A 57,671-nucleotide genomic window follows, 5' to 3' on the forward strand; every position below is an offset into this window, starting at 1 on the left:
GGCGAGCTTCGATTTCTCGGATTCGCGCTGCACACCCCGATCAACATCTTCCTCCTGCTTCCGATGAAAGCCTACGCGCTCTGTACCTTGAGCAACAGTGACTGGCTCTCGCGCAGACCACCAGATTTGCCCGATGAAAATGGAAGGCATGGCAATTTTTTATACGCAGCCCCCAAAACCGATAAACCGAAGGAGATTGTTTGCACGTCGCGCATTCAGCACCTTGAACACCGCATTGCTCTCCAATTGGAGGTCGTGGCTCAACTGATCTGCCAGGACAAGTTCGCGCTCGGGGCGGTCAAGCTGCTCGACGAACTCACAAGCGAACTGATCGCAGCAAAACTGGAACTCGGCGCAATAGGCGAGGCGAGCGCCAGTAGGCGAACAGTCCCAGCGGAAAATTACGGTGACCTCTTCTATCCAGAAGACCTCCGCATCCTAGCCAAACTTTTCGACGAGGCAGTCGCAGCTTTACCGCCAGATCGCCGTACTATCGCCAATCGCACGCAAATCGCAAAACTTGTTCTAGCTCGGGGATCGACACATGAAGTCAGGTCCGAGCCAAATCATGGCGCCTGCGTTCTTGGCGATTTGATCGATCACACGTTCAACTCTTCCTCCTCTAATCAAATCGAGGTTCCACCTAGCACCTGGCGGAATTCTGCATAAGGCGCAGGTTACGTCACTCGAACGGGTATTAAAAAGACGTCGCCCTAGTTTTGATAACCGGCGGTCCCTTCGAGATCGCCGAGTGATGTGTATACAGGCAGCCTCCTTTTCCTAACAGATTCGTCTCGTCAGCAGGCAGGCCGCGGGACAGGTGGCAGGACCACCTGTTCGGCATCCTCAAGTCAACAACCCTGTAACTCAGGCCCTCGGTCTCAGAGGATAAGTGCGGTACGCCTTGCACCGCAATGCGACCGCCTACCGGCCGCCCCGACGCAAATAGTCCAGGTGTCCTAACAGCACACCGACTGCGCAGTGAGATCACTAGCCTCGTCCACGTTTCAGCTGCCGCCGAACGTCTTCTCCGTTTTCCCCAGGGCGGGTGGGGCAATGCTGCCGAGAGAAGCGCGCCACTCTGACCAAACCACAGGTACCAGCCCATAACAAATGTCGTTTCCTACAACGATCACGGCGTGGGCTGTTTCGCGCATCTGCAGACTATGCCTGGCTCGCGCACACTGCCGCAGGCCACCTCGAGTTAGAATACATTTTGGCTGGGAGTAGCCGAAGGGACTTGAATCGGACGTAGCGTCACGTTGTAGGAACGAGGCATCCGCCGCCTCGCGCCGACCAACTAGTCAACCACTGATGGCGGGAGTGTGACGTAACACATCAAAGCAATCCTCGGGTTCAGACATCGAGATGACAACAGCACTCCTTTTTCTCACTATAATCTTCTTCGGCGGCTTTGGATTAGGCTACGCCGTGCGCAGTTGGCGTTCTCGCAAACGACGTGAGCGCGCCCGGCTCTATGGTGCTCTCTTTCATTCCGGCACATCTGCTCCGCCGCCGCTCCACGTTCCCGCACGCCGTAGTTCCTAACGCTGTATTCGGCCTCGCTCAAACAAGGAAATTGTCGATGGGCCACGCGAGGGCGCACGCCAACCGGCGGCAACTCGTCGAGCACAGATTCGCAAGGCAGAGTGGCCTCCAGCGAATGTTCGCGCGGAATCAGTCCCAACAGCACGGTGTAACGTCTGATCGCCGATTTGACCCGAGACACTGGGCGGTGAAGACTGCGAGTCGGCCCTTCGCGGATCATCGGGTCGGCGGCGGTGGATTCGCAGCCGGCCCTCGGCCAGACAACGTACATCTGTGTGATCTTAGCATGTGCGAAGCTAATGCCGGACCGAATTCCGATCAGCGCCGGCGCGAACCGCGGAGATATGTCTGGCACGCGAGCTAGCGCTTGAACTGAATGCAACGGCAAGCACGATTTGGGCAGCGCCGACAAGGACATTTCACTCTCCTCCGGCATCAACAGCACTTCGATGCCGTCGCGATCTGCATGGGCGAAAAGAGAGATCCAGAGCCTTCGCACGAGTTCGAATTTCATCTCGCGTCAGGATCAACGCGGAGTTGACCTTGACCAATGCTTCCTGGCCAAGTTCGATTCGCTGAACTAGCCTACCTAAACGGAGAGGTTTCGAAGGTGAGGCTTTCTTCGTAGAACTCGATCCGCGAGAGTCAGTACAGCGGATGCATCATGAAGCCCGACGATCGCCTCGCCGAAGTCCTTGAGAATAGCGCGTGTTTTGATGACGAGGCATGGGAGGTATGGGCACAGTGCCTCTCACCCACTGAGCGGCTGGCGTATATTCGCAAGCATCGCTCGCACTTCCGGTTCGCTGATTATGATGATGTGATAGCTGTTGTACGGGGCCGGCGCTTCATCGGTTGCTCATCGCAGCTCCTTCGATGGCGTCACAGGACAAGAGCAACGACGTTGCAAAGCGCTTTGCTCTTCTCGGTTGCGGTGTGGCTGGGGATCATCTGGCTTGCGGTGCGCTTAATCCGCTGAGTCGTCAACGCGTAAGCTACCTGTGTGCGCACGCGACCGAGCATTGCGACGCGGTTGGAGATGATCTGCAATGCCGCAAACTGACGCAGCGTTCGGTTCGACGATTGCTTTAGGCGCGCATGTTGCGGTGCAGTTACAGCAATTCGCGCGGACGTTGTTAAGACGCACGAGGCTCGGGGCACTGAAGAGATGAGAGTAGAAATGAAGAAGTTGTTGCTTGCGACTGTGAGCATTGTGGCGCTTGGCGCGGTGGCGCGCGCATTCGGCGCGGATCTCGCTGCGCAGCCCGTCCAGCCTCTCTACACGGAAGCTCCGCAGCCTGTCGCGGCTGCAATCTACGACTGGAGTGGCTACTATCTCGGCGTGGACGCTGGCTTGGGCTCAAGCTCGAATTGTTGGGATTTCGAAGGCGGCACACCTGAGGGCTGTCATGATGCGACCGGCGTGACGGTTGGTGGCCAGATCGGCTATCGATGGCAGGCGGGCCAGATCGTGCTGGGTATTGAAGGCCAGGGGAACTGGGCTGATTTGGCCGGGTCCAATCACAGCATCGCGTTTGCCGATATCAACCAGACCAAGATTGATGCGTTCGGTCTCATGACGGGGCAGATTGGCTATGCCTTCGACAACGTACTGCTTTACGCCAAAGGCGGCGCCGCAGTCACGAGCAACACCTATCAGATCAGCTCGACCCTCACGGGCGCGCAGCTTGGGAACAGCGAACACGTTCTTTGGGGCGGCGCTTTGGGAGCCGGCATCGAGTACGGTTTCGCACCGAACTGGTCGGTTGGCTTCGAGTACAATCACCTATTCATGCAGCCAGCCACTTTGAACTTCACCGCGCCCGCTGCTCGGACCGATCGCATCCGCCAGGATTTCGAACTTATAACTGCACGGCTCAACTATAAGTTCGGTGGTCCGATCCTTCTGAAATATTGATCAGTCGTTCAAGCGGCAGATCGAAAGCCCCGGCCTATGGGCCGGGGTGTTTTGACCTGTTGATCTGCTGTAGAGGAGCCATACACGATCTTATGCTTTCCGGGAGGCCGCGCTTAAGCAAAACCGTTCTCTTGGCTATGGTCTGTCGTCGCAATCCGAGGTCCAGAAAAGCTCAGATACGCGACGATGTCACAAACCGAGACGAACCGGGCAGATGAGAGCCGTATTTGTGAAGCTGCTGCTCGAGTTGGCGCCCTGGCGCTGAATGGGAGGCAAGCTACGAGCCGAGATGACGCATCCGCCCAAGCCCCTGTCGTCCAGCAGCGACGGCGTCCCGCCACCATTGCGCCATCCACCTTTTCGACGCATCTGGCTTGCGAGTTGCTCACAAATCTCGGCATCCTGATGCAGGGGGCGTCGGCACAGCCTGGGCGATGACGCAGGTGACGTCTTCGGCGGACCAGCTTGCGCTTGTGCAGAGCGCGTTCCTGCTGCCCATCATGCTGATTGCGATACCTGCCGGGGCAATTGCCGACATGCATGACCGTCGTATTGTGGTGCGAGTTGCGCATTTGATCGAGCTTTGCGGCGCGACCGCGCTGGCCGTCCTTGACTGGCTGGGTCTCACTACGTGCGGATTCCGACGAAGCCGGCCATGCATTCCAATTCGAAGCCGGCCGGGTATTCCGATCTGAAGCCGGCCACCCGTGGCGTCGTTCGCATGGGTCAATTTCATGATGTCGTTGAGGGCTGGGAAGGTCAAGAGACCGGTTGATCTTGAGCGGTTTGCTTCTGCTTTCTGAGGCTCTCTCCTTTGAGTTCGATGCGGTAGGCATTGTGGACGAGGCGATCGAGGATCGCGTCGGCGATGGTGGGGTTTCCGATGATTTCGTACCAGCGATCGACGGGCAGCTGGCTGGTGACGATAATCGAGCGGGATTCGTATCGATCCTCGACGATTTCGAGCCAATCACGGCGTTGGTCGGCGTCGAGAGGTTCTGGTCCCCAGTCGTCCAGGATCAGCAGATCGAGTCGTGCGATAGCGCGCAGCATCTTGGTGTAACGGCCATCGGCGCGGCCGAGTGCGAGCGCGGCGAAGAGACGCGGTACACGATGGTAGGCAACGGAGAAGTCGTCTCGGCAAGCCTTGTTGCCAAGGGCGCAAGCGAGCCAGCTCTTGCCGACGCCGCACGGCCCGGTAACAAGGAGATTATGTCGTGCCCGGATCCAGTCGCCGGCGGCGAGTTTTAGAAAGAGCGTGCGGTCGAGGCCGCGGATAGCGCGGTAATCGACATCCTCGACGCAGGCGGCATGGCGCAGCTTTGCGGCTCGAGCTCTGGTTTCGAACCGCTTTTGCTGGCGCAGCGTTTTCTCATGTTCCAGGAGCAACGCCAGCCATTCAGCGTGTTCGAGGCTGCGCGCTTCGGACTGGGCATCGAGGTCCTTGAAGCCTTTGGCCATACCGTGGAGACCGAGGCTATGCAGCAGGTCGAGGGTGGGATGGGTGAGCATGCTGGGTAATCCTTTCAATGGAAGTAACCGGGGCCGCGCAGATTGGGATGTTCGATGATCGCGTCCTCGGTGTCGTGAGAACCGCGTTCGAGCTTGTTGGCGATGATGGAGGCGATGCTCTTGTAGGTCAGCGCGCGGACCGCGACCGCGCGGGCCGCGATCAGCTCGGCGCGTTCGGGATCAATATCCTTGAACAGCCGAAGCACGCCGAGACAGGTCCGGAATCCCTGTTCGGGATGAGGCCGATTGGCCAGAATGGCGAGGACGAGGCCCTCAGTGTTGGGCCCGATTGACCGCCCCCAGCGCCGGAATCGATCGGGAGTCCACTCGGCGTAACGCCGATGCGCACTGGGCATGTGATCGGGATCAGTGCCGTGCCGGCGGCCGCCATAACGGCGCTGGTGAGCAGCAACACGCAAACCCCGATGGAACAACTCGATGGTCCGGGTGGTGGCGCGAACGTCGACCTGCTCCCGGATCAGGCCGTGTGGAACTGAGTAGAAGAAGCCGTCGACCTCGACGTGATAATCGAGCGAGACGCGCGCCAAGAGCCATTCCGCGAACTGATAGTCGGCATCCGGCAACGGCGCCAGGACAGGCCTCTCGACGGTCTCGAACAATTGTCGGCGGCTGACGCCAATCCGGCGCATGACGTGCGCGTTGATGCGCTCCAGCGCGGCGGCGATTGCCGCGTTCGCCTCGGTCAGGGAGAAGAAGGTCTGCCGGCGAAGTCGCCCGAGGATATAGGTCTGGGCAAAACGCACTCCAGCCTCCACTTTTGCCTTATCCCGGGGCTTTCTTGGCCGTGCCGGAAGGATGCCCACGCCGTAATGGGACGCCATCATCCCGTAGCTGCGATTGATTTCAGGGTCGTAGAATGAGGCCCGGTGCACGCCCGACTTCAGATTGTCAGGGACGACAAGCCGCGGCACCCCGCCAAAAAACCGGAACATGCGGACATGGGCCTCGATCCAGTCCGCCAGTGTCTGCGTCCAGCTCGCCTCGGCGTAGGTGTAATTGGAGGCGCCAAGCACGGCGACGAAGATCTCCGCTTCACGCACGACCCCGGTTGCACGATCGACGATCATGATCTTCTTGCCGGAGTAATCGACAAAGACCTTGTCGCCGGCCGGATGATCCTGCCGCATCGTCGGCGACAGCCGCCGCTCGAATTCCCGGAATAAATCGCAGAACCGGCTGTAGCCATATCCTTCCGGGTGGACCGCCCGGTACTCCTCCCACAGCACCATCAGATTGACGCCAGGCCGCTTCAGCTCACAGGCCAGCGAGGCCCAATCCGGCTCAGCTCGCCGGCGGAAGCCGCGCCTGACGCCGGCATGGGCAAACAGACGTTGTTCAAGAACGGCGTCAGTCAGATCGCCCGCCAAAGGCCACGCCAGCCCGGCAGTCGAGGCACGCTTGAGATTGTCCTGAATGGTGCTGCGCGCCACGCCGAGCGTGCGCCCGATCTCCCGGGCGCTCACCCCATCACGGGCAAGCCGCAGCATCTGTCGTATCTGTCGCATGGTCAGTTCTCTCTTGGCCGGCATCCGCTTCCCCCGTTGATCAACGAGGGACTTGATGCCTGAGGGACTGACCCAAACGAAAACGCCGACTTCCAAAACCCCGGCCGGCTTCAAATCGGAATGCCGGCCGGTTTCATTTCGGAATCGTGGCCGGCTTCAAATCGGAACGGTGGCCGGCTTCAAGTCGGAATACCCGGCCGGAATAAATCGGAATCCGCACACTACGTCAGTACCGCCGGCAGCGGCATGGCGTCCATGGAACCCGCTTGGTAAATTTCGGTGAGCGAGCAGGTGCCGTCGGAAGCTGTGCCCTGCGGCAGTCGCGTTAACGGCATCAGTTATAATATCGCACGAAGTGTTGGACCGGCTGTTGGCGGTATGCTCGTCGGGGCAGTGGCCCGCGTTCGCGCTTAATACGCTATCTGCTGATCATGCTCGCGCTTTTCCTTTAGAAACGCATCTCAGAGCCTTCCCTCTTTCGCCTGAAAAGCTCAGCCGCGCAATGGTTTCAGGCGTATAGCGCGACACCCGGATGGAAGCGCATTGCGTCGCGAGAAATGTTCCTGAATACTGAGTTGTTGCCTAACGTGATCGAAGCGGCTGCTTTGCTGGCTCAGCAAGCGCTCGATCAACGACCGAGCGCGACATCGGCGGGCTCGAAATGCCCACCCGTTGTGCGACCCGCTTCTTTCGCTCCCCTGGACGCCCCCCAGTATTGCCGCATGTAGCGATGTTCCCGATAGGATTCGCCTGGCAGTCTGTCGGAACTGGACACGGTCGTTCATCTTGAATCCGAGTTTCCCTGAACGGAGTTCTGCGTACTATGGCCCCGCGCGTAACTGTAAAGGCGTTTTGAGGATCTCCGTGGTCACGTGTGCGGTTGCCATGTATCCGGCGACCTCGGAGAGCGACAAGATCTCGTTCAACCAGCTCAACCGGGCCATCGGTTCATATACCTGAAGGTCGACGCGGACACTGGCGACGACGTACCCAACACGGACATCGTGAAGGGCTCCGAAATCCACAAGGATCAGTTCATCGAGGTCACCCATGAGGAGCTCGAGGATATCGCGTTGGAATCCAGGCGGACCATCGAGATCGGTTCAGTTCGACGACAGATCCGACATCGACCCGCGCTACTTGATACGGCTTCGGCGTCCTGTTGCGCCACCCGAGATGCGCAGCAAGCACAATATTTCGAAGATATCCAGGACGTCAAAGCAGCAAGCATATGCTCGATCTCGCCAAGCCCATCGTCGACCAGAAATCCGGATCCTTGGAGCCTGACAAGTTCGAGGATCAGTATGAAACCGCCCTGGTCGAGCTCATCGACCAGAAGCGGGCGGGCAAGCCGATCGTGCCGAAGGAGCGTCCGCGCGGCGAGAACGTCGTTGACCTGATGGACGCGCTGCGCAAGAGCATCGGCGGCGCGGCAGCTGAGACTAAGGCCGCGCAGAAGCCAACCAGAAGACGAAGACAGCGAAACCAGGACCGCAAAACAATTCGAAAGCAGTTAGGCGCTTGCTGCAAGACCTATGCAGCCACCGCGGCCGCCGCTTTGAAGGCCGATTGCCAAAGCGTGCCACACAGGGTTGAACTGCGGCTTTGCTGACCCGCAGCATTCCGTTGGCGACGGTATTGGCCGTCTGAGCTGCAGCAAAGTGATCGCGGGGCGGCGATTTGGTTGGGCGTTTGCTGGCCGGGTCGTGGGAGGCCGCGTCGCTCGCGAGCATCCCTGCCAGCCCGGCCGAGCTGAGCTCGCACGTCTACTTGAGCTGCGCGTGTAGTGAGTCATGGTCGAGTTCGCCTTCCCACCAGGATACAAACACCGCGGCAATACCGTTTCCGATAATGTTCGTAAGCGCGCGCACCTCGCTCATGAACTTGTCGATTGAGAATACGATCGCAATGCCCGGGACAAGCTCAGGACTGACCACCGTCAACGTTGCGGCCAGGGTAACGAAGCCAGCACCGGTAACACCGCTTGCTCCCTTCGAGGTGAGCATTGCCACAACCAGTATCGTGAGCTGCTGGCCAAAGCTGAGATCGACCCCGAGCGCCTGCGCGATGAACAACGTCGCCAACGTCATGTAAATGTTAGTCCCATCCAAATTGAAAGAGTATCCCGTCGGCACCACTAGGCCCACGACCGGCTTGGAACAGCCCAGCCGTTCGAGTTTTTCCATCAACTGCGGCAGCGCGCTTTCGGACGACGACGTTCCGAGCACGATCAGCAGCTCATCCTTGATGTAGACGATGAACTTTAGGATGGAAAAGCCGACCAAGCGCGCGATCAGGCCAAGCACAATGATCACGAAGAGCCCGGCTGTCACATAGAACAGGGCAACTAATCCGATGAGTTTACCGAGCGCGGAGGGTCCGAATTCACCGATGGTGTAGGCCATGGCGCCGAACGCTCCGATCGGCGCGGCCTTCATCACGATTCTAATGACACCAAACACCGCGTGCGCAGCATCGTCAACCAGACCGCGCATCCGGTCACCACGCTCGCCAAGCGCCATCAGCGAGAACCCGAATAGGATGGCAAACAGCAGCACCTGCAGCACGTCGCCTCGCGCCAGGGCGCCAACCACGCTATCAGGAATGATATTGAGGAGAAAATCGACCGCCTTCTGCCCTTCCGCCGTCTTGACATAGTTAGCTACCGCCGCGGCATCAGCCCTGGGAGCGAGCCCATGACCGGCCTGAACGAGATTGCCCATCACGAGACCCAGGACGAGCGCGAAGGTTGATACGATCTCGAAGTAAAGCAGTGCCTTGACGCCGACTCGGCCGACCTTTCGTGCATCCTGAACATGCGCAATTCCAGACACAACAGTGCAGAAGATGATCGGTGCGATCACCATCTTGATCAGCTTGATGAAACCGTCGCCAAGCGCTTTGACCCAGCTGCTCGTCCCCACAGCAGGCCACAACCAGCCAACGAGAATCCCAATCAGGATCGCGATGAGTACCTGGATGTAAAGAACTTTGTACCAGGGGCCAGATGGCCGGAACAGGGCGGCGGCTTTGACAGAGCGGCGCTGGCGGTGAGTGTACATCATGCTCGACTCGGCGCCGTGGTAACAAAGAGGGGTGACAATGAAGGTACCGCTTCGCTCAGTGTTCCTTCGGTGCGGGGCGCAGGGGACTCTGACCGCTCCAGATGGCCCCGTCCATTGCCGCGGATTCCCGAATCGGCTTGCCATCTAAGCGAAACGAGGTTCTGAATCGCTTCTGAGAGCAGCGATAGAATTTTGAGAAAGCGTCCTTGAGAGCTGGAGAGCATCAGCGTCACCACCCATTTCTATCTTTTTTGGTTGTTCGAAGATGCCATCCGGCAGCTTCTATGACGCCAACCTTAGCAGCCGGCGACCATTCTTCACTTCGGCAGGCACTCTCGCAGCTATCGCGCCGGAGCGCGACACGATGCCCACCACCTCAACAAATGCGCCATCGAGGCGATACATGGTCCGGACCACGTCGCCCAAAAGTCGACGATGTATACTTTCCCAGGCTCGCACTTTGTAACCGGCTGGCCACGTAGCCAGTCCTCAACTTTGATCAAGGGGGCCCGCGAACCGACGCTCAGCACATCCGCCGCACCGACTTGACTTGCGCTCTCAGTCAGACTGGTCATTGCTCAAACTCATTTCACCTGGCTGTTCCGAGAAAAATAGCAAGTCGCATGCCAGCCCGCGCTCATTGATATTACGCATATTTCGTATTATTCCTGTCGACCTCGCGACGCATGTCGCATATCCGACCAGTTATTTGGAGCTTCTCAGGCGATCAGCCGGCCGGACGTTCTTGACGCACCTGTAGACCGACGAGGCGGTAAGCCAGGCAGAGCAAGGCCGAGTTCACCACTCCACATCCCGATCGGTTTCCAGGATGACCAATCCGGCGCTCGGGATCACGACGTGAACTGACCTGCTTTGGTCCGTCGACTTGCGCTTGAGGGCGATATGAGATTTCCAGTTCAACTCTTTGAGCCAAGGGGCGATGAACCAGACCAGGGCGGCCAGCTGCAGCAGCACATTGATACTGAACGCCGTCTGATACGCGATTGAGGGGCAGTGTCCGTCATTGCTCGAGAATTAACCCCTCCCGTACTGGACCAGGAAAGCCCACCCGAAATGCAGAAGGTTGAGCACGCCGTTTGCGCGGGCGATCGATTCGGCCGGAAAGTAATCTCCGATGATCGCGTAGCTGAGGCGATTGCTGATCCCACCACCGCCACAATGATCCATGAGGTAGCGACAGGAAAGGTGGATGCAAGATCAGCGCGAGTTCGGCTGCAATGAACACAGCAGCTATGATCGCGCGCAACGTTTTCAATGTTCTTGCCAGGCCGGCGCAGCGAATCGGCGACCGCACCGAGCAGCAATGCGCCAATGCTTAGGGCTGTCGCCATGATGAGCAATTGTGTGGTAAGGCTTGTTCGATCCAACCCTTCCACATCGCTGAGACAAGACGCTACCGACAAGGACTGCAGGACCCTTGCGGATCCGATACCTTGAAGAATTCGGCGCAATTCTCCAGAGCCGCCCATCCGTATAGACGGTCTTCTGACCGACTGTCCCTCGAGCGGCTCTTTGTACTTGCCTTCTGCTCTAGAACCAAAAAATAGATTACAGCGGCCGCGGTGGCGCTGGATGCGGCAAGAAACTCGAATGGACCGCGCCAACCTATCCAGTTAAGCAATGCCTCGGCTGGTGCGGTTGCCGTCACTGCGCCCAATGCACCCAGCATAATCCATCTTCTTGTAGGCCTAATGGCCTCGGCTCCGATGATATCAGTAGTCAGGTCAACCCGCGACCTCGATCGTTCTTGACGGGAGGTGCCGGAGCGCTCGTCTGAGCTCAGCGAACTGGTGGAACAAGACAAACAGTGCAATCATTCCGGCGCCCAACTCAGCGATTGCCTGACTGGCCAGCAGTCCGTTGAAACCCGATACGACGGGAAATAACAGTACGGCCGGTATGAAGAGATAGCCTTGCCTCGCCAAGGAGACAACCGCACTGAGGCGTGCTCTCCCGAACGACTGAAGCATCGTCGTCACGAAACTCTGAACACCAAAAAGTCCAAAAAACAGATGAAAGACGATGCAGGTCGATACGGCGAGTTCTGTGACCTTATCGCTATCGCTGAACAGCCTGACCAAAGGCCGGGCAAAAACCACAACGGCTGCAGAATACGTAACGGAAAGAGCGACAGTCATCAAGAGCATGAACTTCGCAGTCTTCAGTATACGAGCAAAGTCACGTGCGCCCCAACCGAAACCCAGGACAGCTTGAGCGCCTATACAGAAGCCGGTGATAGGCAGTGCGCCGATCGTCAAGATGCGCGCAGCTATTCCCACGGCCGCGATGGACTCGTCTCCGAACGGCGCGGCAGCTCCGTACAAGAGCATAACGGCAATCGCAGATAAAACACTGGTCATGGTCGCCGGTGCCCCTACCAACGCGAGCTGTCTGATGCGACTTGCTCCCAACGAGATGTGAGATATCCTGACGAGGACTATCCCGCCAAGCTTCGTAAAATACGCGATGTAAAGGCAAATAGCGGCGATCTGAGATACCAGTGTCGCGAGGGCTGCGCCTCGCACACCGAAGTCCATCGAAAATATGAAGATCGGATCGAGTACGGCATTTAGGACGAATGCGGTAATCATCGTCCACATGCTGAATCGTGTGTTGCCTTCGGCTCTGACGATGAAGCCACTGACGATGTTTAGAAGCATCACAGTGTACCCGAACAAAAGTATCACCGCGTAGTCGAGCGCCACGGGCATGATGGTTGGAGTTGCCCCGAGCGTTGCGAAGATCACTCGTAGGCTTGGAAGCAGAGCGGCCGTAACGACGAGACCGATCGGAGCGGCGAGCGCGAGTGCAGTACTTGCGCCTCGACTGGCCTCCAGGTACTCACTAGCGCCCAGATGACGAGATATGAACGACGCCGTCCCAACGCCGATCCCCTCTCCGACCGCCGCTAGCAGGAGCACGATCGGCAAGGTCATACTGACAGCTGCGATCGCCTGCACGCCAAGCGCGCCAACAAAGATCGCGTTAACGGCCTGATGTAACGCGATGATCGACAGGCCAACAACAGCCGGAATGGCGAGCCGCAGGATGAGGCTCGAGAGATTTGGGTCCGATAAATCGATCTTCTGCTTATTCTTGGGCATCATATTGCAATCGCTCTCGACAACGAATTCCGTATCCGCGTCATTCATGGATCGAAGTGTCGCACAACTCGGATTCGTTTGCGATCGCGTCGCGAACGAATCGACGCATAACGCGTGACTCCGTCTGCATGTCATAGATTGTGTGCAGGGCCGGATCCTCATGATCTAGGTGAACGTTGATATCGTCCGGCATCACTGCGACGCCCTCTTTAGCGGCCGAAAACGCCGTCGACGAATCCTGCGCCTTCAGCGCCGGTCCAAGTGTGCCTCAGAATGCTTGCATCGGGGCTTTCTCGCGGGGTTCAGAGTCTGCTTCAGCGATTCGCTCAGCATCCGCTGCTTTGGCTTCATCGCTCGTGCGCCAGGTGCCATTTACGATTCTTGGAAACACGTCATACAGTTGCATCGGGGACCGACAAAGGCGACGTTACCGTCACGGTCGATGACGAATGAGGGTGGGGATAGTGCTAGACAAACTGGGCGCCATCCAACACTTCTTCATTGTTCCCGCGTAATCGAACGCGATCCGAACGTTCAGCTTGGAGCCTTTCTTGGTCAACCACGCGTCCAATTTTGTTCGCGCCTCCTCGGCCGTTGAGCCTCGCTCGGAAGCTGCAACTGCAATGACCTCAACTGCGCTATGGTCGTATTTCTCTTGCAGCTGCGCGAGGTGGGAAATCTCAGCCCCACATCCGCCGCACCAAGTCGGCCAAAACTCGACAATATACAGCGTACCCAGCTTAAAGTTGGTGAGGGCTCGCCACGCACCCAGCTTTCCACCCTGATCGGGGGAGCTGGCGAATCCATACGAACAATCATGTTGTTCTCCAAAGCTATTCCCACACCTTCGCGCGATTATTTGCGCAAGCGTGAGTGTCCCTAAGAAACGCGGCACGAGTTCAATCAACGAGAGAGCGCGTCTGCATGCGCTCCGCCTGAGACTGCGTTGCTGTGTGACTAGCAACGACCGTGCCAGCAGTACCAACGCACATACCCGCCTGATTCGACCAAGATAGCCTCGGCGGTTCAACATGGCGGGCTCTTTGGAGCTAACCGTCTCGTTCGATGTCAGACATCGGACGCGCGTCGTGCGCTTTGGGCCGCGGGCGTTGTGCCCCGCCCATCATGACGATGGTCGCTACCGCAACCGCCGGCGAGCGGAACCGGCTAATAGCTATTGGTATGAGCCTCGCTCGTTCCGCCGTCTGAATGCGCCTCCTACTCGGTGTCCCTGCTTCCTAAACAAAGCGCGGCGATCCGACGGTTGCGGTTTTGTTGAGCGTTAGGTTGCAAATCGCGACAACGTCGTTGCATCGGAGTCGCCCGATAGGCCCCGTTTATTTCGTGACCGGCCTTCCATCGCGTAATGCGCCGCTCCAGCGCCTCGAGTTGAACGGAAGACCGCTCACAGATACCCAATGGTTCCGAAATACGTTCGGGGGTCAGGAAGCGCGACTGGCTGTTGATGATGGCGCTGCATATTGCACCGACCGTGCAGCCCTATCTGCGCAAGATGCATGAGCACGGCGAGACTGTTACAGCGAGCATGCAACGCCTTCAACTACCAAGCCGGCTGAGCTGCAGCAAGCTGCAAGCCATTCCGCGACGCGTCAAGCGCCAAGGTTGGTAGTTTGTCTGGGTGACACATCGTGGGACTTTGAGATCTCCTTAGCCATGGTGCGAATGAGTTCACTATGATCTCCCCGGCTTCCAGTTCATAGAAAGGACAAAACGATGGACGCAGCATCCCAAGCTTTTCTAGGCGTCATTTCTGGCGAACGACGGCGCAGCCATCCCGATGTCGCTGATCGCGCCAGGCGCATTGCTGGCGGTCTCCATCGGCTCGGCGTGCGCCAGGGCGGCCGCGTCTGCATGTTGATGCGGAATGACATTGCGTTCATCGAGGTGGCACATGCCGCTATCCAGCTCGGCGCCTATGCCGTACCCGTAAACTGGCATTTCAAGCCGGGGGAGATCGAATATATTCTGAGGGACTCCGCCGCATCGGTCTTGATCGGCCATGCTGACCTTTTACATCGATTGGATGGTGCCATCCCGAACAGCGTCAAGGTCTTGAGCGTATCGCCTCCTCCAGAAGTTATCGTCGCCTACCAGGTAGATCCTGAGCATCGGGGAAAACCCGATTTCGCAACAGATTTCGAAAAGTGGCTTGCAGAGCAACCGCACTATTCGGGAGCCGCCGTACTGGAGCCGATGAGCATGATCTACACGTCCGGCACAACAGGCCATCCCAAAGGGGTACGTCGTGCCGCACCAAACCTCGAGCAGAATGCGGCCTTGGAGCGTCGTCGCGCGATGATCTATGGGCATGGCACGCGGTCACTCCTGCCAGGGCCACTCTATCACTCGGCGCCCAACTTCTTCGGGATTCGCTCGAGCCGCATCGGTGGCGTTCTGGTGCTAATGCCACGCTTTGAGTCTGAGGAGTGTTTGCGCCTCATTCAGTCAGAGAAGATCGATACGATCTTGATGGTGCCGACGATGTTCGTACGCCTCTTGAAGCTGCCCGACCCTGTACGCAACAGATATGACTTGTCCTCGCTGCGTCACGTGATCAGTGCGGCCGCGCCTTGTCCAACTGACGTGAAGCGCGCGATGATCGAATGGTGGGGGCCAGTCATCTATGAGTTTTACGGCTCTACCGAGTCTGGCGCGGTCACCTTTGCAACCTCGCAGGACGCCCTAAACAAGCCGGGAACAGTCGGCAAAGTCTTGCCCGACGTCGAGCTGCGTGTCGTAGGCGTGGATGGACGCGTGTTGTCGACAGGACAAATCGGTGAGATCTATTCCCGCGCCACGTCATATCCTGAATTTACATACCACAACAAGGTGGAGAAGCGCCGCGAGATCGAGCACGGCGGCTTCATCACCTCCGGTGATATCGGGTACATTGACGCCAGCGGGTATGTCTTCCTGTGTGACCGCAAGCAAGATGTCGTGATTTCCGGTGGGGTCAACATATATCCTGCCGAGATCGAGGCGACACTGTACCAGGTACCCGGTGTCCACGACTGCGCTGTGTTCGGCATTCCCGACGCGGAATTTGGCGAGGCGGTGATGGCATTGGTCGAGCCGCAGCCTGGGGCAAAGCTCGACGCCATGGATATACGCTCGACTCTGAAGAGATCATTGGCTGACTACAAGGTCCCCAGCCGTATCGAGATCCACACCTGTCTGCCGCGCGAAGACTCCGGCAAGATCTTCAAGCGGCGGCTGCGTGATCCTTTTTGGGAAAAAACTGGACGAAACATTTGACGAGGATCGAAAGCGAGGCAAAACTCTTTGTACCTTCGTAACAAGCCATTCGCGTAACACTAACAGGAATATGCGGCTGTTCCAGACGGATCCAGCCAGTTATGCGGACTTCAAATCGGCTATGAAGCGTAAGAGGTTCTGACAGGCCGGCGCGGCCTACCGCTCAGTGAGAGCCAGCGTATGATGTTTTGTTGGCCCTGGGCGCTGCAAGGACTCAGCATGGCCACAGCGGACGACTCAATGAACACGGCGAGCTGGTCGAATACTCGCACGTGCGTCGACTGGCGGGACGCGATCGAGTGGGCCTAGCGGCTAGGTGCGTGCCAGACCTACTGGAAACTCGATGGCCAGGGATCGGCAGCTCGACTTTTTGGAAGGTCCCACTCATTTACGCTGTGGGCTAGTCAACCCCCAGCGAGCATCCGGGGACAACGTGTGGACATCGACCGCAACACGCATGCTGTTCGACCCCTCACTGCGAGCGGGCCTCCTTTGTGATCCCGACTACAAGCGTCGCATATCGTCAACTCTCGTAACCCCTCGATCGAGTCGGCGCTTTTGCTGATTTCCACAAGAGGCACGCGACCGAACGTTGCGTGGGGGGGTGTTAACGGCCGGCTGTTGGACATAAAGACGGTCTGGGAGCGAGCTCCCACAATTTCACGCATGCGCGACCAGCGTTGACATCGTTGGCGGCTACACTTGCGATAAAGGGGCGCCCAAACAGGCACTCGTGTCTCGTCTCTCCGTGCGCTGCAACGCGCTACAGCGGTCGAGCGGACGTTTTGCTGCAGTGAAGTAACGGACGGGCGGTGAACGGAATCGGGAGGTATAGCGCGCGCTTGTCCTGATTGTGCCTGGACAGACGGGCTCCAAGCTTTGCAGCCTCTGTTTTTCTTCCTTCCAGAAGCTCCCGAGCACCGTGATCGGAGGGGCCAAGGTCCGGTTGAGGTGCGAGAAATGATTTCGACGTGAGTGTCGCGAGCGGCTTCGCTGCACCATTTGCGAAGCAGCGCGTAACAACCGTGGTGCTGACGCACGAATCGTGTCTATTCGCGAAAATGAGCAGTGGCCTGACGAGATCCGAAAACACACGGCCGCTTGTGCGGATATAATCGTGCATTGCTCGATCAGCAACATCGCCGTCACCGCGTATAATCGCAGACGCACCGGAATCAATTCCGGTTGTGATCCAGCTTGCAATTTCCCTACTGCGGTCAAGCTTGGGCACGATTTCTGCGTCAGCGTCCATAGCGTCTCTCAAGTGTATGTATTCCTTCATCGTTGTAGGATAGCGTTTTCTGAGCCGAACCAAGTAGCAGTTGGCCCTCAAAGGCATGAAGAATGACGCAGCATGGAGAGAGCTGACGCAGCCAGCGCAAAGGCATCTGGACCGCACGCTCGTCTGGCGAGTTCATTGTGTCGAGGATTTGAAGAGTTGTCGAGCTCGGCCATTCCGCTTTATTCCTCGCAGATTGGAGAGGCGAGTCCAAACCCGTCCCTTGCCAAAGACGAACTGTATCCGCGCCTGCGTGCGCTCGGAATAATGCGCCCTCGGCAGGCAGCCGCGTCAGTCAGAGCGCCGAATTTACGACCGGCTCTGGGCGCTGGCATTTGACGGGCACAGGGTTTCCGACAATGCAGCCAGGTCGGACGCGTTTCGCTGTAGACGGCATTCGCCGCGGAACAAATGTCTGACCAGAGAGAGTCGCTTTAATGGCGACGGAAAACGGTACGAATCCTTGTTGCCCAAGCGCGCATCCCGCGCGAGTCCTTGCGCACAGCTTGCACCGCGGGCCTTTCCTTCTGTGCTCCGCGATCAAGCTCCGGGCCATAAGCCAACGGCCTCGAGAGCCATTCATCCTCAGTTGCAGCCGGGGTCTGCATCTGACCGCGGTCCGAAGGCCCGCCGTTAGTTTCTCAGCTTTCCTCCAGAAGGCATCATCCGCGACGGGCACGAACTACGGTTTGTTGGCTTTCGAACATTCGCCACTGCGACGAGACATGGCGGGACAAGATGAAGTAAGATGATGACGGATGCATCTCCTTTCGGAGTTTGAGTACCTACCTTGGATAGAACCAGGTGGGAGCTCAGCATGGACGGGTTTTAGATCTGCCATCAAGGACTTCACTGATTGCCGCCCGAGAGTCCTGCACCCCCGCAAAGCGCGTCGGTAATCGCAGCGATCAACGCCAAGGTCGGAGCTTGAAAGCCTATCATAACTGGCTTGGAGGTCATCTTGGCAGAGAGCGTTGGGCGTTGAGAAGAGGAGCTGCGGTCACCCGGACGGACGCGTATTCAGCATCTCTTCGGTTGTGAGCAGCCTCCATGCTTTGTGGGCTCAAAGGTCCCGCGCGCCGTATTTCGTATTTGGAAGGCGAGCAGATTATCGCATTTTGAACGTGCTTACTTTTCCCAGGCCCGAGCTGGCACACTCTTTGCTCAAGGTGTGGCGAAGAGAGCTGTGACGGGTGCGGGCGCTTCGATGAGCCTGGTGTTGATAGAGGCGACAAGGCCAAGCGGACGACGTCTATCACTGGAGTAGCGTATGTAGTTGCCCGTGTGGTTACTTCCAGATGGCTTAGTATTCGCGATAGTGTGCGTCATTCTCTTTGTGAGTCGTGCCAATGATTTTGTGCTGTTGACCTTGCCCCAAGGTGCTGATCGTTTGGACGATCTTAGGGTAGAGGGCGAGAGAAGAAGCCGGTCAACTGGGTCGAGCGCACGGTCCCGTGTTGCGACTGTGAATTCCGTGCAGGTGCGTTTTTGCCGGTACGGTATCAGGCCGATCGTGTGGGGCAGACCGGTCAGTGTTGTGCAGGAAGAATGACTAATAATTGCGAAGGAGCGTCACCGTGTCAACCATTGCTCGCGAACTGTCACCACCAGCTTCCTGTCGGAAGCAACTCTACGAAGTCGGTGAGATTCCGCCGCTGGGGCACGTCCCCGACCGCATGTACGCGTGGGCGATACGCCGCGAGCGCCACGGGCCGCCGGAGGCTTCAATTCTCGTTGAGGTCGTGCCTACCTGGCCAATTGCCGACGACGAGGTACTCGTTTTCGTGGCGGCCGCCGGCGTCAACTATAACGGAATCTGGGCCGGGTTAGGCACGCCAATCTCACCCTTCGACATGCACAAATTCCATTATCATATTGCCGGGTCGGACGCGGCCGGGGTTGTGTGGGCGGTAGGAGCAAAAGTGCGACGCTGGAAGGTCGGTGACGAGATCATCGTTCACTGCAACCAGGACGACGGCGATGACGAGGATTGCAACGGGGGCGAACCGCTCCTCTCGCCGTCCCAGCGGATCTGGGGATATGAGACCCCCGACGGCTCGTTCGCACAGTTCTGCCGTGTGCAATCACGACAGTTGATGCCAAAACCAGAGCACCTGACCTGGGAGGAGGCAGCCTGCTACACACTAACCCTCGCAACTGCCTACCGGATGCTGTTCGGGCACGTGCCCCACGTTCTCAAGGCAGGCGACGACGTGCTGGTGTGGGGCGCATCGGGCGGACTTGGAGTGTTTGGGGTGCAACTAGCCGTCGCATCCGGTGCTAACGCGATTGGCATAATTTCCGAAGCCAGTAAAGCCGAATACGTTCTAGCACTGGGCGCCAAGGGTGTCATTAACCGCAAAGAATTCAACTGCTGGGGTACAATGCCCACGATAGATTCGCCCCAATATAAAACCTGGATCCAAGAGGTTCGGCGGTTTGGTAGAGCAATCTGGGATATCACGGGGAAGCGCGACGTCGACATCGTGTTCGAGCATCCAGGCGAGCAGACATTTCCAGTCTCAACCATTATCGTTAAGCGCGGTGGCATGGTTGTGTTCTGCGGCGGCACCACAGGGCTCAATATTACATTCGACGCGCGCTATGTCTGGATGCGCCAGAAACGAATCCAAGGATCGCATTTTGCCAATCTCAAACAGGCCAGTGCGGCGAACCGCCTTGTAGTCGATCGTCGCATCGCCCCCTGCATGAGCGAGGTCTTCCCGTGGGAGGAGATCGCCCGAGCCCACACAAGGATGTGGAAGAACCAGCACAAGCCAGGAAATATGGCCGTCTTGATCAACGCGCCGCGGACCGGCCTACGAAATTTAAAAGATATCCTCAAGGCGGCCGGCGCTTGACCCGCAGCCCCGTTAAGTGGCCCAGGAACTCCAGGATCTTGAATCCGACCTTACAATATGAGATTCGCGATTGAGCTGCTGCCGGTTTGATGGACACCGGGTTAAGCTAATCCCACCTTGCGTTCGAACTCAACGGGGCTGATGTATCCGATCATGGAATGACGTCGGGTTGGATTGTAAAACCTCTCGATGTAGTCGAACACATCTGCCCTGGCCTCGTTCCTGGTGCGATAGATTTTGGGCTCGGTGCGCTCGGTCTTCAGCGAAGAGAAGAAGCTCTCCATCGCTGCGTTATCCCAGACGTTGCCGGACCGGCTCGTGCTGCACACGATGCCGCTGTCATGAGTGGAACACATTCGGTGTTGCGACGACCGCTTGAATCCGCCATTGGCTGCCACGATCGGAGTGATGCATCAGGGCATCCGGCTTGCCACATCACCAGACGGCCATCAGAAGGGCGTCGGCGACCAACTGCGCCGTCATGCTGGCGCTCATCGACCAGCCGACCACTCATCGCGAGAACAGGTCGATCACGGCCGACACGTAGAGCCAGCCCTCGGCCGTCCAGATATAGGTGAAGTCGGCAATCCACTTCTGGTTCGGGCGCTCGGCTGCAAACTGCCGGTCCAGAAGGTTGGCCGGCACGTGCGAGACCTGGCGATCGCCTTCATCCTTCGGCAGACGCCGGCGCCGTGGTCGCGCCCGCAAGGCCTGCAGGCGCATCAGCCGCTCGATCCGATGCAGTCCGCATTCGACGCCATCTGCCAAAAGGTCTCTCCAGACACGCCGTGCCCTGTAGGTCCGGTCGCTGGCAAGGAAGCTTGCCTTCACCTTTAGGCCGACCGCTTCGTCACTGAGGGATCTGGCGCTGGGCGATCGGTCCAGCCAGGCATGGAAGCCCGACCGCGATACGCCCATTGCTTCGCATAGCCATGCCACCGGCCAGACGTTCCGGTGCTTCGCGATGAAGCCGAACTTCATGTCGCTTCCTTCGCGAAGTAGGCAGCGGCCTTCCTAAGAAACAGCCGGATTGGCGTCTTCCCCCGGAATGGCCGGCAAGACGAAGCCTAGTGATTTGGCCCGCCGCTGAAGGTTAGCGAGGACGCGAGTGCGATATTGTTGCTCATATCGATCAGCACCTGGGTCCTTGTAACTCATACCGTGCCGAAGTGTGTTGTAGAACAAAACCGCGATCTTACGGCGGTCGCTGTCACGGCTTTCGACTTGCCGGCACGCGAGGCCAGCCGGCGATAGAATGCGCCGAGCGCCTTATCGCTCCGCCCGACGGTGGTGGCCGCCAGCCGCAGCAGTGCGGCTGCCCGACTGGAGGATCGCCGAGTGCGCGAAGACAACACCTTGCCTCCGGAGATCTTGTTGCCCGGTGCGAGGCAAAACCAGGAAGTGAAGTGTTTGGCGCTCGGCCATGCCCTCAAATCTGTGCCGCACTCGCCGACAAGCTTCAATGCGCGACAGACCCACCCCATGGATCTCAGTCAGATCGACACCGAGCACGCCATACAGTGCGGCTCTGACATCAAAGGTAGGTGTGTTGACCTGTTTGGTCTTGATGCGTGGCTTGGACAGCCTTCCAACCGGTTTTTACGCCTTTATTGTTCAGTGCCGCGATCAAAGCTTCCAGTTTGCGGTCGCAGTCCAGCATCTTCGCCTGGTAGACGTCGTGGAGTTCCAGCGATTGGCCGAGGGCAAAGACATGTTCGTCCCGATTATTGCCGACCAGTGCGGCGCGGATCGTCTCGATCGAGGAATGGCAGCGCACGTCCCGGTAGGTTGCCAACACGTCGGGATTGCGCTCGCCTGCAGCAATGGCTCGGATAATCCGCATGCCGGTCGCGCCAGTGATATCCGAGACCACATGATGAAGCTGCAAGTTCATCTCCATCAGGGCCTAAGTCGAGAGCTCAAACCGCTGTAGCGGCGCGCCGCACGGCGGCCCGTCGGTGGCAAACAGCGTAAGCCGCTGCAGATCCAAAATGACCGCCGCTAGTGTGCTGTTTGGCCAAGACCCCTCAGCAGGATGACAGCAAATCGAGGCCGGATAGGAAAAGTGGTCTTTTAGACCTGCCATAATGTGGTCTACATCGATGGCCCCGAGCTTTGAGCGGAGGTGGCGGGCGAACCTGCGGGATCGAAACGGGCTATCGGGTACAAAGCGCTCCCATTCTGAAGCGATAATTCCTCCAGGCTCGAAATGATTTGCGTGGGTGATTATTCCGTGCTCAGGATAAAGATACCGTTTGGCGTTAGGAGAGGTTTCAATGCTGATTATCTCACCCTGGGCATGACCGATCAGATAATTCATAGAGATGATAGGGTCCGTGTTGATGATGACGCTTATGGCACGGTCGAATGTTCGTGCTTCGAGAATGGAGCGGGATCTCAGCTTATACGGTGCGGTCATCCGGCCCCTGCCATCGATGGCGGTGAGGAGGCTATTGCAGGCCAACCCAATACCTACTTCATTTAGACCGGCGGTAGGCCCCACGGAGCCGGCTTCAAAAATTCCGAGCCAGGACACCGTATTGCCTCTCGGCATCTTTCCAACAAACAAAGTGCCACAAATAGCCGCCTGCCCATCGATTGTTTGCGCGAGCATTGCCGTGCCTTCCCGCGTCGCGTCAGGCATCAATCCAGCAGAGGTGCAGCCATCGAGAACTAAGTTTGACAAATCAACAGCTCGCCGAGCCATCAGACGAAGCCAAATTTCGTGCCGAATGTTGAGCATCGTGAGTGTTTCCACAGGCCGATTGGCCGCTTCGGCGACGCCTCGCAGTTCGTCAACGTACTCCGGCGATAGCTTCTCCAGAAAAGAGAGCCAACACTCCGCTTCGGATTGGACGGTCTTCTGATCAGTGCCGTATGCACAAAATCGCTTTAGATAGAATTCCGCATTTTCCGCGATTTCCGACCGCATTATCTCCCCATGTTGCCTCCCGCGCTCGCGAGGCGCTCCAGCAAAGCTAATGAACTTCAAACTCATAATTCGACTCCCAAGGTTAGCGGATGTGAGGCCACCCGCCTGCTAATTCTCCGCGGCGAGCGGCTTGTGCGCGCCCTACCGGCGAAACTCGACTTAAGCTGCCGTTTCACAAGAGACTATGTCCTTCGATGTTCTCCGTGTGGGAGAGCAGGACTAGTACAGCCTGCCCACGCCAGCGCATCACTAGAGAGAAGTAACGCAATTCATCTGCCGCGAGACCATTGATTTCGTCAAAAACAACTTCACTATCCAACGGCAGAACGTGCGCTACGAAAGCGGGATGTCCGTTAACGACCGATAGTTATCAAGGTATCGAATAACCTCATCAAGTTCTCCTGGGTAGAAGCCTCGACTCTGGATGCGTTAAGCAAGAGTCGGGCCTATTGTGTAGAGGGGAGAGTCGATGGTTTACCGGAGAATTCACGGGATCCATTTGGCTGCCGTGCCCTGCTTTTGTTCGAAGGCAAACAGGTCATGTCGTATTGAACTGAGAGCTAAGATTCGCTTTCCTGGCTCCTTACGTCGGTGGTCAGGCGTACATACTCCACCAGCTCGCAGGCCTTCGCGCGCAATGCAGACGTGAACGAAATCCCACTCTGCGCCACGGCTTTTGTTCGGACCAGTCCGATCGCCGGTGATGCGATGACCGACACGCTCGAAACGCCCGAGCTCTTTGATGTCGATGTGAATGATCTCGCCTGGGTTCTCGCGCTCATGGCGGCGCTCCGGCTCGGCCGGCTCCAGATCGCGTATCCGATTTCAATCCCAAGCGGCGGAAGGACGGGGCTGACGGTGGACGGTGACACCTCGACTTCGGCAGCGATTGCTTGCCGGTGTGGCGCTGGCGGCGCAAAGCCTCGACAGCGGTACATGTGGTGACCGTCTGGCGCAGCGATCGCGCAACCCTTCCACACCTTCCGCGCGGAACCTCTTAACCCATTGGGCAACGGTATTCGGCATCGTGTTGAAGTGGTAGGCCGCTCGGCCTTGCTCAATTCACCTTCCACCACGCTTCACACCATCGTCTCTCGACGTTTGGGTGTCAAAGGCGCATTCTCGTGGATGTTCATCTGGTCCCTCCTTGAACACTGACGCTTCGCAAGCTCAGCTTCATCGGTTCAAACCAGATGGACAACCTGCTGAGAGACCACATCTAGGGCGGAATGTCGCCCCGCCCGGCGGCGGAAGTTCGGCATTTCGATAGCGAGCGCCGCGCGCTTTGTCAGGGAATAGCGCGACAGTGGGGCCACAAAAAAGGCAAGCGGCAGGGCGCGACCAAGGCTTGCAGCTGATCGACGGCGAGGACTGCTCCTGACGAGAGAAGCGATCGAAAGGCACCTATCGAGTTGGCCGGAACGATACAAGGCATGGCTCACGCGCTTCTGTTGTGACGATCGATTTGCCGTATCATCTCCTCGCCGGTTCTCCAGAAGAGCCAATCGTCATCTTGAATGCCCTCGGCTACCAGGCGCAAAATCGACCCACCTGGTTCGCAGTGCGGACAATCATACACCTGCTTATCGACTGTCCACTTCCCTGCAAGTGCACACGTAAAATCGGGAGCCCACATCGCGAGAGACGCACCGAGTAAAATCCCTGTCGTCACGGCTGCCATACCCTGCCCCCTAAAATCTCTGCGCACCCAAAAGTCACCGTGGTAGGCGACTTTTCCCGTGATAGTTCCGGCGCTTGGTGCCTTGCAAATACAGGAGTCCTGTGGATGTGCATGCTTGGTAGGATCTGCGTAGAAGAACCTGAGAGATTGAAGGTGTTCTGCAAGGTTGCTATGGCGGAGATTGTATAGTCGCGCAGCCGCCACAAGGGCCACCTCATTGCTGTTGTCGAAGCCGACGACCCAATATCCTTCGCCGGGCTTAATCGGTGATCGATTAGGCCGAAACACCGGAGAGGTCTTTCCTTTTGTTGGAGTTGCCTCGGTGATCGCGACATATTCATGGAAATCAAATCCAATCGAAACCTTAATACCTTTCTGAAAAGCCGCTTGTTCATGCCGATGAAGGAAGCGTGATACCTCTAACGGACTGATTTGGTTTCTCATGGTAGACCTTTCTGTTTTCGTCCTGCTTTGATCGCCTGTCGGCCAGCTCGCAGTAGCTGATGTCAGAGATGCGTGAGCGGCCAATGTACTTTGGCTCTGCACTGCATAGCGCCTCCGCGGGTGTACAGACGCGTGCATCTAGCTCGTGCTCGCCCGATAAGTACCGCTGGTGCTCGGTGGTCTCGCACATCTTGCAACTGCTGCACGAAGAGATCATGACTAGATGGCGTACACATGTACCCCTCTTCGTGACGACATAGTCGTGAACTTAATTGCTGAATGCCTTTGTCGTTGCCGTATAAGCATTCGGTTTCCCTCGCCCAGTGCACCTCTTCTTTGAGCAATGGTCGTGCCAAGCTTATAGAGGCCACAAGCTTCTGAGTAGGCAGGGGAAACTCAGCGAGAGCTGGGAGGCAGGTGCTATGAACCGGACGAACCTTGTTAGCGTTGTCTGAAACCAGACAGAGTTGGCGCCTCTATCCAGCGTTTACCGAGTCGCGCATGGAGTTCCTTCCGATCACGTGAGCAAGCAACGGATCAACACCACCAGCGCGACGTTGCTACCATAGCAGGTAGTTATTTCGCGGACGCACATGTCGTAAACGTCCATCACAATCGCCTTGCGAGGCCACACGATGTGCCAACGCCGAACGAAAACAGACTCTAGCATGGAAGGAAGACTCCGGTGATCTTGCCATCTAACATCTTCGACCCCTCCTGTGTTGCGCACGCATACGCTAGTGAGTCTTGCGATGGATATCACTAATCCCGGACACAGGTCCTGCCTACGCGAAGTGACCTCGGCCAGCTAGCATGACATTTCCCAGACCTATGGCAGGCGAAGCTGTCACTATCCTGATCAACGACACCGCGGCCGATCAATATTCGGAGCTGATTCGTGAACGCTTTCCTTATGTACGCGTGTTGATCGCCAGGGACGTGTCGTCACTACATGAGTACATGACGGAGGCAGATGTTCTCCTGAGTTCCCGCTTTCCGGTCCACCTATTCGACCGGGCACGCCGGCTGCGCTGGTTCCAGTGCAGCAATGCGGGCATCGACTCGGTCCTGCCCATCGGCGATCGCATTAAAGGTATCACTGTGACCAATGCTCGCGGTATTCATGGCGAAATTATCGCTGATTTCGTGATTGCAGGCGTGACCATTATGCACTGGAACTTCCTCCAGTTTTTTCGTGAGCAGGCTCGCAGGGAATGGCGGCCTCGGGATGTCGCGCCACTCGCGGAGCGGACGCTCGGCGTGGTTGGTCTCGGGTCAATTGGCTCCGCCATCGCCCGTCGTGGCAAAAGTATTGGCATGAGGGTGATCGGGTCGAGACGTGACGTGTCGCAGCCTGTGGCGGGCGTTGACAAGCTCTTCTCGCCGAACGACCTTGCCGAGCTCCTTCAGCTCTCTGATTTCGTGGTCCTTGCTGTTCCTCAAGTTCCGGCAACAACTAGTCTAATCGGCCGCAAGCAGCTTCAGCTGATGCGCCGCACCGCGTTCCTCGTCAACATAGCCCGGGGCTCAGTTATTGTGGAGCGCGAGCTCATCGACGAACTCCAAGCTGGCACCATTGCCGGAGCGCTCCTCGACGTGTTCGAGCGAGAACCACTCCCTCCGGATAATCCGCTCTGGACCATGCCTAATGTCATCGTCACCCCGCATGTTGCTGGCTATCCCTCGGACTACACCAGACGCGTGTTCGAGATCTTCGGCGAGAACTTGCAGCGGTTCCTTCAGATGCAGCCGCTGCGCAATGTGGTCGACCTGGATCGCGGCTACTGATTGGCGGTTCAAGGCCGACGAGGCGCTGTTGACGCGAGATTGTCGGTCATTCATATGATGGCCGGCGCAGGATGCAGCGATCGGACAACCGAGGCCAACGGCAGAGACAAAGCCATACTCGACCTCCAGCAAAGATCGTGTTCATTGCCGACGAATAGCCGGCAGAGAAATAGGGCTCCGCGATCAAGTCCATATTGCGAGTAGCTTCGGTTTTCCCATAGGCGGGTGCCGACCGAGATCCGGGGTTCGTGGTCATTAGATGAAACGTCTTTCTATCGCCCCTTTGGATCACTCCCGAAAGCGCCGCGACTGCCAACGGTTTTGCTCGCTGCGACGGTCGTTGTGGTCGCCACGTGCTCCACTGTCCCACGTAAGCTGTCGGCTCGTAAACGACATCCAAGCTCAGCAGCATCTGTCTCCCGGCACCGTGGTGGGCAAACGGAGGGCTTTGCGAGTGCTAACATCTGACAATGCCGTTCGCTCTCGTAACCCTCCAAGTAGCCTCGCTCTAAACCTATCGGGATTGTCAGGCAAGGCGCCGCTTACATCCAACTCAGAGCATATTCGCCGTCACTAGGCGAGGCGTTCGACGTTCCTGGTTCACTTCGCCGCGGGCCAAGCAATGCTTTTGGCGAGCAAGCAACTTCTTGACCCAATGGAGAAGACGGTTCAGCGTTGACAGTTCGTCGAACACACGACCGGCCACTTGGGATGAGCGCCTCGCCTGGAGATCAATTACGTCCTCCATGCGGGTGACATCTTGGCAAACGATTTGCCGAACTTTGAGGTTATTTTCCGCGAGGCGTCCTCGAATCGCTCGCGCGGCGGAAGGTTGTGTACGGTGAGTTTGACTAGCGCAACCGCCAGCAGCTCAAACGTCCGGGGGCACGGCCCTTTGGCGGAGTGACACAGTCTTCCCCCCAGCAGGGCCTCTTCCCTTCTAGGGAGTTCGCGCGCTCGCCCCGTCACGCCAATCTTCGTTCAACGCCCGTCCAGATTGCGTTCCAAGCGGCGGCACTTGGTCCGGTATGCGGTCGAACCACCTAGGTCAACGCTACTAGCGATCTCGTCGTCGATCTCGGCCAACAAACTCTGCGCTTGCTTGAGCTTGCAGGATACATGTTTGTCGCCGCTGAGCGACGCCTCGAGATGGGCCGCTCGATTGGCTGATTTCCGCCCGATAGCGTACATTCATCCCTGCCGTCTAGAGCGTTCACGCCTAAACAGGGGCAGCACCTGGCCTTCATCCACCTCTATAGCGGCTGCATCGCAGATCCGGCGGAGACCGACATGCAAGAATTCGCCTCAGCTCGCGTTCGGTTCACCAAATGGTGCTCTCGTACGAGCGAGCAAGCCTCATCAACATTAAGCCACACCCGAAGTATTGAAGTCCTCATCGATTCCGTGCCAGAGCTAGTATGCGCTGCGACCGAACTCATCAAAATCACTGGCCGGACCCACTGGGCTGCTGCGAGACGTGCGCCAAAGGCATTCAAACGCACACCTCCTAACCTCCACAATCAGGAGTAAAACCAAGCCGGCATGATTTGTTGCTGTTACTTCCAGTGACGTTTGCTATTCGCACATTGTCGGCGGGGTAGTAGATGCACGAACCTTGAAGTTTAGAATACTACCAGGCTCAGTAGGTCGTACTGTATCGCGACGTCGGTTAAGTTGGCCGAACGTGGAGCGCGAGGATGCGCCTCTGAAACGGAGATGCTGGATGCGACGGAATGAGGAAATGAAGCTCGGACTATATCTGGCTCGGGCCGGATATCACGAAGGTGCGTGGCGCGATCCGAGCGTGCCAATTAAGGGCGGAGTTGATGTCGATCACTTTGCCAGCCTGGCTTCACTCGCCGAAAGCGCGGCGTTTCACTTCGTATTTCTCGCCGACCATCAAAGCATAATAGATGATCTCCCGGCGATGTCCCGTGTAAGCCGAAATGATGGATTCGAGCCAATTACACTGATGTCGGCGCTTTCGTCGAGGACTAAGAACATTGGCCTCGTTGCTACAGCGACGACAACGTACTACGAACCTTACCATATCGCCCGGATGTTCGCATCACTCGACCATTTGTCAGGTGGGCGCGCTGCTTGGAATATTGTTACATCGGCAATGGATTCCGAGGCTAAAAACTTTGGTGAAGCGACCCTTCCCGATCATGATGCGCGCTACGGTCGTGCGAGGGAATTCGTCGAAGTTGTCAAAGGGCTTTGGGATACGTGGCAAGACAATGCATTTATTCGAGATAAGCAAAGCGGCGTTTACGCGGATACGACGAAACTGCACTTACTCAACCATCGGGGGCGCCACTTTTCAGTAAAAGGGCCACTAAATAGCTCAAGACCGCCGCAGGGCTATCCCGTCTTGGTGCAGGCTGGTGCATCCGACGCTGGACTAGCATTCGCTGCAGAGTTTGCGGAAGTCGTATTCACCGCCGAGCCTTCGTTAGAAAACGGAAAGCGCTACTACGCAGGTTTGAAGGAGAACGTTTGCGCACGCGGTCGGCAGGCTGATCAGGTTGTGGTTATGCCGGGAATTGTTCCTGTTATTGGCAGGACAAAAGAAGATGCGATTGCGAAGCTTCAAAGACTACAATCGTATACGCACGAAGACGTTCTGATCGGGGCGGCTGACCTTTGGTTGGGGTCAGTAACCAATCTACGTACAGTGGATCTCGACTCGTTAGTTCCAGACGCCCTGCCCCAGACAAATGCTATCCAAAGCCGGCAAAAGCTGCTGGTCGACTTCGCCGTACGCCGGGGGTACACGTGGAGACAACTCATTCAACTAATATCTGATAGTAAAGGCCATTTGATGGTAGTGGGAAGCCCCGGGGAAATTGCCGATGTAATGGTGGATACATTTGAGCAACGTGCGGCCGACGGCTTCAACGTTTTGCCGGCGACGGTTCCTGAGGGGCTTAAAGAGTTTGTTGAGCTGGTTGTGCCCGAGCTGCGGCGACGGGGAAAGTTCAGAGCCCGGTACTCTGGACAAACTCTAAGGGAGGACCTCGGGCTGAGGCGGCCGCTCAACCAATTCGCGCAGGAGGCTCAAGCATTCGGCGCGAAAGGGCAGCGAGGTCTTTCAACTATTTAGTCTAGCCCGATGCCGAGATCTTCTTGAATCCTCAACATGGGATCGCGCATTGCAGTTGAAGCGTGCTGGACTATCGCGAGCAAAGAGGAGTGTGTAGGACAAGCGCCAACAGGCGCGCCCGCATCTCTATGCCTCGCGTCAATCTGGTGATGGAGTTGACGCTCATCCTCACTTGAGCTCCGTCACGGCGCCTCCTCGCAGACGATCCTGGCCAGGGCCAAGTCGTGCTCACCGCGGTCGAGCGCGACCTTTTCGATAAGGCGTCGCAACAACGCCTTGCGACGCGCATCCGAGATAGTTTCGTCAGCCGATATCTGCGGCAAGCGGCCGGTGAGGCTGATGACCTTGTTATCGAGCTCCTTGCTTATGGCCACTTGTGTGATGGCTTTGGAGGGCGTCTATCGGGCAAGCGACTCGTCGGCGGCGCGCACGTCGGTTAGAGCCGCTTCCCATCGGCGCTCGAGTTCTGAGGCGACCATGCAATTGTCTGGTGGACCCGCTCGGTTGAACTGCCATTCGGCGAGCGCCGCCGTGTACCGCTTGCACTCGAGCTCTCGCTGCGCTTGAACGTAACGCGTTGTTCATCGGCTGCTGAACCCGGCGGGAGTGCGACAAGGCATCGAGTTCGGCCGGCGCCAGTGCAGTTAGGAATGCATCGGCAACGGCTGCATCGATGCGGTTGGCCCGGATGTGTTGGCAGCCTCAATTCCCTCGCTAGAAGGAATCGACTGGCGGAATCTGCAACTGAGTTGGCGACCGCAGAGCGCGGGCTGAGCGAAGAAATCTGCGGTTGCTGCAATTTTGGGGAGTCACATCGCGACTAATCTGTGATTCACTGCGTCGCATGGATGCCGACCGCGACGCTGTTCCGGATGGCATTGCGGCCCTGAAGGAGGCGCTGGCAGCCGAGCGCGCCAAGGGTTTGGAGATCACGGCTGACTTGCGGTCGCCCGCGCGAAAGCGTCGGAAGACGAAGCGCTGATCGCCCAGTAGCAGCTGCAGATCGCCAACCTGAAGCATCAATCTATGCCCAACGGTCGGAACGTTCGGCGCGCCTGATCGAGCAGTTGGCGCTGACGTACGAGGAGCGAGCTGGAACCTTCCGACCGCTCGGGTCCAGACCTCGGGTAAAATTCGTCCGTGTCTTGCTTGTCATAGCTCCATCCTCTCAGGAGTTGGGGCCTCCGGCAAACCCGGAGCGGTTCAGAAGATGAAATCGCTGATGCCATAAATTTAAAAGATCTTGAGGATGTGCCGCAGAGTGGTTGGGCAAGATCATTCTTGACGATTCCGGTTTCACGGTTACGAAGATCACATCTTTCAGGATTTGCTCTATTTCTGGCTATCCGGCCGCTGTCGCCTTGCTTCGCGGCAGGATTGCTCCGCCAACCCCGCGGGGCGTACAGGCTTCAACAAAAACTGGCTGTGGGCATTCGGATAGTACCCGTCAATGATAGGGGCTTCGAAAGTAGCGGCGGCGACGTAGTCCGCCTGCCTGGCTCCAAATGAGGCCATGACATCGGATTCATCAAGATGACGCGGGCCCTCCGGCGCGATCAGCACCCACGCTTTGGCCAGATCCGCGCAGTTCTCAAGTCCGAGTGCCTTCACCGCGACTGCATCACTGCCGGGATATCCCCCGAATAGCCAAGGTAAACCGAGCGCCCGTGTTTCAAGGATATACAGCAGAGTCGGCGCGTTGGACAGATCAACCACCCCGGTACTGCCTTGAAGGCCGGCCGCACGAGCCTGGGCTCTGGCCGTGACCAGATAGTCGTGGAAGGGCTGCGAGAGCACCAATCTTCCGCCACCCGGCACGGATGTGACGGCGGTATAAGCACGCAGATCTTTCATCTGACGCCACGGCTTAAGCATGTAGATATTGAGCACTGATGCAGTGAGCAGCTGTGCCAACACCGCCAGGGGCAGTAGGGTCGCAAGGCTGCGTCCGTGTCCCGCAAGAGGGCTTAGGAAGCTAACGGCGGCGAGCATCCAGAACAAGCAGGCATCCGAACCAACGATCCAGTAATCGACCCTAGAGCTCAGTGCGAGCATATGTGGAAGGACCAAAAAGCTTAGCGCTAGGCCGATGCTGGTGGGAGTCTGGGTTCGCAGAACCATTCCCTCACGATAGAACAACGCACCAACGCTCGCGAATACTGGTACCAGGAACAGTGTCGGCAGCTTGATGCTAATGGGATCGGGCCCCAGCAGCGCAATCGCTATTGTTACGATCAAAACCGCAGCGAGACTCAGCGATGTGAGTAATTTGTGCTTAGACCCCATGAAAATGCTGAGCAGAAGAGCTGTTGCCGCTAGCACCGCGATCGCGAGCTGGTAACGACTTGTTTGGAGCCAGTCGATCCGGAGAATGTGAGATATCTTGTGTCCTCCATCGAGCAGGGTTATCCCCTCAGTGCCGTCGACCAGTTGGCTCACCAACCCAGTGATGCCACCGCCGATGAATTGGGCGATAGCGATCAGTAGTGCGAGAGCGATCAGCGCTGCGCCAAACATGGACAGCAGCGACTTTCGGCGCAAAGTAACGACATAGATCATAACGACGAGGGCAAGGGCCGCAGCGGTGGCCGGCCTAGCCATGAAGGAACACCAGCCGCCAAGGCCGACTAGTATCCAGCCCGAGGCTCGGCATATGCGCCCTGGCCGATCGCCTAGGAGCAAACCGATCATCACCATCAAGGCCGATTGAAGGTTCAGGGTGTAATAGTTAGGCGTGAGCGCCCCCCAGTAAAAGGCGACTAATGCAAGGCTGGCGATCCCTGCCGATAACGCGACTGCATGCGGCCAGCCCACCATCCAAAGATGACGGACCGTCAGGAAGCTGAGAAGCCACGCTAGCGCCATTGTAAGCGTGACGTTCGCGATGCGAAGCACTGCAATGTCGCCGCCCGCCCACTTGTATGGCCAGTGATAGACAAAGCCAAAAAAATTCGGCGGAATTTTGATTGAGTATGCGAATGGATCCGCCATGGAGTTGAGCCAAAACCCTTCGTCGCTCGGGTTGAGACCATAACTGCTGTAGTATAGCAACCAAACGAAAAGGATTGCTGTAGTTACGGCGGACAGAGCTATTAAAGTCCCATCCAGCAAGACAGACGACATCCTTCCGCTGGCAAAGTTGTTATGTGGTAGCATGGGGCGTTCCTGCCAACTCGTAGAGGAGACTCGTTCCGATGAACATCATCCTAAAATGCTTTAACTGACCCGAGCCCCGAAATCTCCTCCATGAATTGGTAGAGTTAGTCACACGATCGGGATTAGACAGGACGTCCCATTCGGAGCAGAGCAGACGATCACGACCTTGGCCATGCGGTCGATCGATATCGTTGCGCGCACCTGCGGCTCAGTCGAACCGATCCTTGCCACAAACTTCAGCGTCCGTTACCCAGGCGCCCCGCGGAGGCGCGCCGATCAGTTCAAAGGTCTCGCGAGTGGAAGTTGTCTCTACGGCGCTCGCCGTTGGACATTGGAAGAGAAGCACCATGTGGTTGCCGAGAGCTATGGCGGACCACGATCGGTGTCAGTCACGGCTCGGCGGAACGGGCTGTCTGCGAGCCAATTGTCACGTGGCGCCGGTCGCCGCGAGGACCGGCTGAGCGGGGATGCCGTGCCGGCGCTTGTTCCTGTGGAGATCGCCTTTACGCCTGCTCTGGTTTCGACGTGCACACCGCAGCCAACGTCGTCGCCCCCTGCGCAGCGCGCAAGACTCGGAATAATCGAGATTGATCTTGGCGGCGCTGTCGCATTCGCGTTGACCGGGATGTTGACGCCGAGGCACTGCAGCGGTGCTTGAGCTTCGGAGGCGGCGATGCTTGCGGCGCGGCAATCAGGATAGAAGTGCAGCGTCAATCAGGATGAAAGAGCTTCGCCGGGCTCGTGACGTAGGGGGGGCGCGGAATTACGAGCCTGGCGACGGCGCGATCCGAGCGGACCGCGCCGTCTGGTGATCGCGGCTGGCGGTGATGGATGTCAGCGTGAACAAAAATCTTGCGCGCGACAATCATCGCGGCAATCATAACGTCGCCGCGACACCGGCTCGCCATCCTGGTTGTCGCGCGCTTCCCATCCAGATTGTCGCGCTATAGTACGCTGCGTTCTTCCATTCCACACCTTCCGGCTCTCAGAGCTAGCTACAGGTGTCCACCCATCTTTGAGGAGGTTCACCGCCGCCCTCAACTTCCGTCGCCGTTAGTCGGGCGATTGCTATCATACCGATTGGCTTGTAGCTGCTTGTGCGTTCGCAATGAGCACGCTTCGCCAACTCACCGTTTATCAGCGCTGCCGGCGGGTGTACCAGGAAACTCAATAATGTCAGATGGCAATGAGAACTACAGCGACGATCGAGGCGACGACAATTGCACTGGTACGATCTCTCAATGCGAAGACAATGGGGTCGTCATCCATTAGACGCCGTTGCGCCATTACGAGGTTCCTGGCCATCCAATACAGAAGAATTGGGCAGATGAGCCATAATACCCTCGGGTATCGATAGAGTGTCTGCACATCGGGTGATGTAACATAGAGCGCAAAGATGGTGACAGCGTTCAGGCCAGCTGCAGCAACCAAATTGGCAACGACATCAAGGTCGCCGATCCTGTAGTCTCGATCTGAACGATCGGGGAGGCCCCGGTCGAGCCTGGTGGCCAGCTCGACGTAGCGTTTAATGAGCGCGAGCGATGTGAAAACAAAAATAGAAAAGATCAGAAGCCATTGTGAAATTTGCACTTCGACTGCAACACCGCCTGCGACAATGCGTGTCGTGTAGAGAATTGCCAGAGCAATGACGTCTACAAGCACCTGTCGCTTAAAATAGAGAGAATATGCGCTCGTTAGCACAAAGTATCCAACCAATATGTTAGCAAACTCGAGTGAGATTGTAATTGCCAGCGTCAGAGAAAGCAGGAAGAGCGCCGGAACCATAAACAAGCCGGTGCGAAGGTGGAGAAGTCCACTCGCATAGGGTCGCGCGCGCTTGCTAGGGTGTGCGCGATCCGATTTTAGATCTAGTAGATCGTTCACGAGGTAAACGGCTGACGCGCAAGCGCAAAACGCTATAAATGCGATCACACCTGTGAGGATGTTAGCCAACGTAAATTGGTGTGAGGTCAACACCGGCACAAAAACAAGTAAATTCTTGACGTACTGGTGTACCCGAAGGGCCTTGAACCACGCCTGCCTGTCCGCATTCCCGCCCTCTAACGCGACATAGTTACCCTTGAGCGCAATGAGCCGACTCCTTACCGATTTCGAAAGGCCCACGCCGTAGGCTTTATCGGCAACCGCCCAAACTGGGAGATCTGAGGGGCCATTGCCAACGTAGTCAAATCCATGCTTACCGAAGGCAGTTTTAAGTATCTCCGCCTTCAAAGATCCCGACAAATTGGTTTTTACGTCAGAAGCAAACCAACCATCGAAGATGCCCAAATGATCTGCGATGGCCTTCGCGTGTTTCGCGTCGGCTGCGGTAGAGAGATAAACTGTCCTGCCCTGCGCTTTGGCGGTCTGGATTAGATCCAAGACGCGGGTGTTGTACGGGAGAGTCGCGTAATCAAGCTCGGACGATTGGGCAAGATGATGCTTTACGGCCGCTTTGTCATTGCCCAAAGACCGGACCACAGCCAAATTCGCGTTAAACCCAAGAGGCAAGACACTAAAGAATGATTCATACAGCAGGTCCGTTAGCAGCAAGGTTCCGTCTAGGTCTATCACTAACGGTTTTTCGCAGGAAAACTCCGTCGCGGCCGCTTCACCATTATCTCCCGCACGCCAGATGCCGTCGTCCAGAACTTTCGACAAAACATCATCGAGCTGCATGGGAGAACCGACGAAGGCAATGTAGCCGTCGCGATCCACGACGAACGACGTGGGGATTCCGCGAGAAACACTGGGTTCCATCCAAAGCTTGTACATATCACCTGTGCTGTCGCAGGCGATTCGATAATTCAGATTCGGGAGTTTTTTGGTTAGCCATACGTCAGGGTCGATGCGCGTCTCATCGGGCATAGGAGCTCGCTCACAAGCTGCGACTCCGATGACCTCAAGTCTATGATCTATATATTTCTCTTGCAACTTCTCCATCTGGGGTATCGCCGCCACACATGGTCCGCAGCAAGTCGGCCAAAATTCGACAATGTACACGGTCCCCGGTTGGAAGCTCGTTAGCGGCGGGCCGCGCAGCCAACTCTTCACTTTGATCGCAGGAGCGCGAGAATCGATGCGCAGCACCATGTTGCTCTCCATAGTATTGGCAAACACTCCAGGACTTGGGCGCGGGCTTCGTTCTCTCTCAGACACCCCCTTTCAAACAAAGGGAGCATCACTCATCTTTCGACCGCTGCGCGCACTCAGCCTTAATTCGGTGTTGCTGCACCTGAATAGCAACGACCGTGCCAACGGCCTCAGCGCATATTAAGCAACTAGTTCTGCTTTCAAAAACTCCTCGGCTCCAAGTTGGCTCTGTCGTGAACCTGACGGGTGGCGGTGTCAGAGACAGGACACGAATTGCGCGCGTCGCGTCCCAAAGGGGCGGCGTGGTTTGGCATTGTTACTGCGAAGGGACTTTCCAATCCCTCTCCGACGTCAGACCGGACTAGATAAAGGCGAGGATGAGGATCGGAGGTGAACCGCCAGGGCCGCCGCAGTTCGGTTGTGGGCCGTCGGCTTGCGCGAGCTTCGTCAGAAAGCCCAATCTCTTCCGCTGAGCGGACTTATTTAGCCGAGGTGTCACACAGCTTCTCGCTCGGACGTGATCTCTGGACCAAGATAATTGGTTCGCGACATCGACAGCCAAGCTTTCGCGTTTTCTAACGCCCGTATAATGTGATCAGTCAACGAATGTGCGATACTCGTTGTTGGATGCATGCACATCAAGCCAATTCGGAGCTGCTAGAAGATGCGCTACCTCACGAAAAATTAAAGACGGTGCGCGTGCTGCGCCAACTCAGAACAGCCTTTTTGCGAGAACTACTCATCCAGGCTTAGGCTGAGCCAAACGCGGTGCGCACCTCCTTGGTGGGGATTGCCTCAAACGATCATCTGAATAGCTCCCCCGCACTCGGCATGCCAATGCCATGGTCTCCACGGACACTTCTCGGGCAGATTGAGCGACGGGACACCTTGATCCGGGTTAAGGAGGGAGCGGCGGAGGGCACTACGGCGTGCATTTGGCAACATGACTGCCAGCGCCTCTAGATTTTCACCGAGAACCTTTGTGGCGAGCCCTTGATGCAATTCCTGAAACCCGCGTCTTTGTCAGCAATTCGCAGCTTTTCCGCGCCCTTGGCCTCTCCGGCGACGTTATCCCTCGCGTTACTCTGTTATCGTTTAGCAGAACGACGAGCGGCGACAACAAGATGAACACAATCCCTAACACCCTACTATCAAGCGACGAACAGGCTGCCGTCATCGAGATGCGCCACGGCCTGCACCGAGAGCCCGAGCTTTCGAATAATGAATGGAAAACGCAGAAGCGGATCCGTGAGGCGCTTGAAAAGTTTGGACTGAGGGGCGCCAAGACGTTTCACAACACCGGTCTTTACATAGACATCGAGGGATCATCTTCTGGTGTTAAACGATCTGTTGCCGTTCGCGGCGACATTGACGCGCTACCAATCCACGAAGCACGCGACGATTTGCCGTACAGATCCCAAGTTCCGGGAGTGATGCATGCCTGTGGCCATGACATGCACGCATCGATCGCCTTGGGCACAGCACTTGCACTTCATAAGATACGGGCGAGCTTCGCTGGGAGGATTCGCATAATTTTTCAGCCTGCGGAAGAGGCAGAACCCCTCGGCGGCCGTTCTGTTGCCGACGGTGGTTTGCTCGATGGCTTCGACGCCGCCGTCGGCTTCCACGTGAAAACGGACCTCCCGGCGGGCATGTATGGTGCACGACCGGGCGCAGTGACGAAATCGGCCGATCAATTCTCGCTCAAGCTTATCGGAACAATGGCACATGGCGCTCGCCCGCACGCTGGGGTGGATGCAATCTCAATGGCAGGTGCCTTCATCAATGAAGTGCAGAAGGTCGTCTCTCGGGAAATGCCGTTTGACGACGGAGCGATCGTCACCATAGGAACGATCGCTGGGGGAGAGGCTACGAACATCATATGCCCTTCCGCCTCCATGAGTGGGACGATCAGGACAAGCGGCGCTGAGCGCAGAACTCTTCTGGTTCAGCGCGTGCGTGAAATCGCCGAAGGGGTAGCCGCCATGCATCGCGGCAAAGCAGAGTTCTCCTGCAGATTGGGCGAGCCGCCCGTCATCAATGACCCGGCAATGGTCGACCGGTTTAGACGTCTGGTCGTCGAAACAATCGGCGAGGACAGGTTTTCTGACAAACAGTCTCCGACAGGCGGCGGCGGCAGCGATGATTTTGGCTTTTACTCAAGCCGTGTGCCTTCGATCTATTTTTGGTTTGGCAGCGAGCAGCCCGGCAATCAGTCCGGCGTCCACACGCCGACTTTCGGAGCATCCGACGACTTGCTCGTACCAACAACCGAGCTCACCATTAAGTACTGCCTGGCGATGCTGAATTCATGAACGCTCGCGCGACTTTCGCGACGACAACTGCATGGTAAAAAGTTCTCAAGGAGCTGAATTCATGACTATGCCCAAGAGCAGCCCGCAGCCCTTCCCTCGTTCAGAGTATCTACGGCGGCTGACTGCCGTTAAATCGGAGATGAGGAGGCGGGAGATTGACGTGCTTGTAGTCACAACTCCTGCGAATATCACGTACCTTTCTGGTTACACCTCTAAATCGGGATATGTACCTCAGGGCCTGATCGTTTCTTCCAAGGCCGAGGAGCCAACTTTCATCACCCGCCGCATGGACGCGCCGGCGGCGATACACCAAATGTTCATCGATCGAGATCGCGTAATCGGTTATCCGGAGGCGCTCATAGCCAATCCCGACCGAGACGGATATGATGCGATCATCGACTTCATCTTGGACGAAGACTTTGGCCGAGGAAGTATCGGCCTCGAAGCGAAGTTCTTGCCGGCGCTGGCCAACGAAAAGTTCAAGGTGCGCGCGCCTGATGCGAAGATCGTCGACTGCACAAATGCGGTGACCTGGATCCGCGGTCTCAAATCTGATTTGGAAATTACGATTATGCGTGAGGCGGCGGCGATTAGCGACGCCGGGATGCTCAAAGCGACGGAAGTCATCCGCCCAGGAGTGCGTGAGGCGGATGCATCCGCGGAGATCATCGCCACACTGGTACGCGGAGCCGATGGCAAGCCAGGTACCGACCTTGCCAGCTTTTTCCTGTGCTCTACGCCACGCACCTCTACTTGCCATATCCGCTGGACCGAGGACACCTTCCGTCCCGGATCACAGATCAATTTGGAGTTCAGCGGCGTGCGCCACGGCTACACATCCCCTTTGATGAGGACGATGATCATCGGAAAGCCGGCGGATGAGCTACGGCGGCTGCATGAAGGCGAAGTAGCGGGGCTGGAGGCCGCTCTTGCTGCCGCTCGGACCGGAAGAACGTGTAACGATGTCGCGAAGGCATTCAACACGACGCTGCGAAAACATGGCTTTGAGAAGGAATCGCGGTGCGGATATGCCGTTGGAATCGATTGGACGGAGCCGACGGCTAGTCTGAAGGAAGGCGACATGACCGTCCTGAAGCAGAATATGACGTTTCACCTTATGCTCGGAAACTGGATCGACGAAGACCTGGGCTACGTAATCAGCGAAACATTCCGCGTGACCGATGCGGGAGGCGAACCATTTACGAAATTGCCGCGCGAGCTGTTCCAGCTTTAAGTTTCTGATTGTGATTTCTCGCGGAGAGATCCGTCAAAGGGCAGTCAGACCCGGACGATTCTGCACCTGGAAAGAACCGCCGTGTTAGGCAAAGTCATTGCGTCGCCCATGACGCCTTCATTGAGCCCACCCATCATGTCCCGCGTGGACCACGCGATGGCGCGGGTCAGTTCCTCTGCATGTTTCAACCGACGGAGTTGCTCCGAGAAAGCGGACGGTGTCTGCCGTACGATTAGGGAGACTATCGAACGAGACCTTCTGCGATGCCGCTTGTTTGGAAGCGCTAAACTCTTGTGTCCACTCTCACCGCGCCGGAGCGCGAGGCCCAGTTCAGCACGTTTGCACATGACCTTGAGCGCTGATGAGGAGATGAAGAAGGCTTGTCACAGTCCACGCGCCGCGCGCGCGGTGGGTACGCAGAACTTTGAGGGCAAGGCTGCGGAGAACGCAAGGTTTTCAGGCGCCTCGTCGCAGCACGAGGGAGCTACAGCATAGCCGCCAGTGCGGTGAACAAGCATCCGGCAGAGCTTGCCGGGCCTTCTCGGCGTACGCGGTCCGGCAATTGCCGAAAACCTTCCTGAACTCCCACCGTTCCATTGTCCGGCGAGCCGTCTTAAGAGTAAGCGTCGTTCTCAGGCCACTGCTTTGAGGGCTTGAGCGCGGTAGGCCCAGGGCAGTAGCTGGTCGATGTCGCGGTTTGGATGCCCGTTGACGATCCTGGTCAGGACGCCGGTGAGATAGGCGAGCGGATCGACGTCGTTGAGCTTGCAAGTCTCGACCAAGGACGCGACGACAGCCCAGTGTTCGGCTCCACCGTCGGATCCGGCAAACAGCGCGTTTTTGCGACTGAGCTTGATCCCACGGATTGATCGTTCGACGGTATTGTTGTCGAGTTCGATGCGGCCGTCTTCGATGAAGCGCGTTAAGCCTTGCCAGCGCGAGAGGGCATAGCGGATGGCTTCGGCGAGCTTGATCTTCTGGCTGATGAGCGCCAGCTTGGCGCGCAGCCAGGCCTCGAAGGCATCGGCGAGCGGCCGGCTCTTCTGCTGCCGCACGAGGCGACGTTCCTCGGCGCTGCGGCCGCGGATCTCCTTCTCGATCGCATAGAATGCGGCGATGTGCTTCAGCGCCTCGCTCGCGATCGGAGCGGGGCCGGCTGTCGCGAGTTCGTAGAAGTTGCGCCGCATGTGCACCCAGCAGAAGGCGAGCTCAACCGTACGCCTACGAGGAAGGCCGCCTTGTTTGACGGAGGCGAACGCTGCAGGTCCTAGGGGTAATCCTAGGAGAAGCGCTATGACGATTTCGAGGGCGGAGGTGATCACATCGGTCGAGCGGCGGCGCCGGTGGTCGCAGGATGAGAAGGAACGGCTTGTTGCAGCGTCGCTCGAGCCCGGCGCCAATGTTTCCGAGGTGGCTCGCGTGGCCGGGCTTCATGTGAGCCAGCTGTTCAGGTGGCGCAAGGAGCTTTGCAGGCACGGCGAAGCGAGCATAGCGCCGTTTGTTCCAGTCGAGATTGGGCCGTCTGCGCCATCGCGGGAGGCGGCCGAAGCGCCGTTGACGACGACGGCGGTGCGTCGACGGAAGAGCCAAGGCATCATCGAGATTGATCTTGGTAGCGGGCACCGCATCCGGGTCGATGGCGACGTGGACGGAGACGCGCTACGTCGCGTTCTCGATGCTTTGGTCCGCCGATGATCCCGGTTCCGACGGGCGCGCGAGTGTGGCTCGCGACAGGCTACACGGACATGCGCCGAGGCTTTCCGTCCTTGGCGCTCCAAGTGCAGGAGGTGCTGCACAAAGACCCGCTCAGCGGTCATTTGTTTGCTCTTCCGCGGTCGCCGCAGCGATCTTGTGAAGCTGATCTGGCACGATGGCCAGGGAGCATGCCTTTTTACCAAAAGACTCGAGCGAGGAAGGTTCATCTGGCCATCGGTTGGCGGTGAAACGGTGACGATCTCGCCGGCGCAGTTGAGCTATCTGTTGTCCGGAATCGATTGGCGCACCCCGCAAGAAACCCAGCGTCCGACGCGAGTCGGATAACGGTTTTGGGTTTGAATCTGCTGCTCGATCTGATTCAATGGCTTCATGACCTCGAAGCCGGACGATCTTCCTGCGGATCTTGCGAGCGCCTACATGGCGCTGCTGGCCGAGCGCAAGGCGTTGGAGGTTGAGCGCGATATCGCAGTCGCGGATGCCGCCAGCGCGCGGGCGGAGCTGTCGGACAACGAAGCGCTGATGGCACATCTCGAGCTGCGGATCGAGAAGCTCAAACGCGAACTGTACGGGCCGCGGTCCGAGCGTACGGCGCGGCTGATCGAGCAATTGGAATTGGAGCTCGAAGAACTCATCACCACGGCGAGTGAGGATGAGCTCGCCGCTCGTGCCGCGGCTGCAAAGGTACAGAACGTTCGGGCCTTCACGCGCAAGCGGCCGGTGCGCAAGCCTTGGCCCGACGACATCGAACGCGAGCGGGTCGTCATTGAGGCGCCAACGACCTGCGCCTGCTGCGGTGGGGCGCGCCTGGCTAAGCTGGGCGAGGATGTGACCGAGACGTTGGAGGAGGTCCCGCGCCGGTTCAAGCTGATAGAGACGGTTCGAGAAAAGTTCACCTGCCGCGATTGCGAGAAAATCAGCCAGCCGCCCGCGCCGTTCCATGCCACACCGCGTGGCTTCATCGGTCCACAATTGTTGGCGACAATCCTGTTCGACAAGTTCGGCATGCATATCCCGCTCAACCGTCAGAGCGTGCGCTTTAAGGCCGAGAGGATCGATTTGCCGCTGTCGACGCTGGCCGACCAGGTCGGCCACGGGACCTTCGCCGTTATGCCGCTGTTCCAGCTGATCGAGCGCCATGTGCTCGCGGCCGAGCGCCTACATGGCGATGACACCACCATCCGCATCCTGGCGAAGGGCAAGTGCACGACTGGGCGGATCTGGACGTATGTGCGGGATGACCAGCCGTTCGCCGGGCCTGCGCCGCCGGCCGCGGTTTACTATGCTTCGGGCGACCGCCGCGGCGCACACCCCCAGAAGCATCTGGCTGGCTTCGCTGGCATCTTGCAGGCGGACTGCTACAGCGGCTTCGAACCCATGTTCGACCCGCAGAGGAAGGTGCTACCGATCACGCCGGCATTCTGCTTCGCCCATGCGCGACGGGGTTTCTTCGAGTTGGCTGACATCGAGAAAACCGCCCGGGAAGGCCGCAAGAGCAAACCGGTCTCTCCGATCGCGCTGGTGGCGGTCAGACGCCTTGACGCGTTGTTCGAGATCGAACGCGCCATCAATGGCCGCAGCGCCGACGAGCGGCGAGCCGTGCGCCAGGAGAGAAGCAAGCCGCTGCTCGACGACATGCACGCCTGGTTGCTCCGAGAGCGAGAAACCCTCTCGCGCTCCTCCGAGGTCCTGAAGCCCATGAATTACATGCTCAGGCGCTGGGACGACTTCGCCCGCTTCCTCGACGACGGCAGGATCTGCCTGACCAACAATTGTGCTGAGCGCGCATTGAGAGGCATCGCCTTGGGAAGGCGCAACTGGACCTTCGCCGGCAGCCAGCATGGTGCCGACCGTGCTGCCATCATGCTGACGATGATCACGACCTGTCGTCTCAACGACGTCGATTCCAAGGCCTGGCTCGCCGACGTCCTCGCCCGCATCGCCGATCTTCCCACTTCGCGCCTGCACGAACTGCTGCCCTGGGAATGGAAGCTTCTGCGCCAAACCCGCAAGATCGACGATCAGCAAGCCGCCTAACCTTCACCCAACGCTATCTTGCAGATCGCCACGCCCGCGCGCATGCGTCAATCAGGCGGTCTTCGTCGTATGCGTACGCTCAACCTCACCACGCTCGGCAAGCTTTGGGTAGGCGTTGTAGCCATCGACCTGCAGGATGCCCTTGAAGCCGGCAAGATGGCTGAACAGCCGCTCGGCTTTGCGGTCGGGTGCATAGACATAGGCGATGCCGGGCGGATCGAGGCCGCACCAGGGCCTATCGTCGGCGGCATAGGCCCAGAGCTGGCCGGTTTTGGTGCGCCCTCGACCGGGATCGAGCACCGGCACCGTCGTCTCGTCGGCGAACAGCTTGGCGTTGATCGATCGAGAACGATGCCCTGGCGGGCATAGATCTGCGCATGCCGGTAGAGCGGCAGATGATCGGCATATTTGGACACCAGAACCTGGGCGACGGTTGCCTCCGTCGGTAGGCCGCCCTCGATCAGCCGGGCCGGAGCCTCGGCCTGCATGACGCCGTCCTCGCAGGCGCGGCAGGCGTATTTGGGGCGCCGGGTGACGACAACGCGGAACTGCGCCGGCACCACGTCCAGCCGTTCGCTCCTGTCTTCACCGATCCGATGCAGTTCGCCCTGGCAGCAGGGGCAGGTCTTGTCGTCGATGTCGACGACGACCTCGATCCGCGGCAGATGCGCCGGCAGTGCTCCGCGATTGTTGCGGCGCTTGCGCGCCCGTTCGGCCCGGCCTTCCGGGGCTATAGCGCGACAATCTGGATGAGAAGCCAGCGACAATCAGGTTGGCCATTTCGGCGGTCGTGGTGGGAGGATGATTGTCGCGGCGCGACGATAACGCAAGCGATATTTTCGTGACGCGTGATTTGATTGTCGTGGAGCGACAATCAAGCTGAGCCTTTGATTGTCGCGCGCGTTGGCGGTCGTCCGACTCCGCGCGCTTTGTCGACAGCTTCTTTCCGGCGATAGCTGTCGACATTCATTTCGAGGATCGTGGCGTGATGGACGAGGCGGTCGATTGCCGCGAGGGTCATGGCTTGATCCGGGAAGATTTTTCCCCATTCACCAAATGGCTGATTGGCGGTGATGAGCATCGATCGTCGTTCGTAGCGAGCGCTGATCAGTTCGAACAGAACGCTGGTCTCCGCTTGATCCTTGGTCACATAGGCAAGATCGTCGAGAATCAGGAGGTGATATTTGTCGAGTTTGGCGATCGCCGCTTCGAGCGCGAGATCACGGCGCGCGATCTGGAGCTTTTGCACGAGATCTGTGGTTCTGGTGAACAATACGCGCCAGCCCTTTTCGATCAGGGCCATGCCGAGCGCCGCCGCCAGATGCGATTTACCGCCGCCTGGCGGGCCAAAACACAAGAGATTGGCGCCCTTTTCGAGCCAGGCGTCACCAGCGGCGAGCGCCTGCACCTGCGCCTTCGAGATCATCGGCACGGCATCGAAGTCGAAGGCGTCGAGGGTCTTTCCCGGAGGCAGTCGCGCTTCCTCCAGATGACGTTCGAAGCGGCGCCGGCTTCGCTCCACCATCTCCTGTTCGGCCAGCGCAGCCAGGAAGCGGGCTGCAGGCCAGCCTTCCTTATCGGCGGTCTCCGCCAGGGCGGTCCAGATCAGCTTGATGCCGGGCAGGCGCAGATCGCTGAGCAGCAGTTCGAGACGGGCGGCGTCGATCTTGTCGGGCGCATTCATGCTGCCTCTCCCACGGTCGCGGCGATCTGGTCGTAGATGGCGAGCGATGGCAGCGTGACGATGACGACCGGTAGTGCCATGTCCTTCGGGCGGAAGCGCTCGATCAACGACTTGAGGTCCGGCAGGACGCCGTCGTCGAGGGCTGATTGCAGCATGACGCCGAGTTCCGCCTCGCAGGCACGTTCGTGTGCGAGCGCCAGAAGTCCGACCATGGCCCGGCAGGCTGGCCTCTCGCCGAGTCCAGCGAGCAAGGCATCGAACGCGAGGGCGTAGACGCGGCGGGGGAAGAGCTGGTCACGATAGACCAGATTGAGCAGCGCCATCGGCTTGCGGCGCAAGGAATGAATGACATGGCGATAGTCGACGACATGGCCGTGCTTGCCGTTCGGCAGCGTTCGCCCGCGCCGCAAGGTGATGATGTGCGTGGCGCCCTGGAAGCATTCGAGCCGGTCGTCATAAAGCCGCACCCGCAGCCGGTGACCGATCAGGCGGGATGGGACCGAGTAAAATACCTTGCGCAATGTGAAGGCGCTGGACGTCGTGACGTCGACGTTGACCTCCTCATAATCGGCGGTCTTGCGGGCCGGCAATTTCTTCAGCGCCATCCGCTCCTGGTCGATGCGCTTGGCATTGCGCGCGTTGCCGCGGCCAACGATCTCGTCGACGAAGGCCCGCCATGCCGCAAGATCGTCGAAGTCGCGCGAGGCACGCAGCAGCAGGGCATCTGCGAGTGCTCTCTTGAGATGGCCGTGTGCGCTTTCGATCGAACCGTTCTCATGCGACACGCCGGGATTGTTGCGGGTCGGCGTCATGCCGTAGTGGCCGCAGAACGCCTCGTAGCGTGTCGTCAAATCCTCTTTGGCATCAGTGCCGAGATTGCGGAACGCCGCCGAGAGGCTGTCGCTTCGGTGCTGCTCGGGAACCCCGCCCAGCGACCACAGGGCGTTTTGCAGCCCTTCCGCAAGGGCTACAAAACTTTCGCCGCCGAGCACGACATGGGCGTGTTCGAAGCCGGAGAACGGCAGGCGGAAGTGGTAGAGCCGGCAGTCCAGCAACTGGCCGGCGATGGTGACGCCGAGATCGGCGACCTCGGTGAAGTCCGACAAGCCCATGCGGCCCGGCGGATGCTCCTGGCGGAAGATCACCTCCCGATCCGGGCCGTTCACCGCCCGCCATGCCCGAATGCGCCGCTCAAGCGTCCGCCGTGTCCCGGTACCCAGCTTCGGATGCCGGCGGCATAGTTCCTCGAAGACGGAGATCGGCCGCAAGCCAGGGGCGGCCCTCAGCATAGGGAGAACGTCATTTTCCCAGACATCGGCGAATGGATCAGCCCGGCGACGTTCGCGGGGCACCTTCTTTTGAGATGGAAGTCCGGGATCCTTTTCGTAACCATGCGCTGTAGGCCGCAAGCACGCTGATCTATCCGGTTAGCGGTTAGATCTCGTCGGACTCTTCGGTCTTCGGCTTCATCATCGCGGCGAGCGCTTGGCGGCGTTTTTCGATGATGCTGGGGGTGTCCTTGTGGATTGCGATCAGCTCTTTGAGGTTCTCGATCCCGTCATCGGTGAACGCCATCACCCCGTCTTCACCGACGCCGACGACCCATAGCTGGCCATCCTCGGTGTCCATTTCTTCGGCGACCTCGAACAGCCATTCCTCGTCTTCACCGAGCATCTCAGCGACATGGCTGAGCGTGAACACGTGGCTGACTTTGTTGACGTGCCCCATCAAGCCGCCTGCGCCGCAAGGCCTTGCTGTTGCGCAGTCTTCCAGTTCCAGGGCAGCAGCTCATCGAGCCTGTGGGCGGGGTGGGTGGCGATGCGAGCGAGGACATCGGCGAGCCAGGCCTGAGGGTCAACCGCGTTCATCTTGGCAGAGACGATGAGGCTATACATGGCGGCGGCTCGGCGCCCTCCGCGGTCGGATCCACAGAATAACCACGACTTTCTACCTAATGCGATGCCGCGCAGCGCTCTTTCGGCGGCATTGTTCGAGAGGCAGACGCGGCCATCGTCGAGGAAGCGCGTGAAGGAGGTCCAGCGCTTGAACATATAGTTCATGGCCTTGGCCAGATCGTGACCGCGGGAGAGCTTGGCGCACTGCTCGCGCATATAGGCTTCCAGATCGGCGACGAGCGGCGCGCTCTGCGCCTGGCGAACAGCCCTTCGTTGGTCGGCGTTTTGACCATTGATAGAGCGCTCGATCTCGAACAGAGCGTCGATGCGGCGCACGATCTCCATGGCGACGGGCGAGATGACGATCTCCTTCTTTCCGGCCGCTTTGCGCCGCGCGTTCTCCTCAAGATCCGCCATGGCGAAGAACGGGCGCCGGGCATGGACCCAACAGGCCGCTTCCCTGATCAGCCCAGGACTTCGCGCGGGCTCGTAGAGCTTGATGTATCCGCCGAAGGCGTCGGCCTGGAGGATCCCGGTGTAGTTGGCCAGATGCGCCTGCGGATGCTCACCACTTCGATCGCGCGAGTAATAAAACATCGCCGCCGGCGGATCTGAGCCGCCGAAGGGGCGATCGTCCTTCACATAGACCCAGCATCGAGCGACATCGCACTTGCCCAAGGCCAGCACGGGCACGGTGGTGTCGTCGCCATGGAGGCGTTCGGCTGCCATGACGTGGGCTTCCAAGAGCCGCGACAACGGCTCCAACACCGTGCAGCACGCCCCTACGGCATCTGCCATGGTCGACAGCGCGATTGGCACGCCTTCCAGAGCGTAGCGCTCGGCCTGACGGTTCAAGGGCTGATGCTGACCGAACTTCTCGAACACGATCATGGCCAAGAGGCTTGGGCCGGCCCATCCCCTGGCGATGGCGTGGAACGGCGCCGGTGGCTGGCTGATCTTCTCGCAGTCACGGCAGCTGAACTTCTCCCGCACCGTCTCGATCACCTTCCACTGGCGCGGCACCACTTCCAGCGTCCGCGTCACGTCCTCGCCGAGCTTGCGCAGACGGTTGCTGCCGCAGCATTCACAAGCTGTCGGCGGATCAATCACTACCCGCTCGCGTGGCAGATGCTCGGGGAACGTCTGACGCTCGGGGCGCTTGCGCGTAAATCCGCGCACCGTCGTCGTCTTGGCCACGGCTCGTTCTGCCGCAAGCTCGTCCTCGATGGCATCGGCCTCCAGCTCTTCGAATGTCAGCGCCAACTGCTCGATCAGGCGCGAAGAACGCTCCGACCGCTGTCCGTAGATCTGATGCTTTAGCTTGGCGATCTGCAGCCTCTGCTGGGCAATCAGCGCCTCGTCTTCCGACGCTTTCGCGCGGGCGACCGCGAGTTCAGCAGCGATCTCCAAACCCTTCGCGCGCTCGACGGTCAGCGCCTCCTTCAGGGCGGCGATGTCATCCGGAGCAGGGTCGCGATTAGCATGCATGCGACGCAGTGAATCACAGATTGGACGCGATGTGACTCCCCAAAATGCAAAAAAAGCTGCAGATTAATCCGCTCAGCCTGCGCTCTGCGGCCGCCAGCTTAGTTGGGGATTCCTCCAGTCGATGCCCTCAAGCATGTAAGCCATTTGCGCCGCTGAGATCGATATCGCGCCGGCCGATGCCGAGGGCCAGATGAACTTTCCGCGGTCCAGGCGCTTGGCGTAGAGCGACAGGCCCAACCCGTCATGCCAGAGAATCTTGACCAGATCACCGCGGCGGCCACGGAAGATGTAGAGATCGCCAGCGTGGGGATCGCGCTTCAGGCTCTCCTGAACTGTTAGAGCAAGGCTTCGCATGCCACGACGCATATCGGTGTGGCCAGTGGCGATCCAAACCCTGACGCCGCTCGGAATCGGGATCATCGTCGCCGCAGGAGTTCAAGAACTCGCTGCAGCGCCTCAACGTCCACGTCGCGGTCAACGCGAACACGACAGCCGCCAAGCTCGATCTCGATGATTCCAGCCCTTGCACGCTGCGCAGGCGGTGAAGACGGTGGTTGTGGCACGCCGTTCGAGATCGGAGCCGCCACAGGTGTGATCTCGACGGGAACAAGAGCAGGCGCGGCATCTCCGCCCAGTCGACCCTGGCGCGCTTGTCGACGCCACGTAAACAGCAGGCTATGGGCCACCCCATGCCGGCGCGCGACGCCGCAAACCGTCTCGCCAGCTTGCAAGGTCTCTTCGACCAGGCGAACCTTCTCGTCGTAACTCCATCGCCGCCGACGCTCGGCGCCCAGCACATTGACCTGCATTCGCCACGTGACCTTAAAGCTAGACTTAAGGTCAAATCCTCGGCCCGCCTCTCAAACTAGACAAGGCGGCCGCCGCCGGAGGGATACTCCTTTTCGAACCGGTAGGCGGCGGAAGTGCTGAAACCGGCCTCGGCACCGGCGACGGCTGGCGAATGGGTACGACGCAAGCTCATGAAAAGCCTCATTTGTTGATCGGTGACATGCCGGCCGGCCAAGGAATTGGTCCTCTCGAAGGAGAAAACCGATCCTTGACCTGCCGCCGTTACCGCCAAATGAGGCCCCTTCGGGCGCCAACGCCGCTGCCGGGGTAACTCCGGTCGGGCTACGCCCTCCCTTCGTCACCCCGGCAGCAGCGCATTCTCATCCTGATTGTCGCGGGATTCCCATCTTGATTGTCGCGCCGCACGGGGCTGTCTCGTCCTGACCGGCCTCGGCAGAGGCTGCGACCTGTTGGACGTCCTCGAGGCCCAGCAGCATCTGCTCCTCGGGGAGCGTCTCGGCCTTCCGGCCAAAGCGGTGGCGTTGCAGCTCCTTGATAATCTGACGCAGCCGTTCGCTCTCGTGAAGCGCTGCCAGCAGCATCGCCTTGAGCGTCTCGGGATCATCAGGAAGGTTATCGCTCACAGGCAAATCAGAGCATATTCGCGCCCGCCTGACGACGCGCTCGATGCCCCTGATTCACTTCGCCGCAGCGCGGCCCACAATTATCCGGCTTGCGTCGGGACAACCGTCTCCCGTGCCGCGTGGACACGCCGCCAATCAAGCCCCTCGAGCAGCGCCGACAATTCCGCCGCCGACAAACGCATCACGCCATCCTCGATCTTCGGCCAGCGGAAGACGCCTTCCTCGAGCCGCTTGGCGAACAGGCACAAACCCGTACCATCCCAGAAGATCAGCTTGATCCGGTCCGCCCGCTTGGCACGGAACACATAAACAGCACCCGAGAACGGATCGGCCTTCATGTGCTCGCGTACCAACATAGCAAGCCCCTCCATTCCCTTGCGGAAGTCGACCGGCTTGGTTGCCACCATCACCCGGACAGTTCCGGACGGGCCGATCATCGGCTTGCCTTCAGCGCATGGACGATGGCCGCAATCATCGCCACGTCCGCGCCTCGGCCGACCCGGATAGTGACGCCTTCGGCTTCGATCTCGATGCCCCCGACATCCGGCTTGGTCTTGCGTTGCGCTGTTTTGCGCTCATGGCCAACAGCCACGGCCGGTACCATGGCGTCTACCATCGCCGGTACAAACGGCGGATCGTCAGCCATCGGCGTCGGCAGCCGGCGTGCTTGCCGGCGCCAAGTGAACACTTGTTGCGGTGTCAGCCCGTGTCGTCGAGCAATCTCGGAAACGACCGCGCCTGGCACCAGCGTCTCCTCGACAATCCGGGCCTTGTCGTCCCTGGAAAACCAGCGACGTCGTCCCGTCTCCGTGATCACTTCCAGTCGATGCGTCGTCACATCCGACTTAAGCGTATGGTCAAGCATAGACATAAGCCGATCCCTTCAAAGAGATCGTGAAACTCGCCTATCCAATGTGCCGCGAGAAGGTGGGTGCAGAACGACGCTTACTCTTAAGAAGCCATCTTGCCCTGCACTCCAATAGCTGGCGAACACCCTGCGATTCTCTTACCGAACACCGGGAGGGCTGCCGACCTGTTGTGATCATGTTGCCTCACCGGGAGCTCACCGATCGCGTCAGAACGAACGGCGCCCGAAACCGATCGGATATCCGTGCACACACTCGTGGGGAGCTTCCCGCGCTGATTATCCGGCTCTACTGACGCTGACCCGCGGCGCTGCTAGGCACTTCAGCCCGATCGGCGAGCCCTGCGAGCGGCAGACCTGCCTCATGCGCGCGTCTGGAGCGCCACAGCGTGAGATATAGAGCTGCTATCCAGAGCACAGGCATGAGCACAAGTAGAGCGCCTACCGCGGCGATCGTCGGATCGATCTGCTGGTTCATGTTCTCCAGCATCTTCAGCGGAAGAGTTCGCAAGGAAAACCCGCTCACAAGTGACGTGACGACCACCTCGTCGAAGGACGAAATAAAGGCAAATACCGCACCTCCAATGATCCCTGGCTTGATCAGCGGGAGCGTCACCCTAACGAACGTCCGAATGGGACCGGCGCGCATGCTCTTGGCGGCTTGCTCCAAACGCTGATCGAAATTCGATAACGTCGCAGCGACGATGACGACGACGTAGCCAATGGCGCCAATACTATGCGCGAGAACAATGCCAAGTTTCGTGCCGATCAGTCCAAGGTTTACCAAGCCAAGATAACACGCAACCCCGACTACGATGGTCGGAAACGTGATAGGCGTCAGAATGACCAGCATGAGGAATCTGCGAGTTCGTGAAGACGTTCGGGTAAGCCCGAACGCCGCCAGCGTCCCCGTGACCGTCGAGAGCACAGTGACCATCACGCCGATCTGGAGACTGTTCCAGAGCGCGCCAGTCCAGGAGGAATCACCAAAAAACGATCGGTACCACTTCAGTGAAAAACCTGAAGGGGGAAACTCTAGAAAAGCTCCGGCACTAAATGACATGACTATGACGATCAAACCCGGAAACAGCAGGAACATCATCACCAGAATTACGAATATCGCAGCCAGAGCATTCCATACCCTTACGCTATGTACTGGCTGGTACAGCTGTTTTGGCCAGCGACGTGCCCGAAGGGGAACAACAAACTCGCCGACCTGTCGTCGCAACGTTCCCAAACCGGATGCCCAGCCGCGTTCCGATTTGCGAACCGATTCGGGTTGGCTCTGCGTACCAGATAGATCCAGTCCGAAAAGCGACAGCATGATGATGGCTATCAGCAGAAGAATGAAGGCCTCTGCAGCTATAGGGCCGAAATCCAGAGAGTTCGTGAGCTGGGCCGCGATGAAGTTCGACAACATAGCGTCGCTAAGTCCGCCGAGCGCTTGGGGCGTGATGTAAAAGCCAAGGCAGACTACAAAAACCAACATAGTCCCGCTTCTTACAGCGGGGAGGCTCAGAGGGAAGAACACTCGCCAAAAGGCCAGGACAGGACGCGCTCCCATACTTCGGGCAGCCGCTACTAACGACTTGTCGATACCGTACATAACACTGACCAGCGGCAAGATCATTATCGGAAGCACGATGTGAACCATGCCGATGTAGACGGCGAGTCGATTATAAAGAAGAGAAAGCGGAGTGGAGATGATACCAATCCCGATAAGAACGTTGTTGATCAATCCATGGTCACCCAGGATCACGGTCCATGCATAGGTGCGAACAAGGCCGCTGGTTAACCAGGGAATGAAGACAAGGACGATCAGCGCCGCGCTGGCGGGTTTCGACGCATTTACGATGAGATAAGCAGTCGGGTAGCCGATGATGAGACAAATGAAGGTAGTTACGACGCTTACCTTGATCGTCTGCAATAGGATCAGGATATTGCCTGGTTGTTCGAAGAACGCGTGATAATTCGTGATTGAGAATGACGGTGCGTTTGTGCTGATCAGGAACAGTTGAATAGCTGGGAGCCCGAACACCACGAGTAGAATGGCGAACGCAGGAATTGTGAGTCCAAGGGGTACTCGCCAGATCTTCCGCAGCTCGTTCATTCGGAGCCTCTCGTATTATAGCTCGCGACGAAGCGGATATCGGAGCGCCGCCACTCGAGCTGCACTTCATCGCCTGGCCTAAATATCTGCTGCCCCGCGGCTACATGCTCGCGTATGATCACAACGGTGCTGCCTACGCGCACTTCGTATTTTCTCAATGGGCCTGCATAAATCATGCTCGCGATAGTACCGCTGGCAAACTGGTGTTCACCAGTACCGTCTTGCAGCCGCCCGTTAGGTGGGATGATGCGAATGCGCTCCGGCCGAATCATTGGCATCGCATCGGACGTTCGTGCATCCGATTCTATCTTGAATTCGCGATCAGTGAGGAAATTAGCTTCGCCCAGGAAGCTCGCGACGAAGCGCGTGGTGGGACGGTCGTAAAGAGCTTCTGGGGTATCGATCTGCTCGATTTCCCCGGCACGCATAACCACGATCCGATCCGAAAGCGTCAGCGCTTCCTCTTGATCGTGTGTCACGCATATCGTCGTCTTGCTAAACTCACAGTGCAGGCTCTTGATTTCTCCTTGCATCTGTTCGCGGAGGTTCCGATCGAGTGCGCCAAGAGGCTCATCGAGCAAGAGGATAGGCGAATCAGCTATCAGCGCTCGAGCAAGCGCCACGCGCTGTTGCTGCCCTCCGCTTAACTGCGAGGGCATGCGGTCCCCAAATTCCTTGAGATGGACGCGCTCGAGCATCCGAGCCACTCTCGTTGCTCTCTCGCTTGCCTCCATGCCGCGCATTTCCAACGGAAATTCTAGATTTCTACGCACCGACAAATGTGGGAAAAGCGCATAGTTTTGGAAAACGATGCCTTGATCACGGTGATAAGACGGGACCGAAGCTACCGACTTACCGGAAATGATGATATCGCCGCTGCTCGGCGCCACAAACCCAGCGAGCAGCATTAGAGCAGTTGTCTTTCCCGAACCGCTTGGACCAAGGATCGTGAGGAACTCGCCTCGACGCACGCCTAAGGATAAATCTTTTACCGCGGCCACCGCCCCATATAATTTGGTGACGTTTCGGAATTCGACCTGCAGCGTATCAGAAGTTTCTGTCAAGCTTCAGCCTCCGGAAGCAGACTTGAGTTTCTCGAGGTAAGCCACGGGTACACCGCATCAGCGATGTGCGCTGAGGCTTTGCCCAGGGACGCCGACGAGACGCGTCCCAGCAGCTTGCGCATCTATCTCACGATCCAGCCGTTCCACCGCTGAGTGAGCCGCTGAGAGTTTGTGAGGCCATCTGCGCCAGTTTGAACATACCACTCGCCGTTCACAAGAAAGCTAGTCTTCATGTACTCAGGATAGGTTGCCAGCTTACGAGCGACCTTCTCGGGTATCTGTTCGTATGCCCGCTGATTGCTCGGAGCTTGCGCAAACAGCTGAGCGAAGGCTGCCTGACGGTCGGCGCGACCGGTAAATGCAATGAACTTCTGTGCGTTCAGCACGTTGGGGCTACCCTTCGGTATAATCCAGTAGTCAAACGTCAGCTTGGCTTGGTTACGGTTGATCTCTATGGGGTCACCGTTGTCAATCAGCGATAATGCTCGACCATCGACAGATTGGACGAGATCGGCGACCCCGTCGCGCATTACTTGCAATATCTCAGCCCCTGTAGTCCACCACTTGCGAATATGGGGCTTAATCTTGTCGAGACTTGCGAACACGCGGTCGATGTCCATTGGATAGAGCGCGTCCATCGCGACGCCGTCCGCAAGTAGCGCTTCTTCCCACGGCCCCGGCAGGGGGCTCCCACCCTGACCGTTCCCCAATGAACGCGGCCCTGGGAACTTCGTAGCGTCCCAAAACTCGGCCCAATTCGTCGGACGTGGCTTCTCGGCCGGAAACTTCTTAGTGTTGTAGACCATATTCAAAGAGTAGAGATAGCTGCCGAACCCAAATGGGTGCTTGCAGCGACCTTCGGTCGTTTCCAGCTCGCGAGGATTGTGCAGCGAATAGTCGACTTGTTCGAGATAGCCGCCTCCCGCCAGCGTAAGTCCGGTCACTTGGCTTACCAGAACCGCATCGATGGTGACGCTGTTGTTCTTCACCATCAACCCGACTTGTGCCGCCCGGAGATCTTGGTAGATCGGGGTGACCTTGACTCCCGTCTCCGCTTCAAAGGGTCTAACAAAGGCCGCCATGATCGCATCGCCGAAATTGCCGGCGCTCATGTTGAGTCGCAGGTCGCCCGAGGACGCTGCAGCAGGCCTAGAGACGGAAAACATCGCTCCGGCGGCTATGAGGGACGATGTGCCTTGTACAAAGCGCCTGCGGCTCACTGACTGGTTCACGTTCGCTCCTGCGCGTAGTGGTTTCACGCTCATGTTACCGGGTACCGGAATGAGATTTCTTCATTTCTCCGCGGCTTTCTGTCGAAATCCAGCGCCTCAAGGGCAGTTTTTGTAGCTTTTCCTGCATCTAGCACCGTAACTTCGAGATTAGCACCTCCGCCCGGCTTTGCGCGAACGGTGCAACGTGGTGAGTGAAGCTAGGATTGCGGAGGATCGAACGGCTCCTCGGCGGGAAGAGTGCCACCAGAGATCGAAAGTATTACGGTCCCCCTGAATTTGCTCGGACATTCTCTAGAGAGTTCTTGCGAGCGGCGTAGCACCCCGCGGGCGAGCGCCCTGCCGGAGGCCTCGCCGCGGCCGGACAGCAGCGCTTCGCAGAGCTGGATCAGGCCACCTGCGTCCTGCCGGACATCAAGGGAAGCGCCCGCCAAGCAGAGTGCGGCCTCTTTCGGAGATGGTAGCGAGCAGGTCCGTTAAAAACGCGTTTGGCATCGAACACTTCGAAGGTTTACACACGAGCTGTCGGGTAGAGAACGCAGGCTCCCGTTCAGGGCTCCGGTTGCACTTTGAGCCTCGGTGCACACCTCACCGATCGATCGCCAACCCTACAACAAAAGACCCGAGTCATGAAAAGACCTCCGGCGGGCATGCCAGAGGTCTTCTTGGAGGTTAGCTATGTTAGATCCTAAGCCTTTTCGTTTTCTCCTTCCGTTTATTGAACAGAATTAGAAGTTGCGCTGAGCGCGGAGCATCATTTGGAAATTGCTTTGATCCTTCAGCTCATATGCAGCTGCTGGTTTTGCGATGCCAGCCTGCGCGGGCGCCGTAACTGTACTGCCGCTTGCATACTTCTGATCAAGCATGACGTAAGCGGCTTCTGCCGAGAAGGTCAGACCCCTGACGGGGGTCCATCGAGTGGCCACACCAACAACCCCATAGTTGAAGTCGGGATTGCAACCGCCCGCTCCGCTGGACAGAGCAAGCGTTCCTACGAGCGCTCCGCAGATGTAGCCTTTGGCCGTGTTGTTGTATCGGACAGCAGCCCAGCCGCCGAAAAGAGCCGAATTCCACTGCGGATTCCAGTTATGAGTATAGGCGCCGTTGAAGCCGTAGCTGGTGGTCAACTGCTGGCCAGCTCCGGTTACGAAGACTGAATCAGAGACACCCGCAATGCCGAGACTCTGGTAAGCCCCTCCCACACCGGCGCTGCCGTACATCGCGTATGTAAACGCCGTGTAGGGTTGGAAGTTGTAGCTGCTGGCACCATTCGTATAGACGCCCTGAACGTTGATCGTATCACCGGCGCCAGTTGGAATATTCTTGATCGACAGCGCCAGCTGTCCAGCCCAGCCCCATTTGTCGTTCGGATGCCCGGTCGTTTCATCGAGCCCGTAATAAGCGGCGTGATTGTCGTGTGCGGCGACGGACGCTTGAACAAGACCCCATGCTTGATCAACCCGGAGCGCCGCAACGAAGTCTGGAGATCGAGTACCTCCGATGTCGCCGGCACCGTAGCTGCCCGCCATGAGACCTGCCGCCGTCGCGCCACTTACGTTCCAAATGTTAGTTGTGGTGTGACCGGCCTGATCCTCGGCGGAGAAGCTCGCGGTGATACCTTGGCCGAAATCAGCCGTATACGCGACTTGATTGACAGCTTCCCACCCGCCGCCGCCGGGCAGACCGTCAAAGCTGTTGCCGGGATAGTTGGCCCAGGGCGACGAGAACTGCGACTGGGCACGACCGAAGGTGAAGCCGGCGAATTGGAGGAACGCATAGTACACGCTAAGACTACCGCCGGAGATCATACCGCTGCCACTTCCAGCGGGGTTGCTGCCGTTATATGCAGTTGCGCCATTCGTGAGATTTGTGCCGGCGCCGGCATAACCGCCGGCCGTCCAAGTGAATGCCAGCTCGGCGTATGTACGGACCACGCCGTATTCAGTCGCAGTACGTGTATCGATGCCGAGGTCCAAGCGGGATTGCGACGTGAAGTAGTTGCTCAGGCGGTTGTGCGCCCCACCGACGCCTCCTGTGGCAGGCGACCAGACGCCGTTCGAGTTGAGGATGGCCGTGCCGCGCACGTATCCACCAAGTTTAATGCAAGTGTCGGTACCCGGGATGTAATAGAAACCAGCCCCATAAAGGGAGCAGATCTTCACATATTCGATGGCCTTCGCCTTCACGGGAAGGTCGGCCGCCTGCGCTCCGACGCTCGCGAACATCGCGGCCGAGCCAAGGATCAAACTCTTCATCAACTTCATTACTGGAACCTCCAAGTTGGAAACGTCGCT

The 57,671-nt window shown here is 58.2% G+C and carries 34 protein-coding genes and 11 pseudogenes; 17 read left to right on the top strand and 28 right to left on the bottom strand.

What is annotated here, in order from left to right; genetic code table 11:
* The 4 genes and pseudogenes from ABID59_RS20735 to ABID59_RS20750 form a co-directional block, all read left to right on the top strand.
* A pseudogene (locus ABID59_RS20735) lies at positions 1-147 on the top strand (chitooligosaccharide synthase NodC); the annotation flags it as partial.
* A gap of 2,065 nt (positions 148-2,212) precedes the next feature.
* A complete protein-coding gene (locus ABID59_RS20740) occupies positions 2,213-2,527 on the top strand; it encodes a hypothetical protein (RefSeq protein ID WP_354084590.1) in 315 nt (104 codons plus the stop codon).
* 201 nt (positions 2,528-2,728) lie between these two features.
* Entirely contained in the window at positions 2,729-3,466 is a 738-nt protein-coding gene (locus ABID59_RS20745; RefSeq protein WP_354084591.1) for an outer membrane protein, read from the top strand.
* Positions 3,467-3,755: 289 nt separating this feature from the next.
* Positions 3,756-4,098 (top strand): annotated as a pseudogene (locus ABID59_RS20750) (MFS transporter); the annotation flags it as partial.
* A 127-nt stretch (positions 4,099-4,225) separates the two neighbouring features.
* Here the strand turns inward: ABID59_RS20750 and istB (ABID59_RS20755) are convergent.
* Positions 4,226-4,978: an IS21-like element helper ATPase IstB gene (gene istB, locus ABID59_RS20755; protein ID WP_354084592.1), complete on the bottom strand. Its 753-nt coding sequence runs from the start codon at positions 4,976-4,978 to the stop codon at positions 4,226-4,228.
* Positions 4,979-4,992: 14 nt separating this feature from the next.
* A complete protein-coding gene (istA, locus tag ABID59_RS20760; protein WP_354084797.1) occupies positions 4,993-6,504 on the bottom strand; it encodes an IS21 family transposase in 1,512 nt (503 codons plus the stop codon).
* 306 nt (positions 6,505-6,810) lie between these two features.
* On the opposite strand from istA (ABID59_RS20760), the gene ABID59_RS20765 reads away from it, so the two are divergent.
* Both ABID59_RS20765 and ABID59_RS20770 read left to right on the top strand, forming a co-directional pair.
* Positions 6,811-6,918 carry a hypothetical protein gene (locus ABID59_RS20765; protein ID WP_354084798.1) on the top strand — a complete coding sequence of 36 codons (108 nt, stop codon included), beginning with the start codon at positions 6,811-6,813 and terminating at the stop codon, positions 6,916-6,918.
* Between the two features lie 372 nt (positions 6,919-7,290).
* Positions 7,291-8,116, top strand: a pseudogene (locus ABID59_RS20770) (Ku protein).
* A gap of 154 nt (positions 8,117-8,270) precedes the next feature.
* On the opposite strand, the gene dctA reads toward ABID59_RS20770, so the two are convergent.
* The 4 genes from dctA to ABID59_RS20790 all read right to left on the bottom strand — a co-directional run bounded on the left by dctA (position 8,271) and on the right by ABID59_RS20790 (position 13,727).
* Positions 8,271-9,566: a C4-dicarboxylate transporter DctA gene (gene dctA / locus ABID59_RS20775; protein WP_354084799.1), complete on the bottom strand. Its 1,296-nt coding sequence runs from the start codon at positions 9,564-9,566 to the stop codon at positions 8,271-8,273.
* A gap of 801 nt (positions 9,567-10,367) precedes the next feature.
* Complete coding sequence (locus ABID59_RS20780; protein WP_354084593.1) at positions 10,368-10,544, bottom strand: hypothetical protein; 177 nt, start codon at positions 10,542-10,544, stop codon at positions 10,368-10,370.
* Between the two features lie 770 nt (positions 10,545-11,314).
* Positions 11,315-12,742: an MATE family efflux transporter gene (locus ABID59_RS20785; RefSeq protein WP_354084594.1), complete on the bottom strand. Its 1,428-nt coding sequence runs from the start codon at positions 12,740-12,742 to the stop codon at positions 11,315-11,317.
* Positions 12,743-13,127: 385 nt separating this feature from the next.
* Positions 13,128-13,727, bottom strand: coding sequence for a TlpA disulfide reductase family protein (locus ABID59_RS20790; RefSeq protein ID WP_354084595.1), 600 nt, complete (start codon positions 13,725-13,727; stop codon positions 13,128-13,130).
* Between the two features lie 701 nt (positions 13,728-14,428).
* Here ABID59_RS20790 and ABID59_RS20795 point away from each other — a divergent pair.
* Complete coding sequence (locus tag ABID59_RS20795) at positions 14,429-15,970, top strand: acyl-CoA synthetase (protein WP_354084596.1); 1,542 nt, start codon at positions 14,429-14,431, stop codon at positions 15,968-15,970.
* Between the two features lie 2,865 nt (positions 15,971-18,835).
* Positions 18,836-20,110, top strand: a complete 1,275-nt coding sequence (gene ccrA, locus ABID59_RS20800; RefSeq protein ID WP_354084800.1) for a crotonyl-CoA carboxylase/reductase — start codon at positions 18,836-18,838, stop codon at positions 20,108-20,110.
* A 101-nt stretch (positions 20,111-20,211) separates the two neighbouring features.
* Here the strand turns inward: ccrA and ABID59_RS20805 are convergent.
* The 5 genes and pseudogenes from ABID59_RS20805 to ABID59_RS20825 form a co-directional block, all read right to left on the bottom strand.
* Positions 20,212-21,124, bottom strand: a pseudogene (locus ABID59_RS20805) (IS3 family transposase); the annotation flags it as partial.
* Positions 21,125-22,016, bottom strand: a pseudogene (locus tag ABID59_RS20810) (transposase); the annotation flags it as partial. It abuts the pseudogene before it with no gap.
* Entirely contained in the window at positions 22,017-23,108 is a 1,092-nt protein-coding gene (locus tag ABID59_RS20815) for a C45 family autoproteolytic acyltransferase/hydrolase (RefSeq protein ID WP_354084597.1), read from the bottom strand. It lies immediately after the preceding pseudogene.
* 570 nt (positions 23,109-23,678) lie between these two features.
* Positions 23,679-24,118 (bottom strand): annotated as a pseudogene (locus ABID59_RS20820) (helix-turn-helix domain-containing protein); the annotation flags it as partial.
* A gap of 362 nt (positions 24,119-24,480) precedes the next feature.
* Positions 24,481-25,167, bottom strand: coding sequence for an SUI1 family translation initiation factor (locus ABID59_RS20825; protein WP_354084598.1), 687 nt, complete (start codon positions 25,165-25,167; stop codon positions 24,481-24,483).
* An 813-nt stretch (positions 25,168-25,980) separates the two neighbouring features.
* On the opposite strand from ABID59_RS20825, the gene ABID59_RS20830 reads away from it, so the two are divergent.
* From ABID59_RS20830 to ABID59_RS20840, 3 genes and pseudogenes are all read left to right on the top strand, one after another.
* Complete coding sequence (locus ABID59_RS20830; protein WP_354084599.1) at positions 25,981-26,955, top strand: D-2-hydroxyacid dehydrogenase; 975 nt, start codon at positions 25,981-25,983, stop codon at positions 26,953-26,955.
* 1,741 nt (positions 26,956-28,696) lie between these two features.
* Positions 28,697-30,061 (top strand): LLM class flavin-dependent oxidoreductase, encoded by a 1,365-nt coding sequence (locus tag ABID59_RS20835; RefSeq protein ID WP_354084600.1) that lies wholly within the window; start codon positions 28,697-28,699, stop codon positions 30,059-30,061.
* An 844-nt stretch (positions 30,062-30,905) separates the two neighbouring features.
* Positions 30,906-31,149, top strand: a pseudogene (locus ABID59_RS20840) (IS66 family transposase); the annotation flags it as partial.
* A 244-nt stretch (positions 31,150-31,393) separates the two neighbouring features.
* On the opposite strand, the gene ABID59_RS20845 reads toward ABID59_RS20840, so the two are convergent.
* Positions 31,394-33,217: a hypothetical protein gene (locus ABID59_RS20845; protein WP_354084601.1), complete on the bottom strand. Its 1,824-nt coding sequence runs from the start codon at positions 33,215-33,217 to the stop codon at positions 31,394-31,396.
* A gap of 1,176 nt (positions 33,218-34,393) precedes the next feature.
* Positions 34,394-36,310 carry a UbiA family prenyltransferase gene (locus ABID59_RS20850; protein WP_354084602.1) on the bottom strand — a complete coding sequence of 639 codons (1,917 nt, stop codon included), beginning with the start codon at positions 36,308-36,310 and terminating at the stop codon, positions 34,394-34,396.
* A 980-nt stretch (positions 36,311-37,290) separates the two neighbouring features.
* Here ABID59_RS20850 and ABID59_RS20855 point away from each other — a divergent pair.
* Together ABID59_RS20855 and ABID59_RS20860 are read left to right on the top strand one after the other, a co-directional pair.
* Positions 37,291-38,625 (top strand): M20 family metallopeptidase, encoded by a 1,335-nt coding sequence (locus ABID59_RS20855; RefSeq protein ID WP_354084603.1) that lies wholly within the window; start codon positions 37,291-37,293, stop codon positions 38,623-38,625.
* A gap of 61 nt (positions 38,626-38,686) precedes the next feature.
* A complete protein-coding gene (locus ABID59_RS20860) occupies positions 38,687-39,859 on the top strand; it encodes a M24 family metallopeptidase (protein ID WP_354084604.1) in 1,173 nt (390 codons plus the stop codon).
* 632 nt (positions 39,860-40,491) lie between these two features.
* On the opposite strand, the pseudogene tnpC (ABID59_RS20865) reads toward ABID59_RS20860, so the two are convergent.
* Positions 40,492-41,091 (bottom strand): annotated as a pseudogene (tnpC, locus tag ABID59_RS20865) (IS66 family transposase); the annotation flags it as partial.
* Between the two features lie 61 nt (positions 41,092-41,152).
* On the opposite strand from tnpC (ABID59_RS20865), the gene tnpA (ABID59_RS20870) reads away from it, so the two are divergent.
* Genes tnpA (ABID59_RS20870) through tnpC (ABID59_RS20885) form a run of 4 tightly spaced genes read left to right on the top strand, consistent with a single transcriptional unit; the run spans position 41,153 to position 43,609 of the window.
* Positions 41,153-41,554: an IS66-like element accessory protein TnpA gene (gene tnpA, locus ABID59_RS20870; RefSeq protein WP_354084605.1), complete on the top strand. Its 402-nt coding sequence runs from the start codon at positions 41,153-41,155 to the stop codon at positions 41,552-41,554.
* A 50-nt stretch (positions 41,555-41,604) separates the two neighbouring features.
* A complete protein-coding gene (locus ABID59_RS20875; RefSeq protein ID WP_354084606.1) occupies positions 41,605-41,802 on the top strand; it encodes a hypothetical protein in 198 nt (65 codons plus the stop codon).
* On the top strand, positions 41,711-41,899 hold the full coding sequence (tnpB, locus tag ABID59_RS20880) for an IS66 family insertion sequence element accessory protein TnpB (RefSeq protein ID WP_354084801.1): 189 nt from the start codon (positions 41,711-41,713) through the stop codon (positions 41,897-41,899). The genes ABID59_RS20875 and tnpB (ABID59_RS20880) overlap by 92 nt, the downstream gene beginning before the upstream one ends.
* Positions 41,900-41,944: 45 nt before the next feature.
* Positions 41,945-43,609 (top strand): IS66 family transposase, encoded by a 1,665-nt coding sequence (tnpC, locus tag ABID59_RS20885; protein ID WP_354084607.1) that lies wholly within the window; start codon positions 41,945-41,947, stop codon positions 43,607-43,609.
* Between the two features lie 81 nt (positions 43,610-43,690).
* Here tnpC (ABID59_RS20885) and ABID59_RS20890 read toward each other — a convergent pair.
* The 14 genes and pseudogenes from ABID59_RS20890 to ABID59_RS20960 form a co-directional block, all read right to left on the bottom strand.
* Positions 43,691-44,337, bottom strand: a pseudogene (locus ABID59_RS20890) (IS66 family transposase); the annotation flags it as partial.
* A 146-nt stretch (positions 44,338-44,483) separates the two neighbouring features.
* The gene (istB, locus tag ABID59_RS20895; RefSeq protein WP_354084608.1) at positions 44,484-45,293 is read right to left on the bottom strand and encodes an IS21-like element helper ATPase IstB; all 810 of its coding nucleotides are present in this window, start codon (positions 45,291-45,293) and stop codon (positions 44,484-44,486) included.
* Positions 45,290-46,693 (bottom strand): annotated as a pseudogene (gene istA / locus ABID59_RS20900) (IS21 family transposase); the annotation flags it as partial. The gene istB (ABID59_RS20895) and the pseudogene istA (ABID59_RS20900), both read right to left, overlap by 4 nt.
* 34 nt (positions 46,694-46,727) lie before the next feature.
* A complete protein-coding gene (locus ABID59_RS20905; protein ID WP_148756540.1) occupies positions 46,728-47,021 on the bottom strand; it encodes a hypothetical protein in 294 nt (97 codons plus the stop codon).
* The gene (gene tnpC / locus ABID59_RS20910) at positions 47,021-48,676 is read right to left on the bottom strand and encodes an IS66 family transposase (RefSeq protein WP_148756539.1); all 1,656 of its coding nucleotides are present in this window, start codon (positions 48,674-48,676) and stop codon (positions 47,021-47,023) included. The genes ABID59_RS20905 and tnpC (ABID59_RS20910) overlap by 1 nt, the downstream gene beginning before the upstream one ends.
* A gap of 72 nt (positions 48,677-48,748) precedes the next feature.
* Positions 48,749-49,096 carry an IS66 family insertion sequence element accessory protein TnpB gene (gene tnpB / locus ABID59_RS20915; RefSeq protein WP_148756538.1) on the bottom strand — a complete coding sequence of 116 codons (348 nt, stop codon included), beginning with the start codon at positions 49,094-49,096 and terminating at the stop codon, positions 48,749-48,751.
* Entirely contained in the window at positions 49,093-49,485 is a 393-nt protein-coding gene (gene tnpA, locus ABID59_RS37435) for an IS66-like element accessory protein TnpA (RefSeq protein ID WP_148756537.1), read from the bottom strand. The genes tnpB (ABID59_RS20915) and tnpA (ABID59_RS37435) overlap by 4 nt, the downstream gene beginning before the upstream one ends.
* Positions 49,486-49,890: 405 nt before the next feature.
* Positions 49,891-50,067: pseudogene (locus ABID59_RS20925) on the bottom strand (transposase domain-containing protein); the annotation flags it as partial.
* A 122-nt stretch (positions 50,068-50,189) separates the two neighbouring features.
* Positions 50,190-50,546 carry an IS66 family insertion sequence element accessory protein TnpB gene (tnpB, locus tag ABID59_RS20930; RefSeq protein WP_063980520.1) on the bottom strand — a complete coding sequence of 119 codons (357 nt, stop codon included), beginning with the start codon at positions 50,544-50,546 and terminating at the stop codon, positions 50,190-50,192.
* Complete coding sequence (tnpA, locus tag ABID59_RS20935; protein WP_354084609.1) at positions 50,543-50,980, bottom strand: IS66-like element accessory protein TnpA; 438 nt, start codon at positions 50,978-50,980, stop codon at positions 50,543-50,545. The genes tnpB (ABID59_RS20930) and tnpA (ABID59_RS20935) overlap by 4 nt, the downstream gene beginning before the upstream one ends.
* Positions 50,981-51,263: 283 nt before the next feature.
* A complete protein-coding gene (locus tag ABID59_RS20940) occupies positions 51,264-53,084 on the bottom strand; it encodes an ABC transporter permease subunit (protein ID WP_354084610.1) in 1,821 nt (606 codons plus the stop codon).
* Positions 53,081-54,148 (bottom strand): ABC transporter ATP-binding protein, encoded by a 1,068-nt coding sequence (locus ABID59_RS20945; RefSeq protein WP_354084611.1) that lies wholly within the window; start codon positions 54,146-54,148, stop codon positions 53,081-53,083. Before ABID59_RS20945 ends, ABID59_RS20940 begins: the two co-directional genes overlap by 4 nt.
* 122 nt (positions 54,149-54,270) lie before the next feature.
* Positions 54,271-55,260 carry an extracellular solute-binding protein gene (locus ABID59_RS20950; RefSeq protein WP_354084612.1) on the bottom strand — a complete coding sequence of 330 codons (990 nt, stop codon included), beginning with the start codon at positions 55,258-55,260 and terminating at the stop codon, positions 54,271-54,273.
* 845 nt (positions 55,261-56,105) lie between these two features.
* Positions 56,106-57,641 carry a porin gene (locus ABID59_RS20960; protein ID WP_148774844.1) on the bottom strand — a complete coding sequence of 512 codons (1,536 nt, stop codon included), beginning with the start codon at positions 57,639-57,641 and terminating at the stop codon, positions 56,106-56,108.
* Between the last annotated feature and the right edge of the window lie 30 nt (positions 57,642-57,671).

This window comes from Bradyrhizobium sp. S3.3.6, assembly GCF_040546905.1.
In the GTDB taxonomy this organism is placed as follows: domain Bacteria; phylum Pseudomonadota; class Alphaproteobacteria; order Rhizobiales; family Xanthobacteraceae; genus Bradyrhizobium; species Bradyrhizobium cytisi.

Excerpts from the sequence above, each read along its gene's own strand:
- ABID59_RS20740 (WP_354084590.1), top strand. The coding sequence starts at position 2,213 with ATGAAGCCCGACGATCGCCTCGCCGAAGTCCTTGAGAATAGCGCGTGT.
- ABID59_RS20745 (WP_354084591.1), top strand. The coding sequence starts at position 2,729 with ATGAAGAAGTTGTTGCTTGCGACTGTGAGCATTGTGGCGCTTGGCGCG.
- istB (WP_354084592.1), bottom strand. The coding sequence starts at position 4,978 with ATGCTCACCCATCCCACCCTCGACCTGCTGCATAGCCTCGGTCTCCAC.
- istA (WP_354084797.1), bottom strand. The coding sequence starts at position 6,504 with ATGCGACAGATACGACAGATGCTGCGGCTTGCCCGTGATGGGGTGAGC.
- dctA (WP_354084799.1), bottom strand. The coding sequence starts at position 9,566 with ATGTACACTCACCGCCAGCGCCGCTCTGTCAAAGCCGCCGCCCTGTTC.
- ABID59_RS20785 (WP_354084594.1), bottom strand. The coding sequence starts at position 12,742 with ATGAATGACGCGGATACGGAATTCGTTGTCGAGAGCGATTGCAATATG.
- ABID59_RS20790 (WP_354084595.1), bottom strand. The coding sequence starts at position 13,727 with ATGTTGAACCGCCGAGGCTATCTTGGTCGAATCAGGCGGGTATGTGCG.
- ABID59_RS20795 (WP_354084596.1), top strand. The coding sequence starts at position 14,429 with ATGGACGCAGCATCCCAAGCTTTTCTAGGCGTCATTTCTGGCGAACGA.
- ABID59_RS20815 (WP_354084597.1), bottom strand. The coding sequence starts at position 23,108 with ATGAGTTTGAAGTTCATTAGCTTTGCTGGAGCGCCTCGCGAGCGCGGG.
- ABID59_RS20825 (WP_354084598.1), bottom strand. The coding sequence starts at position 25,167 with ATGAGAAACCAAATCAGTCCGTTAGAGGTATCACGCTTCCTTCATCGG.
- ABID59_RS20830 (WP_354084599.1), top strand. The coding sequence starts at position 25,981 with ATGACATTTCCCAGACCTATGGCAGGCGAAGCTGTCACTATCCTGATC.
- ABID59_RS20835 (WP_354084600.1), top strand. The coding sequence starts at position 28,697 with ATGAAGCTCGGACTATATCTGGCTCGGGCCGGATATCACGAAGGTGCG.
- ABID59_RS20845 (WP_354084601.1), bottom strand. The coding sequence starts at position 33,217 with ATGCTACCACATAACAACTTTGCCAGCGGAAGGATGTCGTCTGTCTTG.
- ABID59_RS20850 (WP_354084602.1), bottom strand. The coding sequence starts at position 36,310 with ATGGTGCTGCGCATCGATTCTCGCGCTCCTGCGATCAAAGTGAAGAGT.
- ABID59_RS20860 (WP_354084604.1), top strand. The coding sequence starts at position 38,687 with ATGACTATGCCCAAGAGCAGCCCGCAGCCCTTCCCTCGTTCAGAGTAT.
- tnpA (WP_354084605.1), top strand. The coding sequence starts at position 41,153 with ATGACGATTTCGAGGGCGGAGGTGATCACATCGGTCGAGCGGCGGCGC.
- ABID59_RS20875 (WP_354084606.1), top strand. The coding sequence starts at position 41,605 with ATGCGCCGAGGCTTTCCGTCCTTGGCGCTCCAAGTGCAGGAGGTGCTG.
- tnpC (WP_354084607.1), top strand. The coding sequence starts at position 41,945 with ATGACCTCGAAGCCGGACGATCTTCCTGCGGATCTTGCGAGCGCCTAC.
- istB (WP_354084608.1), bottom strand. The coding sequence starts at position 45,293 with ATGAATGCGCCCGACAAGATCGACGCCGCCCGTCTCGAACTGCTGCTC.
- ABID59_RS20905 (WP_148756540.1), bottom strand. The coding sequence starts at position 47,021 with ATGGGGCACGTCAACAAAGTCAGCCACGTGTTCACGCTCAGCCATGTC.
- tnpC (WP_148756539.1), bottom strand. The coding sequence starts at position 48,676 with ATGCATGCTAATCGCGACCCTGCTCCGGATGACATCGCCGCCCTGAAG.
- tnpB (WP_148756538.1), bottom strand. The coding sequence starts at position 49,096 with ATGATCCCGATTCCGAGCGGCGTCAGGGTTTGGATCGCCACTGGCCAC.
- tnpA (WP_148756537.1), bottom strand. The coding sequence starts at position 49,485 with ATGCAGGTCAATGTGCTGGGCGCCGAGCGTCGGCGGCGATGGAGTTAC.
- tnpB (WP_063980520.1), bottom strand. The coding sequence starts at position 50,546 with ATGATCGGCCCGTCCGGAACTGTCCGGGTGATGGTGGCAACCAAGCCG.
- tnpA (WP_354084609.1), bottom strand. The coding sequence starts at position 50,980 with ATGTCTATGCTTGACCATACGCTTAAGTCGGATGTGACGACGCATCGA.
- ABID59_RS20940 (WP_354084610.1), bottom strand. The coding sequence starts at position 53,084 with ATGAACGAGCTGCGGAAGATCTGGCGAGTACCCCTTGGACTCACAATT.
- ABID59_RS20950 (WP_354084612.1), bottom strand. The coding sequence starts at position 55,260 with ATGAGCGCCGGCAATTTCGGCGATGCGATCATGGCGGCCTTTGTTAGA.
- ABID59_RS20960 (WP_148774844.1), bottom strand. The coding sequence starts at position 57,641 with ATGAAGTTGATGAAGAGTTTGATCCTTGGCTCGGCCGCGATGTTCGCG.